Annotated in this window: 52 protein-coding genes, 1 pseudogene and 1 riboswitch; of the genes and pseudogenes, 15 read left to right on the forward strand and 38 right to left on the reverse strand. The window is 71.8% G+C overall.

Going from position 1 to position 47,816, the window contains the following annotated elements; all coding sequences use genetic code 11:
- Positions 1 to 1,496: VOC family protein (locus JAP66_RS30460; protein WP_199435330.1), on the forward strand; the 1,496-nt coding region annotated here is incomplete at its 5' end.
- 11 nt (positions 1,497 to 1,507) lie between these two features.
- The gene (locus JAP66_RS30465; RefSeq protein WP_199435331.1) at positions 1,508 to 2,170 is read left to right on the forward strand and encodes an O-methyltransferase; all 663 of its coding nucleotides are present in this window, start codon (positions 1,508 to 1,510) and stop codon (positions 2,168 to 2,170) included.
- A 66-nt stretch (positions 2,171 to 2,236) separates the two neighbouring features.
- Here the strand turns inward: JAP66_RS30465 and JAP66_RS30470 are convergent, their stop codons facing one another.
- The 9 genes from JAP66_RS30470 to JAP66_RS30510 all read right to left on the reverse strand — a co-directional run bounded on the left by JAP66_RS30470 (position 2,237) and on the right by JAP66_RS30510 (position 13,220).
- Positions 2,237 to 2,956, reverse strand: a complete 720-nt coding sequence (locus JAP66_RS30470) for a FadR/GntR family transcriptional regulator (RefSeq protein WP_199435377.1) — start codon at positions 2,954 to 2,956, stop codon at positions 2,237 to 2,239.
- Positions 2,957 to 3,094: 138 nt separating this feature from the next.
- Positions 3,095 to 4,366 (reverse strand): serine hydroxymethyltransferase, encoded by a 1,272-nt coding sequence (gene glyA, locus JAP66_RS30475; protein ID WP_199435332.1) that lies wholly within the window; start codon positions 4,364 to 4,366, stop codon positions 3,095 to 3,097.
- Positions 4,367 to 4,741, reverse strand: coding sequence for a glycine cleavage system protein GcvH (gcvH, locus tag JAP66_RS30480; protein ID WP_199435333.1), 375 nt, complete (start codon positions 4,739 to 4,741; stop codon positions 4,367 to 4,369).
- A 20-nt stretch (positions 4,742 to 4,761) separates the two neighbouring features.
- Positions 4,762 to 5,838 carry a glycine cleavage system aminomethyltransferase GcvT gene (gcvT, locus tag JAP66_RS30485; protein ID WP_199435334.1) on the reverse strand — a complete coding sequence of 359 codons (1,077 nt, stop codon included), beginning with the start codon at positions 5,836 to 5,838 and terminating at the stop codon, positions 4,762 to 4,764.
- A gap of 6 nt (positions 5,839 to 5,844) precedes the next feature.
- Positions 5,845 to 8,718: an aminomethyl-transferring glycine dehydrogenase gene (gcvP, locus tag JAP66_RS30490; protein ID WP_199435335.1), complete on the reverse strand. Its 2,874-nt coding sequence runs from the start codon at positions 8,716 to 8,718 to the stop codon at positions 5,845 to 5,847.
- A 49-nt stretch (positions 8,719 to 8,767) separates the two neighbouring features.
- Positions 8,768 to 8,867: riboswitch (glycine riboswitch) on the reverse strand.
- A gap of 108 nt (positions 8,868 to 8,975) precedes the next feature.
- Positions 8,976 to 9,746, reverse strand: coding sequence for a 3-oxoacyl-ACP reductase (locus JAP66_RS30495; protein ID WP_199435336.1), 771 nt, complete (start codon positions 9,744 to 9,746; stop codon positions 8,976 to 8,978).
- Positions 9,747 to 11,120, reverse strand: a complete 1,374-nt coding sequence (locus JAP66_RS30500) for an aldehyde dehydrogenase family protein (protein ID WP_199435337.1) — start codon at positions 11,118 to 11,120, stop codon at positions 9,747 to 9,749. It abuts the gene before it with no gap.
- Positions 11,117 to 11,848, reverse strand: a complete 732-nt coding sequence (locus tag JAP66_RS30505; protein ID WP_199435338.1) for a gamma-glutamyl-gamma-aminobutyrate hydrolase family protein — start codon at positions 11,846 to 11,848, stop codon at positions 11,117 to 11,119. The genes JAP66_RS30500 and JAP66_RS30505 overlap by 4 nt, the downstream gene beginning before the upstream one ends.
- A 7-nt stretch (positions 11,849 to 11,855) precedes the next feature.
- Entirely contained in the window at positions 11,856 to 13,220 is a 1,365-nt protein-coding gene (locus JAP66_RS30510) for a glutamine synthetase family protein (protein ID WP_210770805.1), read from the reverse strand.
- Positions 13,221 to 13,459: 239 nt separating this feature from the next.
- Here JAP66_RS30510 and eat point away from each other — a divergent pair, with 239 nt between their 5' ends.
- Together eat and JAP66_RS30520 are read left to right on the forward strand one after the other, a co-directional pair.
- Positions 13,460 to 14,905: an ethanolamine permease gene (eat, locus tag JAP66_RS30515; RefSeq protein ID WP_199435339.1), complete on the forward strand. Its 1,446-nt coding sequence runs from the start codon at positions 13,460 to 13,462 to the stop codon at positions 14,903 to 14,905.
- 39 nt (positions 14,906 to 14,944) lie between these two features.
- The gene (locus JAP66_RS30520) at positions 14,945 to 15,370 is read left to right on the forward strand and encodes a DUF6098 family protein (RefSeq protein WP_199435340.1); all 426 of its coding nucleotides are present in this window, start codon (positions 14,945 to 14,947) and stop codon (positions 15,368 to 15,370) included.
- On the opposite strand, the gene JAP66_RS30525 is transcribed toward JAP66_RS30520, so the two are convergent.
- Positions 15,336 to 15,833: an SRPBCC family protein gene (locus tag JAP66_RS30525; RefSeq protein ID WP_199435341.1), complete on the reverse strand. Its 498-nt coding sequence runs from the start codon at positions 15,831 to 15,833 to the stop codon at positions 15,336 to 15,338. The genes JAP66_RS30520 and JAP66_RS30525 overlap by 35 nt on opposite strands.
- 28 nt (positions 15,834 to 15,861) lie before the next feature.
- Between JAP66_RS30525 and JAP66_RS30530 the strand changes: the two genes are divergently transcribed.
- A complete protein-coding gene (locus tag JAP66_RS30530; RefSeq protein WP_199435342.1) occupies positions 15,862 to 16,461 on the forward strand; it encodes a TetR/AcrR family transcriptional regulator in 600 nt (199 codons plus the stop codon).
- Positions 16,454 to 17,269, forward strand: coding sequence for an amidohydrolase family protein (locus JAP66_RS30535; protein WP_199435343.1), 816 nt, complete (start codon positions 16,454 to 16,456; stop codon positions 17,267 to 17,269). The genes JAP66_RS30530 and JAP66_RS30535 overlap by 8 nt, the downstream gene beginning before the upstream one ends.
- 25 nt (positions 17,270 to 17,294) lie before the next feature.
- On the opposite strand, the gene JAP66_RS30540 is transcribed toward JAP66_RS30535, so the two are convergent.
- The 18 genes and pseudogenes from JAP66_RS30540 to JAP66_RS30625 form a co-directional block, all read right to left on the reverse strand.
- Positions 17,295 to 18,350, reverse strand: coding sequence for an NAD(P)-binding domain-containing protein (locus JAP66_RS30540; protein WP_199435344.1), 1,056 nt, complete (start codon positions 18,348 to 18,350; stop codon positions 17,295 to 17,297).
- 223 nt (positions 18,351 to 18,573) lie between these two features.
- On the reverse strand, positions 18,574 to 19,263 hold the full coding sequence (locus JAP66_RS30545; RefSeq protein ID WP_199435345.1) for an SRPBCC family protein: 690 nt from the start codon (positions 19,261 to 19,263) through the stop codon (positions 18,574 to 18,576).
- 96 nt (positions 19,264 to 19,359) lie between these two features.
- Positions 19,360 to 20,214: an FAD binding domain-containing protein gene (locus JAP66_RS30550; RefSeq protein WP_199435346.1), complete on the reverse strand. Its 855-nt coding sequence runs from the start codon at positions 20,212 to 20,214 to the stop codon at positions 19,360 to 19,362.
- Entirely contained in the window at positions 20,211 to 22,652 is a 2,442-nt protein-coding gene (locus JAP66_RS30555; protein WP_199435347.1) for a xanthine dehydrogenase family protein molybdopterin-binding subunit, read from the reverse strand. The genes JAP66_RS30550 and JAP66_RS30555 overlap by 4 nt, the downstream gene beginning before the upstream one ends.
- Positions 22,652 to 23,203 carry a (2Fe-2S)-binding protein gene (locus JAP66_RS30560; protein ID WP_199435348.1) on the reverse strand — a complete coding sequence of 184 codons (552 nt, stop codon included), beginning with the start codon at positions 23,201 to 23,203 and terminating at the stop codon, positions 22,652 to 22,654. The genes JAP66_RS30555 and JAP66_RS30560 overlap by 1 nt, the downstream gene beginning before the upstream one ends.
- 241 nt (positions 23,204 to 23,444) lie before the next feature.
- On the reverse strand, positions 23,445 to 24,569 hold the full coding sequence (locus JAP66_RS30565) for an XdhC family protein (RefSeq protein ID WP_199435349.1): 1,125 nt from the start codon (positions 24,567 to 24,569) through the stop codon (positions 23,445 to 23,447).
- Positions 24,562 to 25,683 (reverse strand): vWA domain-containing protein, encoded by a 1,122-nt coding sequence (locus JAP66_RS30570; RefSeq protein WP_199435350.1) that lies wholly within the window; start codon positions 25,681 to 25,683, stop codon positions 24,562 to 24,564. Before JAP66_RS30570 ends, JAP66_RS30565 begins: the two co-directional genes overlap by 8 nt.
- 75 nt (positions 25,684 to 25,758) lie before the next feature.
- Positions 25,759 to 26,655 (reverse strand): AAA family ATPase, encoded by an 897-nt coding sequence (locus JAP66_RS30575; protein ID WP_199435351.1) that lies wholly within the window; start codon positions 26,653 to 26,655, stop codon positions 25,759 to 25,761.
- Between the two features lie 210 nt (positions 26,656 to 26,865).
- Positions 26,866 to 27,432, reverse strand: a pseudogene (locus JAP66_RS30580) (nucleotidyltransferase family protein); the annotation flags it as partial.
- Positions 27,429 to 28,229, reverse strand: coding sequence for an IclR family transcriptional regulator domain-containing protein (locus JAP66_RS30585; RefSeq protein WP_199435353.1), 801 nt, complete (start codon positions 28,227 to 28,229; stop codon positions 27,429 to 27,431). The pseudogene JAP66_RS30580 and the gene JAP66_RS30585, both read right to left, overlap by 4 nt.
- 9 nt (positions 28,230 to 28,238) lie before the next feature.
- The gene (pcaC, locus tag JAP66_RS30590; RefSeq protein ID WP_199435354.1) at positions 28,239 to 28,625 is read right to left on the reverse strand and encodes a 4-carboxymuconolactone decarboxylase; all 387 of its coding nucleotides are present in this window, start codon (positions 28,623 to 28,625) and stop codon (positions 28,239 to 28,241) included.
- Positions 28,622 to 29,392 (reverse strand): 3-oxoadipate enol-lactonase, encoded by a 771-nt coding sequence (gene pcaD / locus JAP66_RS30595; RefSeq protein ID WP_199435355.1) that lies wholly within the window; start codon positions 29,390 to 29,392, stop codon positions 28,622 to 28,624. Before pcaD ends, pcaC begins: the two co-directional genes overlap by 4 nt.
- Positions 29,389 to 30,726 carry a 3-carboxy-cis,cis-muconate cycloisomerase gene (gene pcaB / locus JAP66_RS30600; RefSeq protein WP_199435356.1) on the reverse strand — a complete coding sequence of 446 codons (1,338 nt, stop codon included), beginning with the start codon at positions 30,724 to 30,726 and terminating at the stop codon, positions 29,389 to 29,391. Before pcaB ends, pcaD begins: the two co-directional genes overlap by 4 nt.
- A complete protein-coding gene (gene pcaG / locus JAP66_RS30605) occupies positions 30,719 to 31,249 on the reverse strand; it encodes a protocatechuate 3,4-dioxygenase subunit alpha (protein ID WP_199435357.1) in 531 nt (176 codons plus the stop codon). Before pcaG ends, pcaB begins: the two co-directional genes overlap by 8 nt.
- Before the next feature lie 109 nt (positions 31,250 to 31,358).
- Positions 31,359 to 32,123, reverse strand: a complete 765-nt coding sequence (gene pcaH / locus JAP66_RS30610; protein ID WP_199435358.1) for a protocatechuate 3,4-dioxygenase subunit beta — start codon at positions 32,121 to 32,123, stop codon at positions 31,359 to 31,361.
- 13 nt (positions 32,124 to 32,136) lie between these two features.
- Positions 32,137 to 33,312: a thiolase family protein gene (locus tag JAP66_RS30615; protein ID WP_199435359.1), complete on the reverse strand. Its 1,176-nt coding sequence runs from the start codon at positions 33,310 to 33,312 to the stop codon at positions 32,137 to 32,139.
- Complete coding sequence (locus JAP66_RS30620; RefSeq protein WP_199435360.1) at positions 33,309 to 34,082, reverse strand: CoA-transferase subunit beta; 774 nt, start codon at positions 34,080 to 34,082, stop codon at positions 33,309 to 33,311. The genes JAP66_RS30615 and JAP66_RS30620 overlap by 4 nt, the downstream gene beginning before the upstream one ends.
- The gene (locus tag JAP66_RS30625) at positions 34,079 to 34,897 is read right to left on the reverse strand and encodes a CoA transferase subunit A (protein WP_199435361.1); all 819 of its coding nucleotides are present in this window, start codon (positions 34,895 to 34,897) and stop codon (positions 34,079 to 34,081) included. Before JAP66_RS30625 ends, JAP66_RS30620 begins: the two co-directional genes overlap by 4 nt.
- Before the next feature lie 143 nt (positions 34,898 to 35,040).
- Here JAP66_RS30625 and JAP66_RS30630 point away from each other — a divergent pair, with 143 nt between their 5' ends.
- Complete coding sequence (locus JAP66_RS30630; RefSeq protein ID WP_199435362.1) at positions 35,041 to 36,015, forward strand: 2-hydroxyacid dehydrogenase; 975 nt, start codon at positions 35,041 to 35,043, stop codon at positions 36,013 to 36,015.
- A 2-nt stretch (positions 36,016 to 36,017) separates the two neighbouring features.
- Complete coding sequence (locus tag JAP66_RS30635; RefSeq protein ID WP_199435379.1) at positions 36,018 to 37,142, forward strand: glycerate kinase; 1,125 nt, start codon at positions 36,018 to 36,020, stop codon at positions 37,140 to 37,142.
- Positions 37,143 to 37,192: 50 nt separating this feature from the next.
- Here JAP66_RS30635 and JAP66_RS30640 read toward each other — a convergent pair whose 3' ends face one another.
- From JAP66_RS30640 to JAP66_RS30665, 6 genes are all read right to left on the reverse strand, one after another.
- Positions 37,193 to 38,377 carry a zinc-dependent alcohol dehydrogenase gene (locus JAP66_RS30640; RefSeq protein ID WP_199435363.1) on the reverse strand — a complete coding sequence of 395 codons (1,185 nt, stop codon included), beginning with the start codon at positions 38,375 to 38,377 and terminating at the stop codon, positions 37,193 to 37,195.
- A 70-nt stretch (positions 38,378 to 38,447) separates the two neighbouring features.
- On the reverse strand, positions 38,448 to 39,107 hold the full coding sequence (locus tag JAP66_RS30645) for a dienelactone hydrolase family protein (protein ID WP_199435364.1): 660 nt from the start codon (positions 39,105 to 39,107) through the stop codon (positions 38,448 to 38,450).
- Positions 39,108 to 39,161: 54 nt separating this feature from the next.
- Positions 39,162 to 39,458 (reverse strand): HesB/IscA family protein, encoded by a 297-nt coding sequence (locus JAP66_RS30650; RefSeq protein ID WP_199435365.1) that lies wholly within the window; start codon positions 39,456 to 39,458, stop codon positions 39,162 to 39,164.
- A 130-nt stretch (positions 39,459 to 39,588) separates the two neighbouring features.
- Complete coding sequence (locus JAP66_RS30655) at positions 39,589 to 40,230, reverse strand: UdgX family uracil-DNA binding protein (protein ID WP_199435366.1); 642 nt, start codon at positions 40,228 to 40,230, stop codon at positions 39,589 to 39,591.
- 13 nt (positions 40,231 to 40,243) lie between these two features.
- Positions 40,244 to 40,702 (reverse strand): hypothetical protein, encoded by a 459-nt coding sequence (locus tag JAP66_RS30660; RefSeq protein ID WP_307849786.1) that lies wholly within the window; start codon positions 40,700 to 40,702, stop codon positions 40,244 to 40,246.
- Positions 40,699 to 41,163: a hypothetical protein gene (locus JAP66_RS30665; protein WP_199435367.1), complete on the reverse strand. Its 465-nt coding sequence runs from the start codon at positions 41,161 to 41,163 to the stop codon at positions 40,699 to 40,701. Before JAP66_RS30665 ends, JAP66_RS30660 begins: the two co-directional genes overlap by 4 nt.
- A gap of 278 nt (positions 41,164 to 41,441) precedes the next feature.
- Here JAP66_RS30665 and JAP66_RS30670 point away from each other — a divergent pair, with 278 nt between their 5' ends.
- The 6 genes from JAP66_RS30670 (at position 41,442) to JAP66_RS30695 (ending at position 44,765) form a co-directional block, all read left to right on the forward strand.
- Complete coding sequence (locus tag JAP66_RS30670) at positions 41,442 to 41,867, forward strand: anti-sigma factor antagonist (protein ID WP_307849787.1); 426 nt, start codon at positions 41,442 to 41,444, stop codon at positions 41,865 to 41,867.
- Positions 41,868 to 41,941: 74 nt separating this feature from the next.
- Positions 41,942 to 42,418: a GtrA family protein gene (locus tag JAP66_RS30675; RefSeq protein ID WP_199435368.1), complete on the forward strand. Its 477-nt coding sequence runs from the start codon at positions 41,942 to 41,944 to the stop codon at positions 42,416 to 42,418.
- A complete protein-coding gene (locus tag JAP66_RS30680; protein ID WP_199435369.1) occupies positions 42,415 to 42,786 on the forward strand; it encodes a YidH family protein in 372 nt (123 codons plus the stop codon). Before JAP66_RS30675 ends, JAP66_RS30680 begins: the two co-directional genes overlap by 4 nt.
- Positions 42,783 to 43,082 (forward strand): DUF202 domain-containing protein, encoded by a 300-nt coding sequence (locus tag JAP66_RS30685; protein ID WP_199435370.1) that lies wholly within the window; start codon positions 42,783 to 42,785, stop codon positions 43,080 to 43,082. The genes JAP66_RS30680 and JAP66_RS30685 overlap by 4 nt, the downstream gene beginning before the upstream one ends.
- Before the next feature lie 184 nt (positions 43,083 to 43,266).
- Complete coding sequence (shbA, locus tag JAP66_RS30690; protein WP_199435371.1) at positions 43,267 to 43,905, forward strand: RNA polymerase sigma factor ShbA; 639 nt, start codon at positions 43,267 to 43,269, stop codon at positions 43,903 to 43,905.
- 305 nt (positions 43,906 to 44,210) lie between these two features.
- A complete protein-coding gene (locus JAP66_RS30695; RefSeq protein ID WP_199435372.1) occupies positions 44,211 to 44,765 on the forward strand; it encodes an ANTAR domain-containing protein in 555 nt (184 codons plus the stop codon).
- Positions 44,766 to 44,780: 15 nt separating this feature from the next.
- Here JAP66_RS30695 and JAP66_RS30700 read toward each other — a convergent pair whose 3' ends face one another.
- From JAP66_RS30700 to JAP66_RS32560, 4 genes are all read right to left on the reverse strand, one after another.
- Positions 44,781 to 45,761 (reverse strand): TIGR03557 family F420-dependent LLM class oxidoreductase, encoded by a 981-nt coding sequence (locus JAP66_RS30700; protein WP_199435373.1) that lies wholly within the window; start codon positions 45,759 to 45,761, stop codon positions 44,781 to 44,783.
- 28 nt (positions 45,762 to 45,789) lie between these two features.
- Positions 45,790 to 46,089, reverse strand: a complete 300-nt coding sequence (locus JAP66_RS30705) for a WhiB family transcriptional regulator (protein ID WP_199435374.1) — start codon at positions 46,087 to 46,089, stop codon at positions 45,790 to 45,792.
- Positions 46,090 to 46,174: 85 nt separating this feature from the next.
- On the reverse strand, positions 46,175 to 46,357 hold the full coding sequence (locus tag JAP66_RS30710) for a hypothetical protein (protein ID WP_199435375.1): 183 nt from the start codon (positions 46,355 to 46,357) through the stop codon (positions 46,175 to 46,177).
- A gap of 200 nt (positions 46,358 to 46,557) precedes the next feature.
- The gene (locus tag JAP66_RS32560) at positions 46,558 to 46,824 is read right to left on the reverse strand and encodes a helix-turn-helix transcriptional regulator (RefSeq protein ID WP_199435376.1); all 267 of its coding nucleotides are present in this window, start codon (positions 46,822 to 46,824) and stop codon (positions 46,558 to 46,560) included.
- Positions 46,825 to 46,903: 79 nt separating this feature from the next.
- Here JAP66_RS32560 and map point away from each other — a divergent pair, with 79 nt between their 5' ends.
- The gene (gene map, locus JAP66_RS30720; RefSeq protein WP_199435382.1) at positions 46,904 to 47,698 is read left to right on the forward strand and encodes a type I methionyl aminopeptidase; all 795 of its coding nucleotides are present in this window, start codon (positions 46,904 to 46,906) and stop codon (positions 47,696 to 47,698) included.
- Positions 47,699 to 47,816 lie beyond the last annotated feature (118 nt).

Here is a 47,816-nt window from a genome sequence, read left to right on the forward strand (position 1 = left end):
TCGGCGAGGTGCTGCTCCGGGCCGACGATCCGGAGGAGCTGAGCCGCTGGTACACCGAGCGGCTCGGCGTGGACGCCGGCACGGGCGACAGTGCCCGGGAACCACGACCGGACGGTCGCACCACCTTCACCGCGGCCGCCACCGGCCCGCGCGGCTGGGCACTCACCTTCCGCACACCCGACCTCACCGCCACCGTCGCCGCGCTACGCGGCACCGGAACCACCGTGGACACCGACCCGGACGGCCGCTCGGCCACCCTGCACGACCCCGAAGGCAACCCCGTCCGGCTGTGGCAGCCCGATGCGGCCAGCACCGCATGGTCGCCCGAACCGAGCTATGTCCGTGCCGTCGACGAGAACCCGGCCGGGAAAGGCGACGCGGTGCGGGCCGCCCGGGCGGGCCGCCGACGGTGGCTGCCCTGGCTGCCGCTCGTCCTCGCAGTCGCCGTCGCGGCTGTCTTCGTGACGACCACCGGCGGTGAGAACGTCGGCGAGGAGACGCCTGCGCCGAGTTCCCCGGCCGCGCCGGGGCTGACCACGGCCGCGCCGCCCCCCGTCGAGGTCACGAATGCCGGACCGCGGCTGCTCGGGGTGACGGCAGGCTGGGAACTGTTCGCCCACGGCGAGGGCCAGCTGATCCGGGTGGAGCTCGCCGAGGGCCGGGTCACGCGCACGAGGCTGCCCGGCCTGAACACCACCGGGCCTGCCTTCCTCGTCGTGGGCCCGGACAGCGCACTCGTTCATCCCAACGACCACGTGTCCGGCTACCTCGTCCCGGACGGCGAACCGCCGCGGGAGCTGCCCGTCGAGGCCCGGCACGGCGGCCATGCCTATCCCGGTCCGGAACCGGGGACGATGTGGGTACAGGCGCAGGAGCACGACCGCAACGACCTGTCCCTGGTGACGCTCGACGGCGAGCCGGCGGGTTCCCGCGTCCCCGTGCCCGCCGACGGCCACTTCTGGCCGCAGGGCGCGGACGGCACCGGGCACGTGCTCGGCAACTTCACCGACGGGACGTACCTCGCCCGGCCGGACGGCCTGCATCGCGTCACGACCGGTGCCCTTCTCGCGGCGGGCCCGACGCGCTATCTGCTCGTGGAGTGTGACGACCGGGCGCGCTGCTCCCGGGTCGTGGTCGACCGGGCCACCGGCGACCGGCGCGTGCTGCCCGGCAGCACCGCCGCCGCGATCGGCGCGGCAGGTCCCGTTTCGCCCGACGGGGCCTTCGCCGCCTACGTGCCGGGCGGCCCGGCAGGCTCCGGCGCGGTCACGCTGGTGGACCTCGCCTCAGGGCGCGATCACCGGATCGGGACGCCGAGGGCACTCGATCCCGGCACGAGCCTGGTGTTCTCGCCGGACGGCCGCTGGCTCTTCCTACCCGGCGGGCCGGACGGACTGCTCGCCGTCGACACCCGCACGAAGCGGACGCGGCAGCTGCCCTTCGAACTGCCCGGCGTCGGCCACGTGGCCGTCCGGTCGGCGGACTGGCACGGCTAGGCTCAGGACGCATGACGCAGGAAACCTGGACCGCGGTCGACGACTACTTCAGCAGCCACCTCGTGCCACCGGACGCCGCGCTCGACACGGCGCAGGAGGCCAGCGCCGACGCGGGGCTACCTGCCATCGCCGTTGCCCCCAACCAGGGCAAGCTGCTGTACCTGCTCGCGCGCATAGCCCGCGCGAGGTCGATCCTGGAGATCGGCACGCTCGGCGGGTACAGCACGATCTGGCTCGGCCGAGCGCTGCCCGCCGACGGGCGGCTCGTGACGCTGGAGGCCGACCCGAAGCACGCCGACGTGGCCCGCCGCAACATCGACCACGCGGGCCTGTCCGGGGTCGTCGACATCCGCGTGGGCCGCGCCCTGGACAGCCTGCCGCAGCTGCGCGGCGAGGGCCTGTTCGACCTGGTCTTCGTCGACGCGGACAAGCCGGGCAACCCCGAGTACTTCCGGTGGGCGCTGGAGCTGACGCGCCCGGGCAGCGTGATCGTGGTCGACAACGTCGTCCGCCGCGGCGAGGTCGCCGACCGGAACAGCGAGGACCCGGCTGTGCGCGGTGTCCAGCACATGATCGAGCTGATGGCCGCGGAGCCGAGGGTGGACACGACGGCGCTGCAGACGGTGGGCACCAAGGGCTACGACGGGCTGGCCATCGCGCTCGTCACCGGCTGAGGCGCGCTCCGCATCGGGGAAGAACAGCGGTCCGTACACGCCGCGCCGCACCGGCGGCGGGCGCCGCTACTCGAGGAAGCCGCGCAGCAGGGATGCGGTGCCCTCGACGTGCTCGGCCATCGCCCCGCGCGCCGCGGCCGGGTCGCCGGCCAGGATCGCCTCCACGATCGCCGCGTGCTGGGCGTTCGAATGGTCGAGGTTGGGCTCCAGCAGCGGTATCTCGTCGAGCAGCTGGTTGATCCGCATCCGCACGTCGGCGATCGCGGAGGTCAGCGACGCCGACGCGGTGACCTCCGCGATCGCCAGGTGCAGCCGGGAGTCACGGCGCCGGTAGTCGTCCACGTCCGCCGCGGACGCCTCGGCGAGCGTGCTCGTCAGGTGCCGCCGGTCGGCCGGTGACAACGATCGCGCCGCGGCCACCTCCGCGGCCCCGGTCTCCAGCACGTGCCGCAGGCTCAGCGTGTCGTCGAGCATGCCGGGGGCCTTGGCGCGCCCGGCTTTGCGCGGCGCGGGCAGGCTCTCGTTGACGAACGTGCCGCCGTAGCGGCCCCGCCGGGACTCGACGTAACCGGCATCGGCGAGCGCGCGGATCGCCTCGCGCAGGGTGACCCTGCTGACGCCGAGCCGCTCGGCGAGCTCCCGCTCGGCGGGCAGCCGCTCCCCGGCGCCGACGACCCCGAGCCGCACGGCCTGCAGCAGGCGCTCCACGGTCTCCTCGAAGGCGTTGCCGGCCCGCACCGGGCGGAAGAGCGCCTCGCCCGCGCTCACCCCGCTGGCCGGAGCCATCGGGGCCGGCTCCGCCTCCCGGTGGGGCTGAGCGCTCACGGGGCCTCCTCGCGTTCCGGGCTACTCACGCCGAGTGTAGAGCCGCCGGACCCGCACACCCTCGTGAGTGGCCACGCGAGTTCTAACTCGCCTATGCACTCACGAGCGGCCGGCGTAGAGGGGGTGGCGCTTGGCGAGCAGGTCGACCCGCGAGCGCAGGTCGTGCTGGGTCGCCTCGTCGAGCTCCGGGCGCAGGGCCAGCGCGATGATGTCGGCGATCTCGGTGAAGTCCTCGGTGCCGAACCCGCGCGCGGCCAGCGCCGGGGTGCCGATCCGCAACCCCGACGTCACCATCGGCGGGCGCGGGTCGAACGGGACCGCGTTGCGGTTCACCGTGATCCCGATCGAGTGCAGCCGGTCCTCGGCCTGCTTGCCGTCCAAGGTGGACTCCACGAGATCGACAAGCACTAGGTGCACGTCCGTGCCGCCGGTGAGCACCCGCACGCCCTCCGCGACGCAGTCCGGATGGGACAGTCTCGCGGCGAGGGTCTTCGCACCGTCGAGCACGCGCTGCTGCCGCTCGCGGAACTCCTCGCCCGCGGCGATTTTCAGCGCGACCGCCTTCGCGGCGATCACGTGCTCCAGCGGCCCGCCCTGCTGGCCGGGGAAGACCGCTGAGTTGATCTTCTTCGCGTACTCCTCACGGCACAGGATGATGCCGCCGCGCGGCCCGCCGAGCGTCTTGTGCGTCGTGGTGGTCACGACGTCGGCGTGCGGCACCGGGTTCGGGTGCAGCCCCGCGGCGACCAGCCCGGCGAAGTGCGCCATGTCGACCATCAGCTTGGCGTCCACCGCGTCCGCGATGCGCCGGAACTCGGCGAAGTCGAGTTGCCGGGGGTAGGCCGACCAGCCTGCGATGATCAGCTTCGGCCGGTGCTCGTGGGCGAGCCGCTCGACCTCGGCCATGTCGATCCGGCCGGTCTCCTTGTCGACATGGTAGGCGGCGACGTTGTAGAGCTTGCCGGAGAAGTTGAGCCGCATGCCGTGCGTCAGGTGCCCGCCGTGCGCGAGGTCGAGCCCGAGGATGGTGTCCCCTGGCTGGAGCAGCGCCACCATCGCGGCCGCGTTGGCCTGCGCGCCGGAGTGCGGCTGCACGTTCGCGTGCTCGGCACCGAAGAGCCGCTTGGCCCGCTCGATCGCCAGGTTCTCCACGACGTCGACGTGCTCACAGCCACCGTAGTAGCGGCGGCCCGGGTAGCCCTCGGCGTACTTGTTGGTCAGCACCGAGCCCTGCGCTTCGAGGACGCTGACCGGCGCGAAGTTCTCCGAGGCGATCATCTCCAGGGTCGACTGCTGGCGGTTCAGCTCCGCGGCGACCGCGTCGGCGACCTCGGGGTCGACAGTGGACAGATCGGCGTCGAACGAGTTCATTCAGTCCTCCTGGATCAGTGCGGCGTAGGCGGTGGCGTCCAGCAGCTCCGGCACGGTGTCGGTACGCACGCGGAACAACCAGCCCTTGTCGTAGGGATCGGAGTTCACGATCTCGGGACTATCCACTGTGGTCTCATTGACCTCGGTGACCGTGCCCCCGGCCGGCGCGAACAGCTCGCTGACCGACTTGGTCGACTCGATCTCTCCGCACACCTCACCCGCGGTGATCGTCTCACCCACAGAAGGCAGCTGTACGAAGACCACGTCGCCGAGCGACTCGGCGGCGAAGGCGGTGATGCCCACGGTGGCGACTCCGTCGGCGAGGTGGACCCACTCGTGTTCCTTGGTGTAGCTCAGTTTCTCGGGAATGCTCATCGGAGTCCGGCCTTTCGGGTTCAGCGCTGGTAGAACGGCAGGGCGACGACCTCGACCGGCTCGACCCGGCCACGGATGTCCACCGCGAGCGACGTGCCGGGCTCACGCAGTTCCGGCGGGACGTAGGCCATCGCGACCGGGTGGCCGAGGGTCGGCGAAAGCGCGCCGCTGGTCACCTCGCCGACGACAGCGTCGCCGTGCAGGACCCGGTAGCCGTAGCGGGGGGCACGCCTGCCGCTACCGCGCAGGCCGACCAGCACGCGGTCGGGCTCCCCCACCTTCTCCAGGGCCGCCCTGCCGACGAAGTCGCCCGGCTTGTCGAGCTTCACCACCCGGCCCAGGTTCGCGTGGAACGGCGTCAGCTCCCGGCCCAGCTCGTTGCCGTACAGCGGCATCCCGGCCTCCAGGCGCAGCGTGTCGCGGCACGCGAGCCCGGCGGGCAGCAGGCCGTGCGGCTCGCCCGCCTCGGTGAGCACCCGCCACACCTCCGGGGCCGCATCGGCCGCGACGAAAAGCTCGAAGCCGTCCTCCCCGGTGTAGCCGGTACGCGCGAGCAGCAGCCGGTGACCGGCGACGGTCGCCGGAACGCCCGCGTAGTACTTCAGCTCCGTGAGATCGGCGTCGGCCACCGCGCCGACGACGGCCGCCGACTGCGGCCCCTGGACGGCGATCAGCGCGGTCTCCGCCGAGCGGTCGGTGACCTCCGTTTCGAACTCCCGCGCCCGCGTGACCAGCTCGCGGGCGACCACGGCGGCGTTGCCCGCGTTGGCGACCACGAGGTAGCGCTCCTCGTCCAGCCGGTAGACGACCAGGTCGTCCAGCACCCCGCCGTCGGCGTCGCACATCATCGTGTACCGGGCACGGCCGACCTTGACGGCGGAGAGCCTGCCGACCAGCGCGTAGTCCAGCGCCGCGGCCGCGCCGGGGCCGGTGAGCTCGATCTCGCCCATGTGCGAGAGGTCGAACAGCCCGGCCGTCTCGCGGACGGCACGGTGCTCGGCCAGCTCGCTGGAGTAGCGCACCGGCATCTCCCAGCCGGCGAAGTCGGTGAACGACGCGCCGAGCGCGGCATGCGTCTCGTGCAGTGGAGTCTTCATCGTCTCTCAGCTTTCGTAGGACGCGGGCGGCGGGCAGGAGCAGACGAGGTTGCGGTCCCCGTGCGCCCCGTCGATGCGCCGCACCGGCGGCCAGTACTTGCCCCTGGCGGTCGTGCCTGCCGGGTACACCGCGAGCCTGCGATCGTAGGGCAGGTCCCAGTCACCGGCGAGTTGCTCCGCCGTGTGCGGCGCGCCCCGCAGCGGGCTGTCCTCGACCGGCCGGTGCCCGGCGGCCACGTCGTCGATCTCCCGGCGGATGGCGATCATCGCGTCGCAGAACCGGTCGATCTCGCCGAGGTCCTCGCTCTCCGTCGGCTCGACCATCAGCGTGCCTGCCACCGGGAACGACATCGTCGGCGCGTGCAGCCCGTGGTCGATCAGCCGCTTCGCGACATCCTCGACGGTGACGCCGGTCTGCTTCGTCAGCCCGCGCAGGTCCAGGATGCACTCGTGCGCGACCAGGCCGTTCTGCCCGGTGTAGAGCACCGGGTAGTGCGGACCGAGCCGGGCGGCCACGTAGTTCGCCGCCAGCACCGCCACCTGCGTCGCGGCGGTCAGGCCCGCCGCGCCCATCATCCGCACGTAGGCCCACGAGATCGGCAGGATCGACGCCGAACCGAACGGGGCGCCCGCGATCGGGCCGATCCCGGTGTCCGGTCCGGCACCCGGCAGCAGCGGGTGGTTCGGCAGGTACGCCGCCAGATGAGAGCGCACCGCCACCGGGCCGACGCCGGGACCACCGCCCCCGTGCGGGATGCAGAACGTCTTGTGCAGGTTCAGATGCGAGACGTCGCCGCCGAACTCGCCGGGCTTGGCGAGCCCGAGCAGCGCGTTGAGGTTCGCGCCGTCGACGTAGACCTGGCCGCCGCCCTCGTGCACGATCCGCGCGAGCTCGGCGAAGTCGGTCTCGTAGACACCGTGCGTCGACGGGTAGGTGACCATGATGGCGGAGAGCGTCGTGGCGTGCTCGGCCACCTTGGCGCGCAGGTCGTCGAGGTCGACGTTGCCCGCGGCCGTGCAGGCGACGACCACCACGCGCATGCCGGCGAGCACCGCCGACGCCGCGTTGGTGCCGTGCGCCGACGACGGGATCAGGCACACGTCCCGCTCGGGCTGCCCGTTCGCGCGGTGGTAGGCGCGGATCGCCAGCAGCCCGGCCAGCTCGCCCTGGCTTCCGGCGTTGGGCTGCAACGACACCTCGTCGTAGCCGGTCACCTCGGCCAGCCAGGTGCACAGCTGGTCGATCAGCTCCCGGTACCCGGCGGCGTCCTCGGCGGGCGCGAACGGGTGCAGCCCGGCGAACTCCGCCCAGCTGACGGGTTCCATCTCGGTGGTCGCGTTGAGCTTCATCGTGCACGAGCCCAGCGGGATCATCCCGCGGTCGAGCGCGTAGTCGAGGTCGGCGAGGCGCCGCAGGTAGCGCAGCATCGCCGTCTCGGAGCGGTGCTCGTGGAACACCTCGTGCGCGAGGTAGCCGCCGTCGCGGATCAGGCCCGCGGGCAGCGCCGTGTCCGCGCTCCGTGCACGCGTCTCGGCGTCGCGTGACGCCGACACGTGTGCGGGGGACGCGGACACGCCGAAGGCCGTGAGAACGGGGCGCAACGTCTCCGGGCGGGTCACCTCGTCGCAGGCCACCCGCACGTGATCGGCATCGGCGAAGCCGAGGTTGACGCCGTCCGCGCGGGCCGCGGCGACCACGGCCCCGGCCCGGCCCGGCACCCGCGCGAGCACGGTGTCGAAGAACCCGTCGTGCACCACCTCGACGCCGCCGGAGCGCAGCGCTGCGGCGAGCCCGGCCGCGAGCCCGTGCACCCGCTCGGCGATCGCCTTCAGCCCGTCCGGCCCGTGGTAGACGGCGTACATCGCGGCCAGCACCGCGGGCAGCACCTGCGCGGTGCAGATGTTGCTGGTCGCCTTCTCCCGCCTGATGTGCTGTTCCCTGGTCTGCAACGCGAGCCGGTACGCGGGCGCGCCACCGGCGTCCACCGAGACCCCGACGAGGCGGCCGGGCAGCGAGCGCTCCAGCCCGGCCCGCACGGACAGGTAGCCCGCGTGCGGGCCGCCGTACCCGAGCGGCACGCCGAAACGCTGCGTGCTCCCCGCCGCGAGGTCGGCACCGAACTCGCCGGGCGGGGTCACCAGGGTCAGCGCGAGCAGGTCGGCGGCCACGCAGTACAGCGCGCCCGCCTCCTTCGCGGCCTCGCCGACGCGGGAGTAGAAGTCCGGCTCGCGCAGCACGCCCGACGCCCCGGGGTACTGCACGACCACCCCGAAGCAGCCGTCGCCGGGCAGGCCGCCTGCCAGGTCGCGGACGTCGACGTCGATGCCCACCGCCTCGGCCCTGGTGCGCACCACGGCCACGGTCTGCGGCAGGCACTCGGCGTCCAGCACCACCCGGGAGGACTTCGACCGGGACACGCGCCGCATGAGCAGTACGGCCTCCGCCACGGCGGTCGACTCGTCGAGCAGCGAGGCGTTCGCCGTGGTCAGGCCGGTGAGGTCGGCGACCATCGTCTGGAAGTTGAGCAGCGCCTCCAGCCTGCCCTGCGAGATCTCCGGCTGGTACGGCGTGTAGGCGGTGTACCAGGCCGGGTTCTCCAGCACGTTGCGCCGGATCACCGCCGGAGTGACCGTGTCGTGGTAGCCCAGACCGATCATCTGCGTCATCGGCCGGTTGCGCCCCGCCAACGCCCGCAGCTCCGCGGTGGCCTCCTCCTCGGAGGCGGCGGGCGGCAGGTCCAGTTCGCCGTTCGTCCGGATCGCCGTGGGCACCGCGGCCTCGACCAGCGCATCGAGGCTGCCGTAGCCGCACTCCGCCAGCATCTTGGCCTGTTCGGGCTCGGTCGGGCCGATGTGACGCGATGCGAAAGAAGAAGTCATGAGGAGCTCCTACGTCGCGTTGCGGCGGGCATGCCCGTCCGCGTCTCGGAACTCCCCCTCTGTCATGGCACCTGAGAGTTTCACCATGCGCGAGCACGGCTTTCACCTTGGGTGAGGCCCGGGCGGGCCTACTTTCCAGAGTGGCCTTGCCGAAAGCGGTAGCTGTACCTGAGAGATTCCGGGGAGTTTGCTCCTTCGGTGCCCCGCCGATCGTGCGGGGGCTCTCCCGCTCCGGCTCATACGGCCGCGGTATTCGATTATAGGGGAGTAACGTACGCGCCGGAGATGCCTCCGTCTACCAGGAACTGCGACGCCGTGATGAACGACGCGTCGTCACTGGCGAGGAATGCGACCGCCGCGGCGATCTCCTCGGGCTCGGCGAAACGGCCCATCGGCACGTGCACCAGGCGGCGCTGCGCCCGCTCCGGATCCTTCGCGAACAGCTCCTCCAGCAGGGGTGTGTTGACCGGTCCGGGGCACAGCGCGTTCACCCGGATGCCCTCACGAGCGAACTGCACGCCGAGCTCGCGGCTCATCGAGAGCACGCCGCCCTTGGACGCGGTGTAGGAGATCTGCGAGGTCGCCGCGCCCATCACCGCCACGAACGACGCGGTGTTGATGATCGAGCCCCGCCCCTGGCGCCGCATGTGCGGGATCGCGTACTTGCAGCAGAGATACACCGACGTGAGATTGACCTCCTGCACCTTGCGCCAGGCGTCGAGCCCGGTGGTCAGGATCGAGTCGTCCTCCGGTGGCGAGATCCCGGCGTTGTTGAACGCGATGTCGACCGAGCCGTAGCGGTCGGCCGCGGCCTGGAACAGCGCCTCCACCTCGCTCTCGCTGGTGACGTCGGCCTGCACGAACTCGCCGCCCGCCTCCTCGGCTGCGGCCTTGCCCGCCGCCACGTCGACATCGCCGATGACGATCCGGGCACCCTCGCTCGCGAGCCTGCGAACCGAGGCGAGCCCGATGCCGCTGCCGCCCCCGGTGACGACCGCGACCCGGTCCTGCAAACGCTTGCCCGTCATCTACTTCCCCTCCGTGCTGATGAACACGTTCTTCGTCTCGGTGAACGCCTCGACGGCATCCGGACCCAGCTCCCGGCCGAGACCGGACTGCTTGAACCCGCCGAACGGCGTCCAGTAACGCACCGCCGAATGCGAGTTGACCGAGAGGTTGCCCGCCTCGACGCCGCGCGAGACGCGCAGCGCCCGGCCCACGTCGGCGGTCCAGATGGAGCCGGAGAGCCCGTAGTCGGTGTCGTTGGCCAGCGCGACCGCCTCGGCCTCGTCGGCGAACGGCACCACCGCCACGATCGGGCCGAAGACCTCCTCGGTGAGTAGCGGGTCGGCAGGCGAGTCCGGGGTGACGACGGTCGGCGGGAACCAGAATCCGGCGCCGTCCGGCGCGCTGCCACGGAAGGCGACCGGTGAGTCCGGCCGGAGGAAGGAGGCCACCTTCTCCCGGTGTCCCGCGGAGATCAGCGGTCCCATCTCGGTGCTCTCGGCGCCGGGGTCACCGACGACGACCCCCTGGACGGCCGGTTCCAGCAGTTCCATGAACCTCTCGTAGACGGAGCCCTGCACGAGGATGCGGGAGCGGGCGCAGCAGTCCTGGCCCGCGTTGTCGAAAACGCCGTACGGCGCGGTGGCCGCCGCCTGCTCCAGATCGGCGTCGGCGAAGACGATGTTGGCGTTCTTGCCGCCGAGTTCGAGCGTCACGCGCTTGACCTGCGCGGAGCAGCCGGCCATGATCCGCTTGCCGACCTCGGTCGAACCGGTGAACACGACCTTGCGCACCGCCGGGTGGTCGACGAAGCGCTGCCCCACCACGGACCCTTTGCCGGGCAGGACCTGGAAGACGTCCTCCGGGATGCCCGCCTCGCGGGCGAGCTCGCCGAGGCGCAGCGCGGTGAGCGGAGTCAGCTCGGCCGGTTTGAGCACCACCGTGTTGCCCGCGGCCAGCGCAGGCGCGAACCCCCAGCCTGCGATCGGCATCGGGAAGTTCCACGGCACGATCACCCCGACCACGCCGAGCGGCTCGGCGAAGGTGATGTTAACCCCGCCCGGCACCGGGATCTGCTTGCCGATCAGGCGTTCCGGTGCGGCGGCGTAGTAGTGCAGCACGTCGCGCACATTGCCTGCCTCCCCGCGCGCGTTGCCGATCGTGTGCCCGGAGTTGGCGACCTCCAGCCGCGCCAGGTTCTCGATGTCGGCGTCCACCGCGTCGGCGAAGCGGCGCAGCAGCCTGGCCCGGTCGCCGGGGGCCACCGCCCGCCACGACGGCAGTGCCGCCCTGGCCCGCTCGATGGCGGCGTCCGTCTCCTCGGCCGAGGTGAGCGGCACCGAGCGGACCACCTCCTCGGTGGCCGGGTTGATCACGTCGAACGCCAGGTCCGTCACTGCTTCGCCGCCTCCTCCACGAGCGCCGCGAACAGGCGCACGTCGTCGGGGTCCTGTTCCGGATGCCACTGCACACCGAGGACGAACGCCGCCCCGGGCAGCTCGACCGCCTCCACGGTGCCGTCCTCGGCCCAGCCGACCGGCCGCAGCCCTTCGCCGAGCCGTTCCACCGCCTGGTGGTGGTAGCACCGGCACTTCGTCTCCGCGCCGAGGATCTCGCCCGCCCGGCTGTCCCGCTCCAGCCGCACGACGGTCGTGCCGTAGCTGCCGGGCGCGGGCTGGTGCTCGGTGCCGCCGGTGACCTCCGGCAGGTGCTGGGTGAGCGTGCCACCGAGCGCGACGTTGAGCACCTCCATGCCCCGGCAGACACCGAGCACGGGTATTCCCCCGGCCAGCGCGGAATCGAGCAGCGCGAACTCGAAGCCGTCCCGCTCGGGCCGGGCGATCGTCCGCGGATGCGGTTCGTGCCCGTACCGGCCCGGCTGCACGTCCGCACCACCGGCGAGCACGAGCCCGTCCACCGCGGCCAGCGCGCCGGTACCGGCACCGACGGAGGGCAGCAGCACCGGCGTGCCCCCTGCGCGCAGCACGCAGTCCACATAGGACCTATGCAGCAGCACGGCGTCGGTGTCCCACACTCCCCAGCGCGCCCGCTCGACGTAGGTGGAGATGCCGATGACCGGGACTCGTGAGTGGGAAACCGGGTTAGAACTCGGTTTCCCACTCACGAGGGGCTCAGAGGCGTTCGAAGCCACGGATGCGCTCCCAGTCGGTCACCGCCGCGTCGAAGGCGGCCTGCTCGATGCGCGCCGCGTTGAGGTAGTGCTCCACCACGTCTTCGCCGAACGCCTTGCGGGCGATCTTGCTCTCGGCCAGCAGCTCCGCCGCGTCCCGCAGCGTCGCGGGCACGGTCGGCTTGCCGGAGTCGTAGGCGTTGCCTGCGAACTCCGGCTCCAGCGGCAGCTCGTTCTCGATGCCGTGCAGACCGGCCGCGACGAGCGCCGCCACCGCGAGATAGGGGTTGACGTCGCCGCCGGGCACCCGGTTCTCCACCCGCAGCGACTCGCCGTGGCCGACGACGCGCAGCGCGCACGTGCGGTTGTCGGTGCCCCACGCGGCGGCCGTCGGCGCGAAGCTGCCCGGCACGAACCGCTTGTAGGAGTTGATGTTCGGCGCGAACAGGTAGGTGAACTCGCGCAGGCACGCGAGCTGCCCGGCCAGGAAGTGCTCCATCAGCGGCGAGAAGCCACCCGGGCGCTCCCCCGCGAGCACGGCCTCGCCGTCGGCCGAGCGCAGGCTGATGTGGATGTGGCAGGAGTTGCCCTCACGCTCGTTGTACTTGGCCATGAACGTGAGGCTCTTGCCCTCCTGGGCGGCGATCTCCTTCGCGCCGGTCTTGTAGATGCTGTGGTTGTCGCAGGTGGCGAGCGCCTCGGCGTAGCGGAAGGCGATCTCGTGCTGGCCCGGGTTGCACTCCCCCTTCACCGACTCGACGTACATGCCCGCACCGGCCATCGCGTTGCGGATGCGCCGCAGCAGCGGTTCCAGCCGGGCGGTGCCGAGCATCGAGTAGTCCACGTTGTACTGGTTGGCTGGCGCCAGCTCGCGGTAGCCCCGCCGCCACGCGTCCTCGTAGGAGTCGTCGAACACGATGAACTCCAGCTCCGTGCCGACGTGGGCGGTGAGGCCGCGCTCGGCGAGCCGGTCGAGCTGACGGCGCAGGACCTGCCGCGGCGACACGGACACCTCCCCGCCCTGCACCCACTCGATGTCGCAGAGCACCATCGCGGTGCCCTCGTGCCAGGGCACGAGGCGCAGGGTGCTCAGGTCGGGGCGCAGCACGCAGTCGCCGTAGCCGCGCTCCCAGGACGAGATGTCGAAGCCGTCGACGGTGTTCATCTCGACGTCGACGGCGAGCAGGTAGTTGCAGGCCTCGGTGGCGTGCGAGACGACCTCGTTGAGGAAGTACTCGGCCGCGCAGCGCTTGCCCTGCAACCTGCCCTGCATGTCGGTCATCGCGACGAGGACGGTGTCCACCGTGCCCGCCTCGACCAGCTCGCGCAGCTGGTCGAGCGTGAGCATGCCTCGGCTGTTTCCCATCAGGACACCCTTCCGCGCCATCCGGATCAGTCAAAGGACTAACTCTGATCCATTGGTTTCTCATTGCTACGGGCCACGCCGCGTTCTGTCAACCCTCACACCCGGCATCGGGACCGTCAAGATTTACCCATCGATCCTGCCGCAGACCTTGACAAGGCTGGTGGGCTGCATGACCCTCGGCTCACTCAAAGGACTGGCCTAGTACCCATTGCGCCCTTCGAGCGAACTGGAGCCGGAACGTGGCGGAACACAGAGAGCACGTCGAGTACAGCCAGGTCGACGACAACTACCTGCGCGAGCGCCAGCTCAAACGGGGGGCGGCGGGCTGGCTGCTGCTGGCCGGGCTCGGCGTCTCCTACGTGATCTCCGGCGACTTCGCCGGCTGGAACTTCGGCCTGGAGCAGGGCGGCTGGGGCGGGCTGCTGATCGCCACCGTGCTGATGGCCGTGATGTACGGCTGCATGGTGTTCGGCCTCGCGGAGATGTCCTCGGCGATGCCGGTGGCCGGCGCGGGCTACGGCTTCGCCCGCCGCGCCCTCGGCCCACTCGGCGGCTTCGCGACCGGCATCGCGATCCTCATCGAGTACGCGATCGCGCCCGCCGCGATCGCCATCTTCATCGGCGGCTACATCGAGACGCTCGGCCTGTTCGGGCTCACCAGCAGCTGGCCGGTCTTCCTCGCCTGTTACGTCGTCTTCATCGGGATCCACCTGCGCGGTGTCGGTGAGGCGCTGCGGCTCATGTTCGTGATCACGGCCGTCGCCGTGCTCGCGCTGGTGGCCTTCGTGGTGGGCATGATCCCGAAGTTCTCGTTCGACAAGCTCTTCGACATCGTCCCCACCGACGCGGTCGGCGCGAGCACGTTCCTGCCGTTCGGCATCACCGGCGTGCTGGCCGCGCTCGTGTACGGCATCTGGTTCTTCCTGGCGATCGAGGGCGTCCCGCTCGCGGCGGAGGAGGCGCGCAACCCGAAAAAGGACATGCCGCGCGGCATCATCGCCGGCATGGGCGCGCTCGTGGTGTTCGCCGCGCTCATCCTCGTCGTCGCGCCGGGCGCGGCGGGATCGAGCGCGATCGCGACGTCGGACAACCCGCTGCCGGCGGCGGTGCGTGCGGCCTACGGCGGCGACAACCTGCTGGCACAGTTCATCAACTACATCGGACTGGCCGGGCTGGTCGCGAGCTTCTTCTCGATCATCTACGCCTACTCCCGGCAGCTGTTCGCGCTGTCCAGGGCGGGCTACCTGCCGCGCTGGCTGTCGCGTACCGGCAAGCGCAAGACGCCGTACCTGGCGCTGCTGGTGCCCGGCACCATCGGGTTCATCCTGGCGGCGGCCACGGAGGACGGGGCACTGCTGATCAACATCGCCGTGTTCGGCGCCACGGTGTCTTACGTGCTGCTGAACCTCTCGCACATCGTGCTGCGGGTCCGCGAGCCGAACCTGGAACGGCCCTACCGCACGCCGGGCGGGGTCGCCACGACCGGGACCGCGCTCGTGCTCGCGGTGGCGGCGGTGATCGCCACGTTCTTCGTCGACGAGGTCGCGGCGGCGATCACGGCGGCCATCTTCCTCGCCGCACTCGCGTACTTCTGGTTCTACAGCAGGCACCGGCTCGTGGCGGCCGCACCGGAGGAGGAGTTCGCCGCGATCCAGCGGGCGGAGCACGAGCTGGAACGCGACTGAGCGGCGTTTGGGCCGGCGCGGACCGGGCAACCGTGCGGCATGGCCGCGGAGATGTTCACCGTGCACACCCTGCGGGAGCTGACCGAGCTCACGTCGCTGGGCGTCGCGCCGTACCTGCGCTACTCCCCCGGGCCCGAGGCGGACGCCGGGCATCCGAGCACCGACCACGAGAGCGGGCTCGTGATGCCCGGCCTTGCCGTGAACCCGCTGCCCGCGCCGGGGTGGTGGAGCCTGCCGCTGGAGGACTGGCTGGCTCGCCGCGTCTGCCAGTACCTGCGCGAGGTCCGCGAGGGCGCCCGCCCGTGGCTGCTGTCCGGACGGCAGATCGACTTCGGCCCCGACAACGAGCCGCTGCTCGTGGACATCGAACCGGTGGCGTGGATCGACTCCGCACTCGTCGACGAGGCGCACCGGCGCTACCACGCCCGGCTCAACGCCGGCTCGGAGACGCACGGCGACCGATGAGCCCGCGCAGCAGCCGCACATAGGGCGGCCACCGCGCCGGCGCGCGCACACCGCCGGTCACCGCCCGTTCCGCCTGATCGAGGCAGTCCTCGATCAGGGCGTCGTGCAGCGGACGCCAGAACAACGGGTACGTGATCCACGCGGGGAACCGCGACCGCAGCACCAGCACATGCCGCAGCTCCGTCGCCTCCGGCCCCGGAGTCGCGGTGCTGAACTCGTGGAAGCCGTCGAAACCACGCGGCGCCGAGAACCGGAAGCGGATCGAACGCCCCGGCGTGTACGACTCCACCCGGTAACGCACCGGGCCGTGCCCTCCGGTCGCACCGGTGGCGAGCGGCCGGTCGAACCGCATCGGCGGCCAGCTCCCGGCCGGCCACAGCCGGTCCTCCGGCCCGGCGAGCGTGTCGATGAGCGAACCGGCCTCGCTCCCCGGCAGCCGCCGGACGTGCAGGTTGTGGACCATCGGAGTATTAGAGCATAGTCTCTAAAATATGGGCAGGCCGCCGAGACACACCGCCGACGATCTCCTGGACGCCGCGATACGGCTGTTCGCCACGGCCGGGGCGCGCGGCGTGACCATGTCGGCCGTCGCCCGCGAGGCTGGCGCGCCGAGCGGCTCGGTGTATCACCGCTTCGCCGACCGGCCCGCGCTGCTCGCGGCCGTGTGGCTGCGCACGGTCCGCCGGTTCCAGGAGGGCTACTTCGCGACGCTGACCGGGCGGGCGCCGATCGAGGCCGCGGTCGCGAGCGTCACGTACACGGTGCGGTGGTGCCGCGAGCATCCCCACGAGGCACAGGTGCTCTACGCGGGAAAGCGGGCGTTCGGCGAGGAGGCGTGGTCGGCCGACGACCGCGCGGCGGCGGAGCGGACCGACCGCGCGCTCGAGGACGCCCTGCGCGGGCTCCTGCGCGAGCTGCGCCCGCGCACCGGCCTCGGCACCGAGGAGCTGCTGCTCGTACTGATCGACCTGCCGTATGCCGCCGTGCGGCGCCACCTGAGCAGGGGCGACGTACCGCCGCCGCGCACCGGCGACATGGTGGCCCGTACCGCACGCACCCTGCTCACCGCCGAAGGAGGAACTCATGCCTGACGACGTCATCGACGCGTGGATGCAGCAGCCCACCGAACGGTTCATGGCGCAGCCGTGGCTGGACACCCTGCTGCGCTGGACCGGCCTGCCGCGCGAGGTCCCACCGCTGGACGGCACCGTCGCCGCGATGGACCGGGCGGGGATCTCCCGTGGCCTGCTGAGCGCCTGGCACTCGCCGGCGGGATCGCTGATCTCCAATGACGAGGTGGCCGAGATCGTGGCCGCCCGTCCCGAACGGTTCTCCGGTGTGGCGACGGTGGACCTGGCCGACCCGATGGGCACGGTCCGGGAGGTCCGCCGCTGCGTACGGGAGCTGGGTTTCGTCGCCGTCCGGGTGGTGCCGTGGCTGTGGAACCTGCCGCCGAACGACCGGCGGTACTACCCGGTGTACGTGGCGTGCGTGGAGGCAGGAGTGCCGTTCTGCACGCAGATCGGGCACACCGGTCCACTGTGCCCCTCGGAACCGGGCAGGCCGATCCCGTACCTGGACGAGGTACTGCTCGACTTCCCCGAGCTGGTGGTGGTCGGCGGGCACGTCGGATATCCGTGGATCCACGAGGTGCTGTCACTGGCCACCAAGTACCCGAACTTCTACGTCGACACCTCGGCCTACACCGTGCACCGGCTGCCGCCGGAGCTGGTCGAGTTCCTCCGGGGCCGCGGGCGCACCCGGGTGCTCTTCGGCACGAACTACCCGATGCTCACCGGTGAGCGCTGCCTGCGCGACCTCGACCGGCTCGGACTCGACGACGAGGGGCGTGCCCTCTTCCTCGGTGGCAACGCGCGCCGGGTTTTCGCCCTCCCGTGAGCGCGACCTGCAGGCCGGTGCCCGTTCAGAGCGCGCGCAGCAGCTCCCGGACCGCGTCGCGGCCCGCCCTGCTTGCGCCGACGGTGCTTGCCGAGGGGCCGTAGCCCACCAGGTGCAGCCGCGGCTCGGCGACCACCCGCGTCCCGTCCATCCGGATGCCGCCACCGGGTTCGCGCAGCCGCAACGGCGCGAGGTGATCGAGCGCCGCGCGGAAACCGGTCGCCCAGAGGATGGCGTCGGCGCGCTGCCCGGTGCCGTCCGGCCAGACGATGCCGTCCGGGGTGATCCGCTCGAACATCGGCCTGCGGTCGAGGATGCCGGCCTCGCGGGCGCGTTCGACTTCCGGCGTGTTCATCAGCCCGGTCGCTGCCACCACGCTCTGCGGCGGCAGGCCCGCGCGCACGCGGCGGTCCACCTCGGCCACCACGGTGCGGCCGTACTCGGGGGTGAACTCGCCCTCGTGGAACACCGGTGGCCTGCGGGTCACCCAGGTGGTTCCCGCGGCGACCTCGGCGATCTCGAGCAGCAGCTGCACGGCCGACGTGCCGCCGCCGACCACCACGACGTGGCCGCCGCGGAACTCCTCGCGGCCGGTGTAGTTCGCGGTGTGCAGCTGGCGGCCGGTGAAGGTCTCCTGACCGGGATAGTGCGGCAGGAACGGCCGGTCCCACGTCCCGGTCGCGTTGATGATCCCGCGCGCCGCCCACGATTCGGCATCGCTGTCCACCAGGAACCGGCCGTCGCCGGCACGGCCCACCGACCGGACGTCCACCGGGCGCCGCACCGGGAGGTCGAACGTGCGCTCGTAGCGATCGAAGTAGTCGGACACCACCTCGGCGGCGGGCCGGTCGGCGTCCGCGTCACCGAGCGCCAGGCCCGGCAGGTCGTGGATACCGTGCACCTTGCCCAGCCGCAGCGACGGCCAGCGGTACTGCCAGGCGCCACCGGCGCGCTTGCCGTGGTCGAGCACGACGAAGCCGGAGCCGCCCGCCAGCCCGGCCCGGCGCAGGAAGTACGCGGCGGACAGGCCGGCCTGACCCGCGCCGATGACGGCGACGTCGACCTCGTGATCCGCCCGCATACCGGGTACAACGGCATCGCCGGAAGCCCGCTTCCCCGGAGTGGCCCGGCCCACTCCGCGAGTCCCCACCCCAGCCCGCGAGTCCCGCGTTCAGGCCCGCGAGTTCTGCACTGGAGCACGCGAAATCCCCGCTAGGGCATCCGCCTGTCGCGAGCGAACGACCCACGGCCACCGCGCCAGGGCACCAGCGGGGGACTCGCGGGCCGGAGCGGGGGCCTCGCGGTCAGCGGCGGCGCAGCGCGCGGACGATCGCGATGAGCGCGAAGACGGCCGCCAGGCCGGCCACCGCCGGCGCGAGCCGCTTGGCGACCGACGCGCCCGCGTAGTCGAACAGGTCGATCGCCTCGGCCTCACGCTCGGGCTTGACACTCTCCAGCCGCGGCTTCTCCGGCTCGGCCGCGGGTGCCGCCGCGGCGGCACCCGTCTCGGCGGCCGGCTTCTCCCCCGCACCGGGCGTCGTCTCGACGCCCTTCGCGCCGAGCTCGCCTGCGAGGTTCTCCGCGAAGGAGTAGAGGATCTTGCCCCCGACCTCCGAGATCATCCCCCGGCCGAACTGCGCGGGCCGGCCGGTGACGTTCAGGTCGGTGGCCACGGCGCCCTTGGTGGAGTCGCCGTCCGCCGTGAGCGTCACGGTGACCGTGGCCGCCGCGGTGCCCGCGCCCCTTGCGTCCTTGCCTGAGGCCTTCATCACCAGCTTGCGGGCGGCCTCGTCCTTCTCCAGGAACTCGCCGGAACCCTTGTACAGCAAGGAGACCGGCCCGAGCTTGACCTTCACCGTGCCCTTGAACGTGTCGCCCTCCACCGAGCTGAGCGTGGCGCCGGGCATGCAGGGCGCGACCCGTTCGGGGTCGAGGACCGCCTTCCACACCTCGTCGATGGGTGCCGGAACGGTGAACTCGTGGTCGAGCCGCACGGGCCGACCTCCTCTCTGTCATCCTCGTGGCCTTGCTGGCAGTGAAGGCCACCTTACCGGCGCCGGGCGCGGTCAGGTGGCCTTCACCGTCCGGGGTCAGCCTGCCATCGCCGCGGAGATCGCGCGGCCGGTGAGCACCCGCGCCAGCTGCTGGCGGTACTCGACGTCGGCGTTGCCGTCGACGGTCGGGTTCGTGCCCTCGGCCGCGTGCTCGGCGGCCGCGCGGATCGTCTCCGGCGTGGCCGCCTGGCCGACCAGCGCCTGCTCCACACCGCGGGCCCGCACCGGCACCGAGGCCATGTTGGTGAGTCCCACCCTGGCCTCGGCGATGGTGCCGCCCTCGGTGCGGACCGTCGCCGCGACGGCCACCATCGACCAGGCCTGCGCGACCCGGTTGAACTTCTCGTAGTGCGCGTGCCAGCCGGTGTGCTTGGGCACCCTGACCTCGACGAGGATCTCCTCCGGCGACATCGCCGTCGTGAAGAAGTCGTCGAAGAAGTCCGCCGCCGGCACGGTGCGCCTGCCGGCGGGCCCGGCGACGAGCATCTCGGCGTCCAGCGCCAGCGCGGGCGCGAGCAGGTCACCGGCCGGGTCGGCGTGCGCGATCGACCCGCCGAACGTGCCCCGGTGCCGCACCTGCGGGTCGGCCACCGTGTCGGTCGCCCTGGCCAGCAGCGCCGCGTGCTCGCCGATCAGCGGGTCCCTCTGCACGTCGTAGTGCGTGGTCATGGACCCGATCACCAGCGCGTCGCCGTCCTCGCGGACGCCGCGGAGCTCGGCGATCCTGCCGAGGTCGACCAGCGTGGTCGGCGCGGCGAGGCGCATGCGCAGCACGGGCAGCAGGCTCTGCCCGCCCGCGATGACCTTCGCGTCCTCGCCCGCGTCGACGAGCGCCCGCACCGCCTCGTCCACAGTGGACGGGGCAACATAGTCGAACGGAGCGGGAATCACCGGGCACCTCCCTGAGCGGAGTCGATGGATCCGAGCCCGCCACCGGCCTCGGCCCCTGGGCCACCGGCCGCGGAGGCGCCGGTGCGGATCGCCTGCCACACCCGCATGGGTGTCAGCGGCATCTCGATGTCGTTGACGCCGAAGTGCCGCACCGCGTCGATCACGGCGTTCACCACCGCCGGTGTCGAGGCGATCGTGCCGGCCTCGCCGACGCCCTTGACGCCGAGCGGGTTGGTCGTCGACGGCGTCTCCGTGCGGTCGGTCGTGAACGACGGCAGGTCGGCCGCCGACGGCAGCAGGTAGTCGGCGAACGTGCCGCTGGTGAGGGTGCCGCTCTCGTCGTGCACCGCCTCCTCGAACAGCGCCTGCGCGATGCCCTGTGCCAGCCCGCCGTGGATCTGACCTTCCACGATCAGCGGGTTGACCACCGAGCCCACGTCGTCCACGCACACGTAGGAGCGCAGGGCCACCCGGCCGGTCTCGGTGTCGACCTCCGCGGCACACAGGTGCGTGCCGTGCGGGAACGAGAAGTTCTCCGGGTCGAACACCGCCTCGGCGTCCAGTGACGGTTCCATGCCCTCGGGCAGGTCGTGCGCCATGAACGCGGCGAACGCGACGTCCTGGATCGTGGTCGACTTGTCGGTGCCCCGCACGGTGAACTTGCCGCCCGCGAACTCGAGATCGTCCTCGGAGCACTCCATCATGTGCGCGGCGAGCGGTTTCGCCTTCGCGACGACCTTCTCGGCGGCCTTCACCACGGCGATGCCGCCGACGGCCAGCGAGCGCGAACCGTAGGTGTCCAGCCCCTTGTGCGAGGACTGGGTGTCGCCGTGCAGTACCTCGATGTCCTCGAACGGGATGCCCAGCTGGTCGGACACGATCTGGCTCCACGCCGTCTCGTGGCCCTGGCCGTGCGCGGAGGATCCGGTGATCACCTCGACCTTGCCGGTCGGCAGCATCCGGATCGCCGAGTGCTCCCAGCCGCCGGCGCCGTAGTCGAGCGAGCCGAGCACCCTGGACGGCGCCAGGCCGCACATCTCGGTGAACGTCGAGATGCCGATACCGAGCTGGACCGGGTCGCCCCGCTCCCGCCGCTCGCGCTGTTCCCGCCGCAGCCCGTCGTAGTCGAAGAGCTGCTTCGCCTTCTCGGTCGCCGCCTCGTAGTTACCCGAGTCGTAGGTGAGCGTGGAGACGGTCGTGTACGGGAACTCCTCGTGCTTGATCCAGTTCTTCTCCCGCAGCTCCAACGGTTCCATGCCGAGCTCGGCGGCGAGCTCGTCCATGATCCGCTCGATGCCGAAGGTCGCCTCCGGCCTGCCCGCGCCGCGGTAGGCGTCGGTGAGCGTGGTGTTGGTGAACACGTTGGTGCACGCGAAGTGGTACGCCGGGATCTTGTAGATGGCGTTGAACATGAAAGCGCCGAGGATCGGCACACCGGGCCCGACGAGGCCGAGGTAGGCGCCCATGTCGGCGAGCAGCTCGACCTTGAGCCCGGTGACCGTGCCGTCGCGCCTGGCGGCGATCGTCAGGTCCTGGATCTGGTCGCGGCCGTGGTGCGCGGCCACCATGCTCTCCGAGCGGGACTCCGTCCACTTCACCGGCTTGCCGAGCTTCTGCGCCACGAGCAGCGCCATGATCTCCTCCGGCAGCACGGCGATCTTGCCGCCGAAGCCGCCGCCGACGTCCGGCGCGATGACCCGGAGCTTGTGTTCCGGGATGCCCAGGGTCAGCGCCGCCATCGTCTTGAGGATGTGCGGCACCTGGGTGGCCGACCACATGGTCAGCTGCGCGGCGGTCGGGTCGACCACGCACGAGCGCGGCTCCATGAACGCCGGTACGAGGCGCTGTTGGCGGAAGCGGCGCTTGACCACGACCTCGGCCTCGGAGATGGCCTGCTCGACGTCGCCGCCGGAGCCCGCCTCGCCGGAGTCGAACACCCACAGCGCGTTGCGGTTGGTGCCGAGTTCCTCGTGCACCAGCGGGGCGTCCTCGGCGAGCGCGTTCTCCATGCCGAGCACCACGGGCAGCTCGTCGTACTCGACGTCGATCGATGCGAGCGCGTCCTCCGCCTCGGCCGCGCTGCGGGCCACGACAACGGCCACGCCCTCACCGGCGAAGTTGACCTGGCCCTGGGCGAGCACCGGCCGCCGCGGCGACTTCATGTCCGGCGAGATCGGCCACGCGCACGGCATGCCGAGCTGACCGCCGGGATCGAGGTCGTCCCCGGTCAGCACCGCGATGACACCGGGCATCTCCTTGGCCGCCGAGGTGTCGATGCTGACGATCTTCGCGTGCGCCTCGGTGCTGCGGAGAACGGCCAGGTGCACCATGCCCGGCAGGGACATGTTGTCGGTCCAGCGGGTGCGCCCGGTGATGAGCCGCGCGTCCTCCTTGCGGAGTCTCGCCCTGCCGACCTCCGGTTCTGCGGTCGAGGTCATCACTCCCCACCTCCGCCGACGCTCGACGCCGCCCGGCTGCCGGTGGCCTGGTCGACCCCGGCGACGCGCTCGGCTTCGGGCCCCGCGCCCGGCCGCATGTGGTGCGCGGCGTCCTGGACGGCGCGCACGATGTTCTGGTAGCCCGTGCAGCGGCAGAGGTTGCCCTCGATGCCCTCCCGCACGGCCTGTTCGTCGGGATCCGGATTGTCGGCGAGCAGGTCGATCGACTGCATGATCATGCCGGGTGTGCAGAACCCGCATTGCAGTGCGTGGTTGTCGTGGAACGCCTGTTGCACGGGATGGAGCGTTCCGTCCCGGGCGAGACCTTCGACGGTGGTGACCTCGCAGCCGTCGGCCTGCACGGCGAGCACCGAACAGGACTTGACGCTGTGCCCGTCGAGGTGCACGGTGCACGCTCCACAGTTGCTGGTGTCGCAGCCGACCACCGTGCCGACCTTGCCGAGCCGTTCCCGGAGGTGGTGCACGAGAAGCGTGCGCGGCTCGACATCATCGGTGTAGCTGGTGCCGTCGACAGTGACGGTGATGCGCATGGGGCCTCCTGTGGTGGCACGGCCCGCTGCACCAGCGGGCCGAGGGGAACGGCCTAAGCCGACCACCGCTCGCGGTGATCGGCCTCACAGGAAGCCTGCTACTTCTGCCTTGCCGGGACAACCCCCCGACTGGAGAGGTGCCCGGCGATGATCAGTGTTCGCGGAGAAAAATCGCTGATAACTCCGCATCCGCGGAGCGATGTCGCTCGATCGATACCGCGCTTTCAGGATGGCGGGAAATTCAACGATCCTGCTCGCCGTGGATGCGCCCGTCGAGGTCGGCGAGCCGGCGGCCGCCGCCGCCCCACCTCAGCGCGATGATCTCCGCGGCGATCGACACCGCGGTCTCCTCGGGCGTGCGCGCACCGAGATCGAGCCCGATCGGCGAGGCGAGGCGCTTGAGTTCGGCGTCGGTCATGCCCGCCTCGCGCAGCCGCGTCATGCGGTCGTCGTGCGTGCGGCGGGAGCCCATCGCGCCGATGTAGCCGACGTCGAGCCGCAGGGCGACCTCCAGCAGTGGCACGTCGAACTTCGGGTCGTGCGTGAGCACGGTGACCACAGTGCGCCCGTCGATCCGGCCCGCGTCGGCCTCGGCCCGGAGGTAGCGGTGCGGCCAGTCGACCACCACCTGGTGCGCCTCCGGGAACCGGCTCCTGGTGGCGAACACCGGCCGGGCGTCGCACACGGTGACCTCGTAGCCGAGGTAGGCGCCCATCCTCGCCATCGCGGCGGCGAAGTCGATTGCGCCGAACACCAGCATCCTCGGCGGCGGCTCGAAGGAGTTGACGAACACCGCCATGCCCTCGCCGCGCCGCTGGCCGTCCGGCCCGTAGTGCAGCGTCCCCGACCGGCCACCGGCGAGCAGGCCACGGGCGTCGTCGGTCACGGCATCGTCGATCCGCTCCGAGCCGAGACTGCCGGACACCCGGTCGGGCCAGACGATCATCCGCCTGCCCAGCAGCCCCGGTTCGGTGTGCTCGATGTTCGTCACCACGGCCACCGGACGTCCATTGTGGACCGCGTCGACGACCTCGGGCAGCTCGGGCATCGACTCGCGGTCGATGTGCTCGACGAAGATGTCGATGATCCCGCCACACGTCAGGCCCACGGCGAACGCGTCGTCGTCACTGACGCCGTAGCGCTGCAGCGCCGGTGTCCGGTCGGCGACGACCTGTTGCGCGAGCTCGTACACGGCGCCCTCGACGCAGCCGCCGGACACGCTGCCCACCACGGCGCCGTCGCCGCCGACCAGCATCGCCGCCCCCGGTGCCCGCGGCGCCGACGAGAACGTCGCCACCACGGTGCCCACACCCACGGTCTCCCCCGCCGACCAGCGGCGGTACAGCTCGTCCAGCACGTCACGCATCACGGATCTCCACGAGCAGTCGTTCCAAAGTGGCCAGGCTGTGCCCGGCCAGCAACCGATCCAGGTGCGGGAGCGCGGCGGCGATTCCGGACTGCACCGGAGCGTAACCGTCGCGGCCCGCGTGCGGGTTGACCCAGAGCACCGCGTGCGCGAGCCGGCGCAGCCGCGCCAGCTGCTCGCCGAGCAGGCTCGCGTCGCCGCGCTCCCAGCCGTCGGAGAAGAGCACGACGACCGACCGCCGCGCCAGCCCGCGCTGGCCCCACCGGTCGAGGAACACACGCAGCGTCTCACCGAGGCGGGTGCCGCCCGCGAAGTCGGCGACGGCATGCCCGGCCGCGAGCATCGCCCGCTCCGGATCGCGCTGGCGCAGCTGGCGGGAGACCCGGGTGAGCCTGGTGCCGAGCGTGAACACCTCGACGGAAGCGGGCGCGCTGCGGGTCACCACGTGGGCGAAGCGCAGCAGCGAGTCGGCGTAGGGGTTCATCGAGCCGGAGACGTCGATGAGCAGCACCACACGCCGGGGCCGTGGCCCGTGCCGGGCATAGGCGAGCCGCCCGGTCTCGCCGCCGTCCGCGAGCATCGCGCGCAGCGTCCGGGCGGGGTCGAGCCGGCCACGGCGCGCGGGCCGGTAACGCAGCGACGACCGCCTCGGCAGCACCGGGCGCAGCTTCTCGAACAGCTCCCGCAGGTGCCTGCGCTCGGCGGGGCTCAGCTCGCCGAGGTCGCGGTCGCGGAGCACCTCGGCCTCGCTCGCGGCGACGCTGAGCTGGTCACCGGAGCGCTCCGAGTCCTCGCCCCCGCCCTGCTCCTGCGAGACGAGCGCGGCCATGCGGGCCTGCTGCGGCCGCTGCGCGGTGCGGCGGCCCCGGCGCGGCGGATCCGCGTCGAACCACGCCGCGAAGGCCTCGTCGTAGCGGGGCAGGTCGTCGGGGTCGCCGCACAGTGTCAGCCGGCCCGCCCAGTAGAGCTGCGCGGGATCACCGACGTCGAGGCGCTCGACCGCGGACAGGTAAGCCTGCACCCGGTGGGCGTCGCACGGCAGCCCGGCCTCGCGCAGCGCCGCCGCGAAGCCGACGAGGCCGGCCAACGGATCGGTGGAGGCGGGCGCGCTCATACCTGCATTGTGCCCCCACCCGGCGCCTCGTGAGTGCGCACACGAGTTAGAACTCGCGTGGCCACTCACGAGGCGTCAGGCGAGGAGGGTGTCCAGCCGGGCACGGACCCGGTCGAGATCCTCGCTGTACTTGAGCACCGCGCCGAGGGTGACCGCCGCCGCGCCGGCATCCAGCTCGTCGCGGTCCAGCGCCACCAGCGCCTGCGCCCAGTCCAGCGACTCGGCCACCCCGGGCGGTTTGAGCAGCTCCATCGCGCGCAGGCGGTGCACCGCCCCGGCGATCTGACCGGCCAGTCGCTGCCCGATGCCCGGGAGCCTGCCGCGCAGGATGGCCACCTCGCGCTCGATGCCCGGGTGCTCCAGCCAGTGGTAGAGGCACCGCCGCTTCAGGGCGTCGTGCACCTCGCGGGTGCGGTTCGAGGTGAGCACCACCAGCGGCGCGACCGCGGCGCGCACCTCGCCGTACTCGGGGATGGTGACTGTGTTCTCGTCCAGCAGTTGCAGCAGGAACGCCTCGAACTCGTCGTCGGCACGGTCGATCTCGTCGATGAGCAGCACGCACGGCGCCGTGGTCAGCGCGCGCAGCAACGGCCGCGCCAGCAGGAACCGTTCCGTGTAGAGCGACTGCTCGGCCGTGTCCACGTCGAGATGCCCGCCCTCGGCGGCCTCCAGCGCGCGCAGGTGCAGCAGCTGCCGGGGAAAGTCCCACTCGTACAGCGCCTGCGCGGCGTCGATCCCCTCGTGACACTGCAACCGGATCAGCGGCTGGCCGAGCGACTCGGCGAGCGCCATGGCGAGCGAGGTCTTGCCGGTGCCCGGTTCACCCTCGCAGAACAGCGGTTTGCGCATCCGCAGTGCCAGGAACGCGGCGGTCGCCACACCGGCGTCGGCGAGGTAACCGGCGCCTTCGAGCGCCTTGGCCAGGTCCTCCGGTGAGCTGACGGATGCGGTGCTGTCACTGTCGGCTGTCACAGCTACCGAGCCTAGGCGACGTCCCCGGCTCGTGAGCGCGCACGCGAGTTAGAACTCGTGTGCGCACTCACGACCGGGTGAGGTCGGCCGGGGTGTCCACATCGGCGCCGCCGCCGAGGTCGCCGCACTCCACCAGACGCAGGCCGGCGCGGCCGGCGAGCCAGTCCCGCGCGCCGCGGTCACCCCGCGCGCCGGCGGCGATCTCGNCCGGGTGAGGTCGGCCGGGGTGTCCACATCGGCGCCGCCGCCGAGGTCGCCGCACTCCACCAGACGCAGGCCGGCGCGGCCGGCGAGCCAGTCCCGCGCGCCGCGGTCACCCCGCGCGCCGGCGGCGATCTCGCTCCACCAGCGGCGGCCGAACAGCACCGGATGCCCGGGCGCACCCGCATAGGCGGCGCGGGCGACCGCCTCCGGACCGGCGAACGAACGCAGCCGCGCGATCACCTCCGGCCCCGTTCCCGGCAGATCGACCAGATGCACCAGCGCCGCGTCCGGCACCGGATCCAGGTCCGGCAGCGCGGCGAGCCCCGCGCGCAGCGAGGCTCCCATGCCCTCGGCCCAGTCCTGTGCGTACACGGTCGTCGCGAGGTCCGGCAGGAGCTCGCGGGCCTCGTCCGCCCGTGCCCCGAGCACCACCACGACGGGGTCGCAGCCGCCCTCGGCCAGTACCCGCACCGCGCGCGTCACCAGCGCCTCGCCGTCCAGCTCGACCAGCGCCTTCGGCCTGCCGAAGCGCCGCCCCGCCCCGGCCGCCAGCAGCAGCCCGGCCGTGCTCACCTGTGCTCGGCCCGCGTGGGTGCGGTCATCGCCAGATCCGCCTCGATCCGCCTGGCCGCGGCCAGCAGCGGCGGGAGCAGTTCGGCGCGCACCGAATCCGGCGTGGTCCGGCTGGCGTGCGTCGAGAGGTTGACCGCGGCGACCACCGCGCCGTGCCGGTCGTGGATCGGCGCGGCCACCGACCGCAGGCCCTCCTCCAGCTCCTGGTCGACCAGCGCCCAGCCCTGCTCGCGCACCTTCACCAGCTCCGAGCGCAGCGCGGCGGGCGAGGTGATGGTGTGCGAGGTGAACCGGTTGAACCGCACCTGCTCGACGTACCCGGCCAGCGCGTCGGCGTCCAGCCCGGCGAGCAGGACGTGCCCCATCGAGGTGGCGTAGGCGGGAAACCGCGTACCGACGTCGATACTCACCGCCATGATCCGCGAGACGGCGACCCTCGCCACGTACACGATGTCGGTGCCCTCCAGCACCGACACCGAGCTGGACTCGCGCACCTCGGCGGAGAGCCGTTCCAGGTGCGGCTGCGCCACCTCCGGCAGGGAAAGGCTGGACAGGAACGCGTAGCCGAGCTCGAGCACCCGCGCGGTGAGCGAGAAGTGCTTGCCGTCGGTGCGCACGTACCCCAGGTCGGCGAGGGTGAGCAGGAAGCGCCGGGCCGCCGCCCGGGTCAGCCCGGTGGCCTTGGCGACGTCGCTGAGGGTCAGCTCCGGCGTCCCGGCGCCGAACGCCTTGATGACGGCGAGGCCGCGTTCGAGCGACTGCACGTGGTGCGCGCCGCGCACGCTGCCTTCGTCCATGCCGCCAACCTATCCGGCGGGGATCTCGCCCATGTCGGCCAGCGTCCGCTGCGCGATCGCGAACGCCTCGTTGGCCGCGGGAACACCGGCGTACACCCCGGTGTGCAGCAGGACCTCCGCGATCTCGGCGGCGGTCAGCCCGTTGCCGACGGCCGCGCGCACGTGCATCGGTATCTCGCCGTGGCAGTGCAGCGCCGTGAGCGCCGCGAGCGTGATGCAGCTGCGGGTCCTGCGGTCGAGGCCGTCCCTGGTCCACACCGACCCCCACGCAGCATGCGTGATGTAGTCCTGGAACGGCGCGGTGAACTCGGTCGTCCCCGCCACGGCGCGGTCCACGTGCTCGTCGCCGAGCACCTCGCGGCGCACCCGCATGCCTTCCTCGTACCGCTCGCTCATGCCGCCGCCTTCAGATGCTCGACGATCAGTGCGCTGACCCGCTCCGGCTGCTCGACGTTGGCCAGGTGCGCCGCCCGCTCGACGACCTCCAGCCGCGCGCCGGGGATCGCGTCGGCGATGCGCCGCCCGTGCCCGGCAGGCGGCGCCGCCGGGTCCTCGGCGCCCGCGACCACCAGTGTCGGCGCGGTGACCTGCGGCAGCCCGCCGAGCACATCCATCGTCCCGATGGCCGCGCAGCACGCCGCGTAGCCCTCGGCAGGCGTCGCCGCCGTCATGTGGTGGTACTCCCGGGTCAGGTCCGGGTGCGCGGCGCGCCACTCCGGGGTGAACCAGCGGCCGATGCCGGCGTCGGCGATGCTGGTCATGCCCTCCGTGCGGGCCAGGTGCGCGCGCTCCTCCCACATCTCCGGCGTCCCCAGCTGCGGCGACGTGCAGCACAGCACCAGCCGGCCCAGCCGTGCGGGCTCGTTGACCCCGAGCCACATCCCGGTCATGCCACCGAGGGAGAGACCGACGAAGTGCGCCCGCTCCAGCCCGAGCGTGTCGAGCAGCTCCACCACGTCCCCGCCGAGGTCGGCCAGCGAGCAGGGCCGCTCCGGCACCGGCGTCCTGCCGTGCCCACGCTGGTCGTAGCGCACCACCCGGAACCCGGCCGAGGTCAGCGGCTCCACCTGCGGCTCCCACATGCTCAGGTTGCTGCCGATCGACCCGGACAGGATCACGGCGTCACCGTCGGCCGGCCCATCAACCACGTGGTTCACCCTCACAGCCTCTCCTTTCGCTCGCGATGCGCTGCCAGGGCGCGCTCGGCGAACACCCCGGCGCTGCCAAGGTAACCAGTGGGGTCGAGCAGCTTCTCGATGCGGTCGCGCGAGAGATGCGTACCCACCAGCGCGTCCGCGGCGAGCAGGTCGGCGAGCGGCGCCTCACCTTCGGCCGCCCTGCGGCTGCACGCGGTGACGGCGTCGTGGGCGGCGAGCCTGCCGATCTCCGGCGCCAGCTCGGTGGTGACCCGCTCGGCCAGCAGCACGCCCCCGCTGCGTTCGAGGTTGACCCGCATCCGGTCCGGGTCCACGCGGAGCCTGCCGAGGCTCTCGCGAAGCCAGTGCACCGCCGACCCGGTACCGCGCAACAGTTCCGCGAAAGGGCGCCACTCGGCATGCCAGCTCCCGGCGGCCCGCTGGTGCTCCTGCTCCATCGCCCCGAGCAGGCTCGCGACCAGCCCCGGGGCCTGCTTCGCACACGCCAGCGCCGAGACCGCGGCCACCGGGTTGCGCTTGTGCGGCATCGTCGACGAACCGCCGCTGCCTGGCGGGCCCTCCTCGTGCACCTCGGCCACATCGGTCTGCGCCAGCAGCACGATCGACCTGGCGATGCCGGACACGGCGCCCGCCGCACCGCCGAGCGCGCCGGCCAGTTCCGCGACCGGTGTGCGATCGGTGTGCCACGGCAGCACCGGTTCGGTGAGGCCGAGCCGGTGGCTCACCGCCGCGAGCACGGCGGGACCGTGCTCGCCGAGGGAGGCGAGGGTGCCCGCCGCACCGCCGAGCTGCACCGGCAACCGTACCGCCCGCAGCCGGTCGGCGGCGGCGTCCAGCGCCGTGAGCCAGCCGGCCACCGCGAAGCCGAACGTCACCGGCAGCGCGTGCTGCGACAGCGTCCGTCCGGCCTGGACGGTGCCCGCGTGGTTGGCGGCCAGCGCCGCCGCCAGGTCGGCGGCGGCCTCGAGGTCGGCCAGCAGCGGACCGAGCGAACGCCGCGCAACCAGCATCGCGGCCGTATCCAGCACGTCCTGGCTGGTGGCCCCGGAATGCACGTGCCGGGCCGCGTCCCCGCCGACCCGCTCGGTGAGCGCCCTGACCAGTGGCGCGGCCGGGTTGCCCGCGCCCGTCGCGGCCCGACCCAGTTCGGCGGCGTCGTAGAGCTCGGCCCGGCAGGCGGCGCCGATGGCGTCCGCGTGCTCCCGGGCGAGCAGCCCGACGTCGGCCTGCGCGGCGGCGAGGGCGCTCTCGAAGTCGAGCATCGCCCGCAGCCAGCCACGGTCGCCCGTCTCGTCGTGCACGGCGCCCGCGGCGAGGACCGGGTCGAACAGATCAGACATCGAAGAACACTGTCTCGCCCTCACCTTGCAAGCGCACGTCGAAACGGTAGCCGTCCTCGGTGCGGGTGGCGATCAGCGTGTCCCGCCGCTGTGCCGGTACCGACGTGAGCACCGGGTCGGCCGCGTTGGCCTCGGCGTGCTCAGGGAAGTAGATGCGGGTGACGACCCGGTGCAGCAGGCCGCGCGCGAACACCGACACGTCGATGTGCGGAGCCTCGCCCGGCAGCGCACCGGGCAGCACCGTGCGGATGCCGTACGCGCCTTCGTCATCGGTGGGGCAGCGCCCGAAGCCACGGAAGCCGGGCTGCGCGCCGCGCGGGTCGTCGGGGTGGTCGAAGCGGCCGTGCGGGTCGGCCTGCCAGGTCTCGATCAGCCCGTCCGGAACCGGCGCGCCAGCGCCGTCGTAGACCACACCGCGGATCCACACCGCGCCAGGCGTGTCCGCACCGGCCACCGTGGGACCGTCGTCCCACGGCAGCCCGAGCGAGAGGTAGGGACCGACCGTCTGCGAGGGGGTGCTCATTCGTCCTCCTCTGTGTTCTGCGGGACACCCTCCCCTACTGCGGCGGAAAAGCATGCCGCAGCGGGGGCCCACCCCGGTCGGACTCCATGAGCGAAAAGACGATTGTGGCTCATTCGTCCTCCTCCTCGTTCTCAAACGGCGTCGCCTCGCGCCCGCGCAGCACGATGTCGAACTCGAACGCCAGCGCCCACTCGGGCACGGTGCGGCTCATGTCGAACCGGGAGATCATGCGCTGCCTGGCCTTCTCGTCGGGCACCGAGTTGAAGATCGGGTCCTGGGAGAACAGCGGATCGTCCGGGAAGTACATCTGGGTGACCAGCCGCTGGGTGAAGGCGTGACCGAACACGGAGAAGTGGATGTGCGCGGGCCGCCAGGCGTTGTCGTGGTTCTTCCACGGGTAGGCGCCCGGCTTGATCGTGGTGAACTCGTAACGGCCCTCGTTGTCGGTGATCGTGCGGCCGACGCCGTCGAAGTTCGGGTCGACCGGGCACGGCCAGTTGTCCCAGACGTGCTTGTACCGCCCGCCCGCGTTGGCCTGCCATACCTCGACCAGCGAGTTCGGCACCGGCCGCCCGTCTCCGTCGAGCAGCCTGCCGTGCACCAGGATCCGCTGCCCCTGCGGCTCCTCGGGATGCTGCCTGGTCAGGTCGTTGTCCAGCTCACCGAGCCGGCCCGGCCCGAGCAGCGGCCCGGTGACCTCGGTCAGCTTGTGCGGCAGCAGCACCAGCGGCTGCTTCGGATGCCGCAGGCGCGTGGACTTGTAGCCGGGCGAGTCGAGCGGCGGGTGGGTACCTTCGGGATCCCGGCGATACGTCGGCAGGACGAGTCCCGACTCCGACGATGACGATGACGATGACGACACTGAGGTTGTCATATTCCTCCTTGGTTCACGCCTCCAGCACGACGGCCAACCCCTGGCCGACGCCGATGCAGATGGCGGCGAGGCCCCAGCCCCCGCCGCGGCGGCGCAGCTCGTGCGCCAGTGCGCCCAGGATGCGGCCGCCGGACGCGCCGAGCGGATGGCCGATCGCGATGGCACCACCGTTGACGTTCACGATATCCGGGTCGAGCTTCGGCCAGTCGGCCAGGCACGCCAGCGACTGCGCCGCGAACGCCTCGTTGAGCTCCACCGCGGCCAGGTCGCTCCACCCGATCCCGGCCCGTTCCAGCGCCAGCTCGGCGGCGCGCACCGGCCCGATGCCGAACACGTCGGGGTCCACGCCGGCGGCACCGCGCCCCGCGATGCGGGCCAGCGGGGCCGCACCGAGCCGGTCGGCGCCGGCGCGATCGCCGAGCAGCACGGCCGATGCGCCGTCGTTGAGCGGCGAGGAGTTGCCCGCCGTCACCGTCCCTTGCGGACGGAAGGCGGGCTTGAGCCCGGCCAGTTTGTCCACTGTGGAGTCCGGCCGGATGCCCTCGTCGCGGTCGAGGTCGGTGCCGGGCACGGCGACGACGTGGCCGTCGTGGAAACCCTCGTCCCACGCGCGGGCGGCGGCGCGGTGACTGCGCACCGCGAACTCGTCCTGCGCCTCGCGGCCGATGCCGTAGCGCTCGGCGAGCAGTTCGGTGCTCTCCCCCAGCGAGACGGTCCACCGCTCGGGCATCTCCGGGTTGACCATGCGCCAGCCGAGCGTGGTCGAGTACAGGGTCTCGTGCCCGTTCGGGAACGCCTTGCCCGGTTTGGGCAGCACCCACGGCGCACGGCTCATCGACTCGACGCCACCTGCCACGACCACCGAGGCGTCACCGACGGCGATCGACCGGCTCGCCTGCATGGCGGCGTCCAGCCCGGAACCGCAGAGCCGGTTGACCGTGCTGCCCGGCACGCTCGTCGGCCAGCCGGCGAGCAGCGCGGCCATCCTGGCGACGTTACGGTTGTCCTCGCCCGCGCCGTTGGCGTCGCCGAGGACCACCTCGTCGACATCGGCCGGATCGAATCCGGAGCGCCGTGCGAGCACTTTCAGCACGTGCGCGGCGAGGTCGTCCGGGCGCACGCCGGAGAGTGCCCCGCCGTAGCGGCCGAACGGCGTGCGGACGGCGTCGAGCACGAAGACGTCGTTCACTTCGCCTCCTTCAGGGCCCGCAGCGCGGCGAGTTCCGCCTCGGTCGGCTCCGGGGTGGACGACAGCTCCGGCGAGACCTTCAGCTCCCAGCCGGTGGCTTCGCGCACGTCGGCCACCTCGACGCCGGGGTGCAGCTGGCTGAGCACCAGCTCGGAGGTCTCCGGGTCGGGCCGGAACACACCGAGATCGGTGATCACGAGCGTGGGTCCCGCTCCGGGCAGGCCGAGGCGCTCGCGGTCGCCCCTGCCGCGGCCGTGCCCGAACGAGGTGACGAAGTCGACCTTTTCGACGAAGCTGCGCCTGCTCTGCCGCACCACCACGAACACCTCGCGGCAGGACGCCGCGATCTCCGGGGCGCCGCCCGCGCCGGGCAGCCGCACCTTCGGATTGGCGTAGTCGGTGCCGATGACCGTGGTGTTGATGTTGCCGAACCGGTCGAGCTGCGCCGCGCCGAGGAAACCGACGTCGATCCGGCCCGGCTGGAGCCAGTAGTTGAACACCTCCGGCACGCTGATCACCGCGTCGGCGGTCTCGGCGAGGATGCCGTCGCCGATCGACGCGGGCAGCCGGCCGGGCTTCGAACCCAGCGTGCCCGACTCGTAGACCAGCACGAGATCCGGCGCGTGCGTGCGCCGGGCGAGGTTGGCCGCCGTGGAGGGCAGGCCGATGCCCACGAAGCAGCGCTGGTCACCGCGCAGCACTCGGGCGGCGGCGATCGACATCATCTCGTCGGAGGTGTAGGTCGCCTCCGATTCCGTGGTCGTGCTCATCGGGAGCCCTCCATGTCCAACACCTTCTCGCGAACCCACGCCTCGAACGAGTCCCGATTCCGGCCAACGGAATCCCAGTACTCGTAATACGCGTTGTCGCGGTCGTAGTAACCCTGCGCGTAGGACGGGTGGGCACCGTGCGGTACCTCGGCGACGCAGGTCACCGCCCAGGTCGGCAGCACCATGCCGCCGGGAACCGGTGCCAGCTCGTCGACGACCTCCTCGACGGTGACGAGGCTGCGCTTCGCGGCGAGGACCGCCTCCTTCTGCACACCGACCAGGCCCCAGAGCTGGACGTTGCCCGCGCGGTCGGCACGCTGGGCATGGATGATCGACACGTCCGGGTTGATGGCCGGCACCGCGGCCAGCCGCTCGCCGGTGAACGGGCAGGTGATCGGCTTGATGGTGTCGGTGTGCTCGGGCAGGTCGGTACCGGAGTAGCCGCGCAGGACGGCGAACGGCAGCCCGGATGCCCCGGCGACGTAGCGGTTGGCCATCCCGGCGTGACTGTGCTCCTCGATCTCCAGTGGCACCGGCCAGCCGTGCTGCACGGCGTCGCGGAAGCGGTGCAGCGAGCCGACACCGGGGTTGCCGCCCCAGGAGAAGATCAGCTTGCGCGCGCAGCCCGCGCCGATGAGCTGGTCGTAGACGATGTCCGGGGTCATCCGGACGAGCGTGAGGTTCCGGCGCCGCTGCCGGATGATCTCCTGCCCGGCCGCGTGCGGGATGAGATGCGTGAACCCTTCGAGCGCGACGGTGTCGCCGTCCCGCACCAGCCTGCCGACGCCGTCGGCGAGCGAAACGATATCTGCCACGTTGCCCACCTCGTTCGCATTACGCACAAACGTTCTTCATAAGAACATATCCGCCGCCATCCCTGCCGTCAACGCGTCGTGTGCGCGCCTTCGTCGCGGTTAAGGTGGCCTTCACTTACAACGGCGGCACACGGGAGCGGCGGATGACGGACGCACGACCTCGGATCGTGGTGACCAGGAAGGTCGCGGAACCGGCGATGGAGCTCCTGCGGGAGACCGGGGACGTCTTCTCGCCCGACCCGGATCGGGCGCTGCCGCCCGGCGAGCTGCAAGCCGCCGTTGCCGGTGCCGACGGCATCGTCAGCACGCTGCAGGACCGCGTCGACGGCGCACTGGCCGACGCGGCGGGCCCGCAGCTCAAGGTCGTCGCGACGGTCGCCGTCGGCTACGACAACGCCGACGTGCGGGCCCTCACCGACCGCGGCGTGGTGTTCACCAACACGCCGGGCGTACTCACCGACGCCACTGCCGACCTCGCGTTCGGCCTCCTGCTCGCGGTCACCCGTCGGCTCGGCGAGGGCGAACGGCTGCTGCGTGCACGGCAGCCGTGGTCGTTTCACCTGGGGTTCATGCTCGGCACCGGGCTGCAGGGCAAGACACTCGGCATCGTCGGGCTCGGCCAGATCGGGCAGGCCGTCGCCCGGCGCGCGCTCGCCTTCGGCATGGACATCGCCTACACGGGGCGGCGCAGGGCCCCGGACGACGTCGAGCGACAGCTTCACGCGCGCCACCTGCCCTTCGATGAGCTGCTGCGGACCGCCGACGTGGTGTCGCTGCACTGCCCGCTCACGCCGGAGACACGGCACCTGATCGACGCGCGGGCGCTCGACACGATGAAGCGGTCCGCGTTCCTGGTCAACACCACGCGCGGGCCGGTGGTGGACGAACCCGCGCTGGCCGACGCGCTCGCGGGAGGCGTGATCGCCGGGGCCGGACTGGACGTCTTCGAGCGGGAGCCGGACGTGCATCCCCGGCTGCTCGAACTGGACAACGTGGCGCTCGCACCGCACCTCGGCTCGGCGACCGTCGAGACCCGCACGGAGATGGCGCTGCTCGCGGCCCGCAACGTCGTCTCGGTGCTCGCAGGCGAAGGGCCGATCACGGAGGTGAAGGCGTGACCATGCGCGTGGTGGTGGCACCGGACAAGTTCAAGGGCAGCCTCACCGCCGTCGAGGCGGCCGAGGCGATCGGCGCGGGCGTGCGCGACGCGGTTCCGCACGCCGACGTGACGCTGTGCCCGGTGGCCGACGGCGGGGAGGGCACCCTCGACGTGCTGCTCGCCGCCGGGGGCAAACGAGTCGACCTGCGCGTGCGCGGACCGCTCTCCGAACAGGTCGGCGCGTGGTACGTGGTGCTCGACGGCACCGCCTACATCGAGTCGGCGCGCGCGTGCGGCATCGAGTACGTCAGGCCCACCCCGGAGACCGCGCTCGCCGCGCACACCTACGGCGTCGGCGAGCTCATCGGGCACGCCCTCGACGGCGGCGCCGGCCGCGTCGTGCTCACCGTCGGCGGCACGGCCAGCACCGACGGCGGCGCGGGAATGCTGCGCGCCCTCGGCGCCGAGGTGCTCGACGCCACCGGCGAGCAGGTCGGCCTCGGCGGCGGCGCGCTCGGCGCGGTCGCGAAGGTGGACCTCTCGGCCGTGCGCGAGCGGCTCGGCGGCGCGACCGTGCGGGTCGCCACCGACGTGACCAACCCGCTGCTCGGCTCCGAGGGCGCAGCCGCGGTGTTCGGTCCGCAGAAAGGCGCCCGCCCGGCCGACACCGAGCGGCTGGAGGAGTCGCTGCGGGCGTGGGCCGACGCGCTGGAACGCGCGGGCACCGTCGCGCTCGCCGACCTGCCCGGCGCCGGCGCGGGCGGCGGGGTCGCGGGCGGGGCGCTGGCGGCGCTCGGCGCGCGGGCCGAGTCCGGCTTCGACCTGGTCGTCGAGCTCACCGGGGTGGCCGGCGCGCTGCCCGGCGCGGACCTGGTGATCACCGGCGAGGGCTCGCTGGACGCGCAGAGCCTCGCGGGCAAGGCGCCCGCGGGAATCGCCGCCCGCGCTCGCGAGCACGACGCCCCGGTGCTCGCCATCGCCGGCCGGATCGCCCTCGACCGCGCCCGGCTCGCCGAGGCCGGAATCGCCGGGAGCCGGGCCCTCGTCGAGCACGCGCCGTCGGTCGAGCACGCCCAGCGCCACGCCTTCCCGCTCCTGCGGGAACAGACCGCGGCACTGGTGCGCGACTGGCTGGCCGGCTCGTGAGTGCGCACGCGAGTTAGAACTCGTGTCGCCACTCACGAGCGGGGCGGCGCCTACGGCTTCAGGACGACCTTGATGGCCCCGTCGCGCTTCTTCTGGAACATGTCGTAGGCGTCCGGCGCATCGTCCAGCGGGACCTGGTGCGTCGCCAGGTCCTCCACCCCGAGCGGGTCGCCGTCGCCGGTCAGCAACGGCATGACGTCGTCGATCCACGCGCGGACGTTGGCCTGTCCCATACGCAGCTGGATCTGCTTGTCGAACAGATCGAGCATCGGCATCGGATCGACCATCCCGCCGTACACACCGGACAGCGAGATCGTGCCGCCCCTGCGCACCGTGTCGATCGCCAGGTGCAGCACGCTCAGCCGGTCGACACCGGCCTTCTCGGTGACCTTCTCCGCGACCGCACCGGGGAGCAGGCTGGCGAACTGCTGCGCGAGCTGGCCGAACGGAGCGCCGTGCGCCTCCATCCCGACCGCATCGATCACCGAGTCGGGACCGCGGCCACCGGTCCGGTCCCGGATCACGTCGGCGATCCGCTTGTGCTCCCGCACGTCGACCGTGTCGATACCGTGCCGCTGCGCCATCTGCAGCCGCTCGTCGACGAGGTCGACACCGATCACCTGCGCGGCGCCCCTGAACCGCGCGATCCGCGCCGACATCTGCCCGATCGGGCCGAGCCCGAAGACCGCGACACTTCCGTTCTCCGGGATCCCCGCGTACTCCACGGCCTGCCACGCGGTCGGCACCACGTCGGAGAGATAGAGGAACCGCTCGTCGGGCGGCCCGGACGGTACCTTGATCGGCCCGAAGTGCGCCTGCGGCACGCGGAGGTACTCGGCCTGCCCACCCGGCACCTGGCCGTAGAGCTTGGTGTAGCCGAAAAGTGCGCCACCCTTGCCGTGCTCGCGCACCTGGGTGGTCTCGCACTGGGAGTACAGCTTCTGGTCACAGAAATAGCAGTGACCGCAAGAGATGTTGAACGGCACGACCACCCGGTCACCCGCCTGCAGGCCGGTGACCGCGCTGCCGACCTCCTCGACGACGCCCATCGGCTCGTGCCCCAGGATGTCGCCGGGTTCCATGAACGCGCCGAGCACCTCGTACAGGTGCAGGTCGGAACCGCAGATCCCGCTCGACGTCACCCTGATGACCGCGTCGGTCGGCTCCTGGAGCCGCGGATCGGCCACCGTGTCCACTCGTACGTCGCGCTTACCCTGCCAGGTCACGGCCTTCATCGAACGACTCCTTCGGTCTCGACTCCAACTCCGGGAGACGCGGCTGGCGTCTCCCGGGTCCGGGCTCGCCTCAGGCGGTGACCTCGCCGACCTCGCGCTGCCGCACCGGCAGGTGCCCACGCAGCCACGACGAGGTCAGTACGGCGGCGCCCTCCAGCGCGCCGGTCTCGTCGAACACGTGCGTGGTGCCGGGCACGATGCGCAGCTCGTGACAGCCGCGCAGGCGCGCACCCGCCCACTGGTTCTTCCGCAGCGTCTCCTCGTCACGTTCCCCGACGAGGAACAGCGCGGGCGTGCTGACGTGGTCCAGGTCCTCGGCCGCGAGGTCGGGCCGCCCGTCCCTGGAGACCACGGCAGTGACCTGACGCGGCCGGGCCGCGGCCACCGCGAGCGCGGCCGCGGCGGCGGTGCCCGCGCCGAACAGGGCAAGCGGCAGGCGGCGCAGGTCGTCCCGGGCGGTCACGGTATCCAGTACGCGGGAAAGGCGCGCGGTGAGCTCCCCGATATCGAAGCGGACCTCGGCACGGCCCTCCTCGCGAGGGTCGAGCAGATCGACGACGAAGGTCGCCATCCGGTCGTCCTGCAGCGTGCGCGCCACCGCCTCGCTGCGCGGGCTGTGCCTGCACACACCGGAGTCGTGGGCGAGGACGACCGTTCCCATCGCATCGGCGGGCACGGTCAGATCTCCGCGGACCGTCGCGCCGGCGCTGACGGCGATGGGCTCGGTCATCGGTGGTCACCTCCTGGCCGTGGCGTACCACCGATGACCAGCACTCAAACGGGCTCAGCTCTCCGGCTGCTGCATGACAGCGAAGTTGAGCTGTCCCTGCTCGTCCTGCTGGACGTCGAGGACCTTGTCGTCGAGGAAGGAGGCGGCCTCGGGCTCGAGGAACACCCGGGCACCGCCCTCGGTGCCGAGTACCTGGTCACCGTCCTCGGGAGCCGGGGCGACGGACAGCGCGAGCTGCGCCCCCGACTCGTTCTCCTGCTGCACGGCGAACCGCAGGCCCGCGGCGTCCTGGCCATCCTGCGCGGTCAGGGCGCTGATCGCCTCGGCAGCGGCGTCGGTCATGGCAAGCATGTCGGCATTCCCTTCGTTACGTTGCGCTCTGCACACCCCACGGTAGGCGGGCCGGTACGACGGCGCTCCCTCCCCTTCCCGGGCGTTTCGTCACCGCAGGTCAACGGGACACGATCGGGCGTGCCGGCGGTCACAGCGCACGGGCGACCTCGTGCAGGTCGGTCACCAGCTGCCGGTAGGCCTGCTCGCGGTCCTCCTCCGGCGCCCGCAGCACCGACGACGGATGGGCGGTCGCCAGCACCCGCGGCGCCGCCGCCAGTTCTTCGCCGAGCGGGTCGAGCAGCTCGCCGCGCTGCGTGCTGACGCGGAACTCCGGCCCCAGCAGGGCCTGGGCCGCCGTGGCGCCCAGGCACACCACCACCTCCGGGGTCACCGCTGACAGCTCCGCCACCAGCCAGGGCCGGCAGGCAACGATCTGCGACCGCGACGGCTTCTTGTGGATCCGGCGCTTGCCCCGCTCGGCAGGCGTGAACCTGAAGTGCTTGACGGCGTTGGTGACGTAGACCGTGCCGCGGTCGATCCCGGCCTCCTCCATCGCCCGGTCGAGCAGCCCGCCTGCAGGGCCGACGAACGGCTCCCCGGTCCGGTCCTCGCGATCGCCCGGCACCTCGCCGACCATCACCAGCCGGGCGTCCGCCGGTCCGGCACCGAAGACGGTCTGCGTGGCGTCCTGGTAAAGGTCACATCCCCGGCAGCCCCTGGCCGCTTCACGCAGGCTCCGGAGGTCCTCGTGGCCGGGCAGGTAGTGCTCCGCGCCCTCGTACTTGACCATGGTGGAACCGGCGCTACCGCGCGTCCTCGCCCAGCCCGTTGGCCCAGCGCAGTGCGTGCACCACCGCGTCGAGCCGGGCCAGCGGGTCGGGATCGTCCGCGACGAGACCGACCTGGAAGCGGGCGTCGTCACCGTCATCGTTGAGCGTGGCGAGCACGGCCCGCAGGATCGCCCGCAGCGCGGGCTGTATCTCGTCGATCCCGACGGCGGCGCAGTCGTCGTCGGAGTCGTCGAGCACGTCGACCACGAACATCTCGTTCTCGTCGCGCGCCGCGCGGTCCGCCCGGTCCTGCAGCGCACGACCGATGAGCGCGACCAGCTCCAGCAGCACAGGCTCGAACAGGTGCCGCTGTGGGGAGTGCCTCCCGATCAGCCGGGTGATCAGCTCGGCCAGCATGTCCATGTCATGCCGTCGGGTGACGCTCAGCATCCTGTCGGTGATGCTGCGCACCCCGAGTTCCCCCGCGTTCACTCCTCCTCGCTTCCCGGCGTGCGGATGGCGTCGGCCACCGACCCTCCCGCCTGGTCCGCGTTCTGACCACGGCGGATGGCCGGGGTGTCCGGCGGTACGGCCTGGTCGTTCGGCGGAACGGCCTCGGCCTCCTCACTCAGGTAGTCGATCGAATCGTCCAGTTCGGTCGCCGGCGTGGCAGCGATCGGGCGTTCCGGCGCCTCGGGCTCCGTGAAGTCCGGTCGTTCCTCGCGTAGCCGCTCGTCGAGGGTCTCCCCCTGCTGTTGCTCGAACGGAGTCGTACCGAACCGGTCCGCCTCGGACCAGTGCTCCGGCGGCTCGACGCCCTCCTCGAGCGGGTCGACGTCGATCCGGTCCTCGTCCAGGTCCTCGGCACTGTTCAGGGCGGCCGGATCGGTCTCCGCCTCGTCGGGGGCGCCCGTGTCCTGCGGCGGCGTCGCAGGATCCTTGCCCTCGGTCATCGGCTCTCCTCCTCACGAACGCGGTGCTACCGCTGTACCCGCGCCGATTCCGCGACAAACGCCGACCCAGGTGGGTGACCCCGAGGTCAAGTCCGTGTCAAGCCCCGCTGGGCGGCCTTGCCAAGATTGTGAGAGGCTCCCTACGGTTGGAAGCGCGGTTGAGCAGACAGCCGTGGTCCCGGCGAGTCCCACCGGTGCTCTCGCCGCCCGCGTCGGTTGAGGTTTCTCCTCACCGCGGGCTCGCCCTCTCCCCGTCCGACAACGGAGGGAACACCATCGTGCGTAGCACTGAATCGACCATGTTCACCACGCAGTCGACAACCGTGCCGGAGCAGGAACCGGCTCCGGTGACCGCCCACGCCATGCACATCGACGTCGAGCACCGTCCCGAGGGCGTCGTGCTCGCCCGCATCAGCGGCGAGGTCGACCTGCTGTCGGCTCCCGAACTGCGGAAGTTCGTGGAGAAGACCTCACCCGACGACCGGCTGGTGCTCGACCTGGACGGCCTCGGGTTCCTTGGCTCGGCGGGCCTTTCGGTACTGGCCGAGCTCGCCGAGCAGTGGGCGCGGCGCGCCTGCCCCTGGGCCGTCGTCGCGACGAGCCGGGTGGTCCGGCGTCCACTGGAGGCCACCGGGCTGATCGGCCAGCTGCCGGTGCACCCCACCACCGAGACGGCCGTCCGGGCCGTGACAACGGCCGGGTGACCAGACCGGCGGACCCAGCGTTTATACGATTTCCTAACTTCACAATCTTGTGAAACGCAAGTAGCGTGGCGTGCATGACGACGGCGACCGCGGCGCCCGGCACGGCGCTCCGGGAACCGCTGCCGGTCAGGCGCAGGGAGCTGGGCAGGCATGCGGTGTACTACGTGCTGGCCGGTGGCGCGACCACGCTGCTGCAGGCACTGGTGTTCCTGATGATCCGCGGACCGCTGGGCGCGCACGCCGCCAACCTGGTGGCGCTCGCACTGACGACCGTGGCCAACACCGAGTTCCACCGCCTGGTCACCTTCGCCGGCACCCCCGCCGCCCCGGCCCGCCGCCACGTCCAGGCGGTTCTGGCGTTCGCCTTCTACGCCGGCTCGGGCTCACTCGTCCTGGTACTCCTGCACGGCCTGACCGATACGCCGTCCCCGCTGCTGGAGACCACCGCGCTGGTGATCACCAGCGCGGGCGGCGGGCTGGTCCGTTTCGTCCTGCTCCGCTCGTGGGTGTTCGCGCGCCGCCCGGCCTCGACCGTCAAGATGGCTGGGTGACCCGACCCAGCGAACCCCGAGGAAACAACGGCGGCACCGGAGAAACCGAGCCCGACTACCGGTTCACCCTGGCGAACGAGCGCACCTTCCTGGCCTGGATCCGCACCGCTCTCGGGCTGGTCGCCGGTGGCGTGGCCGTGCATCAGCTGCTGCCGGAACTGGCTGACTACGGGCCGCGGACGGCGCTCGCCACGATCGCCATCGCACTGGCCATGATTCTCGCCGCCGCCAGCTATCCCCGCTGGCGGCAGGTCCAGCGGGCGATGCGGCGCGGGGCGCCGCTGCCCCGGAGTGGCCTGCTGATCGTCCTCGCGGGCGGGGTCCTCGTGCTCACGGTGTTCGCCGCGGTGCTGGTGGTGACCGGGTGAGCGAGGGCCTGCAACCCGAGCGGACCGGTCTCGCGTGGCAGCGCACTGCGCTGGCTGCCGCGGCTTGTGCGCTGGTGCTGGTGCACACGGCCGCCCGCGGTGGCTGGGGCGCGCTGACGGTACCGGCCGTGCTCGTGGGCACGAGCGCACTCGTGCTGGCTGTGGCGGGTGGCCTCCGGGAGCGGCGGTTGCGGCACGAGGCCGAGCCGGGAGTGGCGGGCGCCGCCGTCTGCGCCTGGGTGGCGTTCCTGGTCGCGGCGGCGGCAGCGGCGAGCCTGTGGGTAATCCTGCGGTGACCGGTTCGTGCGAACGGGGCAAATTTCGTTGATATCTGGATTACCCGGGTGGACCCACCTAGGATCACGCTCAGTGGTCGTCGGGCCGGCTGGCTCCCCGCACCTGCGGTTCCGCGACCAGAAGCCCCACCTACGCGCCGTCTTGCCCCGACGGCGACCCGTGCCGCATCGCTGGGAGCCGGCCATGAGAAGCGTTGCCACCGTGTATCCGACGACGCCCGTCCGACGTGCCGAACAACCTGGCGCGGCCGGACGGCTGACGAAAGCGGACCTCGACCCGATCGTGCACGCCGCCGCCCGGGGCGACCGGACCGCCATCACCGAGCTCATCTCGCTGATCACGCCCGTGGTGACCCGCTACTGCCGCGCGCGGCTCGGCCGCCGGGACGTCTCGTACCTCTCCGCCGACGACGTCGCGCAGGAGACGTGCTTCGCCGTGCTCCACGCGCTGCCCGCCTATCAGGACCGGGGCGGGTCCTTCCTCTATCTCGTGCACGCGATCGCCGCGAACAAGGTGGCCGACGCTTTCCGGATCGCCTCCCGGGAGCGCTCGGACCCGGTTCCCGAGGTTCCCGAGAAGGCGGTGAGCGGGAACGAACCCGAGCGGTGGGCCCTCAACGGGGAACTTGGCGAACAACTGAACGGGCTACTCGAACACCTTCCGGCCACGCAACGTGACATCGTGATTCTCCGGGTCGTCGCCGGGCTCTCGGCCACCGAGACCGGGGAGGCGCTGGGCATCTCGCCCGGCAACGTGCGTACCTCGCAGCATCGCGCGCTCGCCCGGCTGCGTTCGCTGATCGAGCGCGACGGCGACTTCTGAGCCTGTCCGCGTCGGCTCCCCGCACGTCACCGCTGTTGCCGGTGCGTTCGGCGGGCCCGCTGTCGGGTACCGTGCGGCTGATCTTTAAAGTTGTGCCCGAGCGGTTGAGCAACCAGCCGCAGCGCGCCAGGCAGGCGCCGGGAAGCCGGCCGGCCTGGCGCTCGCGCGAAAGCGAGACGCTGCGTGCTGCGCCACCGCGGAATCCCGGTCGGTCGCCGCTTCCGGAGTGTCCTCGCGTCCGCGCGTTCTAGCGCCTGCCGACCGAGGGGAGCCATCATGATCGATCACCTGATTCCGTCCGTCCCGTGCCGCCTCCGGGCGCGCTGAACGGAACGGCCGACGAGGTGGGCTACACCACGGCTGACGCCAGATCCGACTCCGGCGACGGCGAAGGGGACCTGCGCGCCCAGGTCAACGACCTGCAGGACGAGCTGAACGGGCTGCGCCGCGCGCTGCGCACGCGCGCCACCATCGAGCAGGCGATGGGCGTCCTCGTCGTGTCGCACCGATGCTCGCCCCAGCACGCCTTCCGGATCCTCGTCCGCCTGTCCCAGCAGCACAACATCAAGCTGCACCGGATCGCGCAGGTGCTGGTCCGGCTCGCCGCCCGGGTGGAGCCTGCCCGGATCGAGCCCCTGCTGCGCCGCGCGGCGGCGAGCAACTCGGCACCGTTCGACGACCCGGGACCAGAGCCCGACAGCACCCCGGACGACGCCGTGATCGACCTCGCCCGCCGGCTGGTCGACGCCGAGGCCGCGGACGACGCGGAGGCAGCGCTCACCGCGCTGTTCGAACTGCTCGTCGACCGCGGCTGGGTACCGCCGTACGAGGTGCTGGCGGGACTGCGCGTCCGCACCTGAAACCCGCGCGGACGCCTACGGAGCGGCCTCACGCAACGCGGGCAACAGCTCCGACTTCGCGGCGTCGACGAACTGCTCCTGCTGGTCACCACCGACCTGTACGAGCGCCAGATCGGTGAAACCGGCGTCGAAGAACGGCTGTGCCGCCGACACCACCGCGTCGACGTCCGAACCGCACGGAATGCCTGCCGCGACGTCGTCCTCGGTCACGAACTGGGTCGCCCCCGCGAACGCGGCCGTGCCGGGCAGCTCGGCGTTGACCTTCCAGCCGAGGCCGAACCAGCGGAACTGCTCATGAGCCCTGCTGATGGCGGCCGAGCGGTCACGATCCCAGCTCACCGGCAACTGCCCGATCTTGCGCGACGGCTCCTGGCCGAGCTCCGCCCGCTCAGCGTCCCAGGAACTGCACAGCTCCCCCTTCGGCTCGACGGCGATCATCGCATCGGCGACCGGTGCGAACCGGCGCACCGACTGCTCGCCGGACACCGCGACGCCGATCGGCGTGCGCCGCTCAGGCAGGTCCCACAGCTTCGCGGAGTCGACCCGGAAATGGCTGCCTGCGAAGTCCGTGTGGCCGCCGTCGAACATCTCGCCGATGATCTGCACGGCCTCGCCGAGCATCTCGTGCCGCACGTTCACCGGCGGCCAGCCCTCGCCGATCACATGCTCGTTGAGGTTCTCCCCGGCCCCGAGGCCGAGAGTGAAGCGGCCACCGGAAAGCATCTGCACGGTGGCTGCCTTCTGCGCGACGACGGCCGGGTGGTACCGCATCGTCGGGCAGGTCACGAAGGTCATCAGGTCCACCTGTTCGGTGGCTTGGCTGACCGCGCCCAGCACGCTCCACGCGTACGGCGAGTGCCCCTGCTCGTCCAGCCACGGCGAGTGGTGGTCGCTCATCACCTCGAAGTCGAATCCGGCGCCTTCCGCGGCCGCCGCGTACCGGACCAGCTCCCGTGGCCCGGCCTGCTCGCACAGCAGCGTGTATCCGAAACGCACGCAAACCCCCTTGTGCCCTGCTCCGGGCCTAGCTGGACGTCGTCTGCAGCCTGCGGCGCCGCGCGATGGCATCTCGCCGCTCGGTCTCGTCGAGGCCGCCCCAGACCCCGAAGGGCTCCTGGACCGTCAGTGCGTGGTGCCGGCACTCGACGATCACCGGGCAGCTCTGGCAGATCTGCTTGGCCCGCGCGACCCGGTCGGCCCGCGCGAAACCTCGCTCGCCGTCCGGATGGAAGAAGACGGCGCTGTCCAGATTGCGGCAGTTGCCGTGGCGCTGCCACTCCCAGACCTCCGCGACTGGAGTGGGCAGCCGGGACGTATCCGCCATCCTGATCACCTCCGTGTCGAAAAATGCACGCTTGCGGGGCACGATCACTGGCGCGCGTATACCCCGGTACCTGGGAATCCACACCTCAGGACGTGGACTGTTGCTCGTCCTCCTCGTCGAAGGGGACGGCGGCGCGCTGCTCAGCCGCGTCGGCGGGGTCCGCCTCGAGCGGCATCGACGTGTCCGTGGGCTCGTCGCCGCCTTCGCGCACCGGCTGGCGCTGCTCCTCGACGTCCGCGTCCGATTCGAGATCACGCTTGTCGTCCATGGCCGGGTGCCTACCCCGGAAGAGCGGTTCCCAATCGCGGGCCGGGCGCCGGGCTTCACCACCCGGAGGTGTCGAACGCGTGTTCGTTGAGCAGATGTTCAGTCAATGCGGCACGTCAGCACGTTCGATGGCAACGGCCGCAGGGCCTCACCATCAATGACGCGGCAGGCGGAGGCAGGCGGAGGCAGTTGTCACGACTGTCACGACGCCGCCTCAAGCCGCAGGCCATTGCGCCATGCGGCCGCCAGGTCCTGTATCGGCAGATCCAGTACGTCGCTGAGGCAGGCGATCGTGCCGAACGCGGGGGTCGGCAGCCGGCCGGTCTCGATCTTGCGCAACGTCTCCGGTGACATACCGGCCGCGTGCGCCACCTCGCCGAGATCGCGGTCTGCTCGCGCTTCACGCAGCAGCCTCCCGAGACGCCTGCCGGCCTCGATCTGTTCGGGCGTGAGCGGATTGCGAACCACGGCACCAGGGTATGGCTGGTACTTTAATACCGCAAGTGCTACGTTGGTATTATTATACCAACAGCTTGTGAGGGTACCCATGATCGAATTGAAGTCGCCCGCGGAGATGGAACGGATGCACACCACCGGGCAGTTCGTCGCCCAGACCCTGTCCGAGCTCAGCGAACTCGCCGACGTGGGCGTCAACCTCCTCGACCTGGAACACCACGTTCGCGGCCGGATCCGCCAACGCGGGGCGCAATCCTGCTATTGGGACTACGCCCCATCCTTCGGCAACGGCCCGTTCCGCAACGTCACCTGCCTGTCGGTCAACGACGCGGTGCTCCACGGATTGCCCCACGACTACACGCTGCGCGACGGGGACGTCCTCACCATGGACCTTGCGGTCGGGATCGACGGCTGGGTCGCGGACGCCGCCCGCACGATCATGGTTGGCACGCCGGCCGACGATGACCTGCGACTCGTCCGTGCGACCGAAGAAGCGCTCACCGCCGGCATCGAGGCCGCGCGGCCAGGCAACCGGCTGGGCGACATCTCGGCGGCGATCGAGTCGGTTGCCACCGACTACGGCTACCCGATCAACACGGAGTTCGGTGGCCACGGGCTCGGACGAACGATGCACGAGGACCCCCATGTCTCCAACACGGGCCGAGCCGGCCGCGGACTGAAGCTCCGAGCGGGCATGACCCTGGCACTCGAACCCTGGCTCGCCCGCACCACCGACCGGATCGTCTTCGACCCCGATGGCTGGACGATCCGCTCGGCCGACGGCTCACGCACCGCCCACTCCGAGCACACGATCGCGATCACCGAAGACGGCCCCCTGGTGCTCACCCAACGCCTGCCACACCACGCGGACGCGACCCCGGCGTGAGCTCGGCCGCGACGGGCCGAATCACCACCCGAAAATGTCGAACGTGTGCGTGGTGTCCGAATCCTGTACCGCCGAGGCGGCGCCACACTGGAAGGCCTGTTCGTGCCGCTCGCCAAGC

This window comes from Qaidamihabitans albus (assembly GCF_016464705.1).
Classification (GTDB): domain Bacteria; phylum Actinomycetota; class Actinomycetes; order Mycobacteriales; family Pseudonocardiaceae; genus Qaidamihabitans; species Qaidamihabitans albus.

What these genes read in the sequence shown, in the direction of transcription:
- JAP66_RS30465 (WP_199435331.1), top strand. Translation starts at nt 1,508, where the DNA reads ATGACGCAGGAAACCTGGACCGCGGTCGACGACTACTTCAGCAGCCAC.
- JAP66_RS30470 (WP_199435377.1), bottom strand. Translation starts at nt 2,956, where the DNA reads ATGGCTCCGGCCAGCGGGGTGAGCGCGGGCGAGGCGCTCTTCCGCCCG.
- glyA (WP_199435332.1), bottom strand. Translation starts at nt 4,366, where the DNA reads ATGAACTCGTTCGACGCCGATCTGTCCACTGTCGACCCCGAGGTCGCC.
- gcvH (WP_199435333.1), bottom strand. Translation starts at nt 4,741, where the DNA reads ATGAGCATTCCCGAGAAACTGAGCTACACCAAGGAACACGAGTGGGTC.
- gcvT (WP_199435334.1), bottom strand. Translation starts at nt 5,838, where the DNA reads ATGAAGACTCCACTGCACGAGACGCATGCCGCGCTCGGCGCGTCGTTC.
- gcvP (WP_199435335.1), bottom strand. Translation starts at nt 8,718, where the DNA reads ATGACTTCTTCTTTCGCATCGCGTCACATCGGCCCGACCGAGCCCGAA.
- JAP66_RS30495 (WP_199435336.1), bottom strand. Translation starts at nt 9,746, where the DNA reads ATGACGGGCAAGCGTTTGCAGGACCGGGTCGCGGTCGTCACCGGGGGC.
- JAP66_RS30510 (WP_210770805.1), bottom strand. Translation starts at nt 13,220, where the DNA reads ATGGGAAACAGCCGAGGCATGCTCACGCTCGACCAGCTGCGCGAGCTG.
- JAP66_RS30520 (WP_199435340.1), top strand. Translation starts at nt 14,945, where the DNA reads ATGGCCGCGGAGATGTTCACCGTGCACACCCTGCGGGAGCTGACCGAG.
- JAP66_RS30525 (WP_199435341.1), bottom strand. Translation starts at nt 15,833, where the DNA reads ATGGTCCACAACCTGCACGTCCGGCGGCTGCCGGGGAGCGAGGCCGGT.
- JAP66_RS30530 (WP_199435342.1), top strand. Translation starts at nt 15,862, where the DNA reads ATGGGCAGGCCGCCGAGACACACCGCCGACGATCTCCTGGACGCCGCG.
- JAP66_RS30535 (WP_199435343.1), top strand. Translation starts at nt 16,454, where the DNA reads ATGCCTGACGACGTCATCGACGCGTGGATGCAGCAGCCCACCGAACGG.
- JAP66_RS30540 (WP_199435344.1), bottom strand. Translation starts at nt 18,350, where the DNA reads ATGCGGGCGGATCACGAGGTCGACGTCGCCGTCATCGGCGCGGGTCAG.
- JAP66_RS30555 (WP_199435347.1), bottom strand. Translation starts at nt 22,652, where the DNA reads ATGACCTCGACCGCAGAACCGGAGGTCGGCAGGGCGAGACTCCGCAAG.
- JAP66_RS30560 (WP_199435348.1), bottom strand. Translation starts at nt 23,203, where the DNA reads ATGCGCATCACCGTCACTGTCGACGGCACCAGCTACACCGATGATGTC.
- JAP66_RS30565 (WP_199435349.1), bottom strand. Translation starts at nt 24,569, where the DNA reads ATGCGTGACGTGCTGGACGAGCTGTACCGCCGCTGGTCGGCGGGGGAG.
- JAP66_RS30570 (WP_199435350.1), bottom strand. Translation starts at nt 25,683, where the DNA reads ATGAGCGCGCCCGCCTCCACCGATCCGTTGGCCGGCCTCGTCGGCTTC.
- JAP66_RS30585 (WP_199435353.1), bottom strand. Translation starts at nt 28,229, where the DNA reads ATGGACGAAGGCAGCGTGCGCGGCGCGCACCACGTGCAGTCGCTCGAA.
- pcaC (WP_199435354.1), bottom strand. Translation starts at nt 28,625, where the DNA reads ATGAGCGAGCGGTACGAGGAAGGCATGCGGGTGCGCCGCGAGGTGCTC.
- pcaB (WP_199435356.1), bottom strand. Translation starts at nt 30,726, where the DNA reads ATGTCTGATCTGTTCGACCCGGTCCTCGCCGCGGGCGCCGTGCACGAC.
- pcaG (WP_199435357.1), bottom strand. Translation starts at nt 31,249, where the DNA reads ATGAGCACCCCCTCGCAGACGGTCGGTCCCTACCTCTCGCTCGGGCTG.
- pcaH (WP_199435358.1), bottom strand. Translation starts at nt 32,123, where the DNA reads ATGACAACCTCAGTGTCGTCATCGTCATCGTCATCGTCGGAGTCGGGA.
- JAP66_RS30620 (WP_199435360.1), bottom strand. Translation starts at nt 34,082, where the DNA reads ATGAGCACGACCACGGAATCGGAGGCGACCTACACCTCCGACGAGATG.
- JAP66_RS30630 (WP_199435362.1), top strand. Translation starts at nt 35,041, where the DNA reads ATGACGGACGCACGACCTCGGATCGTGGTGACCAGGAAGGTCGCGGAA.
- JAP66_RS30635 (WP_199435379.1), top strand. Translation starts at nt 36,018, where the DNA reads ATGCGCGTGGTGGTGGCACCGGACAAGTTCAAGGGCAGCCTCACCGCC.
- JAP66_RS30640 (WP_199435363.1), bottom strand. Translation starts at nt 38,377, where the DNA reads ATGAAGGCCGTGACCTGGCAGGGTAAGCGCGACGTACGAGTGGACACG.
- JAP66_RS30645 (WP_199435364.1), bottom strand. Translation starts at nt 39,107, where the DNA reads ATGACCGAGCCCATCGCCGTCAGCGCCGGCGCGACGGTCCGCGGAGAT.
- JAP66_RS30650 (WP_199435365.1), bottom strand. Translation starts at nt 39,458, where the DNA reads ATGCTTGCCATGACCGACGCCGCTGCCGAGGCGATCAGCGCCCTGACC.
- JAP66_RS30655 (WP_199435366.1), bottom strand. Translation starts at nt 40,230, where the DNA reads ATGGTCAAGTACGAGGGCGCGGAGCACTACCTGCCCGGCCACGAGGAC.
- JAP66_RS30665 (WP_199435367.1), bottom strand. Translation starts at nt 41,163, where the DNA reads ATGACCGAGGGCAAGGATCCTGCGACGCCGCCGCAGGACACGGGCGCC.
- JAP66_RS30675 (WP_199435368.1), top strand. Translation starts at nt 41,942, where the DNA reads ATGACGACGGCGACCGCGGCGCCCGGCACGGCGCTCCGGGAACCGCTG.
- shbA (WP_199435371.1), top strand. Translation starts at nt 43,267, where the DNA reads ATGAGAAGCGTTGCCACCGTGTATCCGACGACGCCCGTCCGACGTGCC.
- JAP66_RS30705 (WP_199435374.1), bottom strand. Translation starts at nt 46,089, where the DNA reads ATGGCGGATACGTCCCGGCTGCCCACTCCAGTCGCGGAGGTCTGGGAG.
- JAP66_RS30710 (WP_199435375.1), bottom strand. Translation starts at nt 46,357, where the DNA reads ATGGACGACAAGCGTGATCTCGAATCGGACGCGGACGTCGAGGAGCAG.
- map (WP_199435382.1), top strand. Translation starts at nt 46,904, where the DNA reads ATGATCGAATTGAAGTCGCCCGCGGAGATGGAACGGATGCACACCACC.